The organism is Palleronia salina, assembly GCF_900141995.1.
Taxonomy (GTDB): domain Bacteria; phylum Pseudomonadota; class Alphaproteobacteria; order Rhodobacterales; family Rhodobacteraceae; genus Palleronia; species Palleronia salina.
Genome location: NZ_FQZA01000007.1, coordinates 1 through 55,152, shown reverse-complemented (window position 1 = coordinate 55,152; position 55,152 = coordinate 1). Strand labels below are relative to the sequence as shown.

The following is a 55,152-nucleotide window of genomic DNA, read 5'->3' as shown; positions in this document are numbered from 1 at the left end:
CCCATGGCCGCGACCTTGGGGGCCGTGGCGAAGAAGGCGGTGATCGGCGTGGGCGAGCCCTCGTAGACGTCGGGTGTCCACATGTGGAAGGGCGCCGCGCTGACCTTGAAGGCCAGGCCGGCCGCGATGAACACCAGGCCGAACAGCAGGCCCAGCGACGCCGTGCCCTCGCCCGCCGCCTCGATGATGCCCGAGAACAGCGTGGTGCCCGCGAAGCCATAGGTCAGCGACGCGCCATAGAGCAGCAGGCCCGAGCTGAGCGCGCCCAGGACGAAGTATTTCAGACCGGCCTCGGTCGACTTCACGCTGTCGCGGCGCAGGGCGGCGACCACGTAGAGCGCCAGCGACTGAAGCTCGAGCCCCATGTAGAGCGCGATCAGGTCGCCCGCGCTGACCATGACCATCATGCCGATGGCCGCCAGGGTGACGAGGACGGGGTATTCGAACCGCAGCAGCCCGCGGCGGGCCATGTATTCCTGGCTCATCACCAGGATCGACGCGGCCGACAGCAGCACCACGACCTTGCCGAAGCGCGAGAACGCATCGTCGATGAACAGCCCGTTGAAGGCGACATCGGTGCCGCCGCCGCCCAGACCGATCCAGGCCGCCACCAGCACGAACAGGATGGCGGTGATCCACACCAGCGCGGGCGCCAGCCCGTCCTTGCGGGTGTAGACCGCGCCCAGCAGCGCCAGCATGGCGTAGACGGCCAGCAGGATCTCGGGCGCGAGGATGGCAAAATCGGCAGAGCTCATGGCGCCGCTCCCTTAATGTGCTTCGGCGACGGCGGTGCCGTCCGCGTGGCCGAGATCGGCCGCGGCGACCGCGTCGTCGTAATTCGTCAGAAGATCCGCCACCGCGGGCCCGATCCGGTCGGTCACCAGCGCGGGATAGACGCCCAGCAGGATGGTCATCGCCGCCAGCGGGGCGAAGGTCCATTTCTCGCGCGGGGTCAGGTCCTGGATGGTCTTCAGGCTTTCCTTGATCAGCGCGCCCATCACCACCCGGCGATAGAGCCACAATGCATAGGCCGCCGACAGGATCACACCCGTGGTCGCAACCGCCGCCACCCAGGTATTGGCCTGGAACATGCCCATGAGCGTCAGGAATTCACCGACGAAGCCGCTGGTGCCCGGAAGGCCCACATTGGCCATGGTGAACAGCATGAAGATCAGCGCATAGGCCGGCATCCGGTTCACCAGCCCGCCATAGGCGTCGATCTCGCGCGTGTGCATCCGGTCGTAGATGACGCCGACGCACAGGAACAGCGCGCCCGAAATGAAGCCGTGGCTGATCATCTGGAAGATCGCGCCATCGAGCCCCTGCTGGTTCGCGCTGAAGATACCGGCGGTGACATAGCCCATGTGGGCGACCGACGAATAGGCGATGAGCTTCTTCATGTCGGTCTGCGCCAGCGCGACCAGCGAGGTGTAGACGATGGCGATGGCGCTCAGCCACAGGACCAGCGGCGCCAGGATCTCGGACGCGACCGGGAACATGGGCAGCGAGAAGCGCAGGAAGCCGTAGCCGCCCAGCTTCAGCAGGATCGCGGCCAGCACGACCGACCCGGCCGTGGGCGCCTGCACGTGGGCATCAGGCAGCCAGGTATGCACCGGCCACATGGGCATCTTGACCGCGAAGCTGGCGAAGAAGGCCAGCCACAGCATGGTCTGCAGCCCGCCCACGACCTGGATGCCGAGGACGCTGAAGGTACCGAAGCTGAACTCGTGCTCGAGCAGCGCGGGGATGTCGGTCGTTCCCGCGTCGTTGAACATCGCGATCATCGCCACCAGCATCAGTACCGAGCCGAGGAAGGTGTAGAGGAAGAACTTGAACGCGGCATAGATCCGGTTCGCCCCGCCCCAGATGCCGATGATCAGGAACATCGGGATCAGGCCGGCCTCGAAGAACAGGTAGAACAGTACCATGTCCAGCGCCATGAACACGCCCAGCATGAGCGTCTCGAGCACGAGGAAGGCGATCATGTATTCCTTCACGCGCGTCTCGACCTGCCAGCAGCTGATGATGACCAGCGGCATGAGGAAGGTGGTCAGCATGACGAACAGCACGCTGATCCCGTCGACGCCCATCTTGTAGTTCAGGCCCAGGATCCACTCGCCCTCTTCCACGAACTGGAAGCCCGCACCGGGATCGAACCCGGCCAGCACGAACAGCGACAGAAGGAAGCTGACCACGGTGGCGATCAGCGCCAGCCACTTGGCGTTCTTCTGCGAGGCCGCGTCGTCGCCCCGCAGGAACAGCGCCAGAATGGCCGCGGCCAGAAGCGGCACGAAGCAGATGATCGAAAGCAGATTGTCCATCAGTCCGCCCCTCCGCCGAGCGTCATCAGGGTGATGAGGAGCGCGATGCCCAGAACCATCGCGAAGGCATAGTGAAACAGGTATCCGCTCTGCGCGCGGCCGGCGAGCCTGGTGAGCATCGGGATGATCCCCATGGCCAGGCCGTTGATGCCGCCGTCGATGACGTTGCCGTCGCCGCGCCGCCACAGGAAGCTGCCAAGCGATTTGGCCGGGCGCACGAAGACCGCGTCGTAAATCTCGTCCACGTACCACTTGTTCAGCAGGAAGCGGTAGAGCACCGGGTTGGCGCCGGCCAGGCGGCCAGGCAGCTCGGGCCGGCGGATATACATGAGCCAGGCCAGGGACAGCCCGAGGATCATCGCGATGAACGGGCTGATCTTCACCAGCGTCGGCGCATGGTGCGCATCGTCCATGACATGGTTGTCGGGCGCCATGTAGATGGCGCCGGCCTCCCAGCCGCCTGCCATCACCTCGCCATGGGTGCCCTCGCCGCCGTGGCTGTCCTCGGTCGGCTCGGTCGCGTCGTCCACGGCTTCGGCAACGTCGCCCTGCGCCAGTTCCTGCGCGGCTTCGCCCACGCCCTCGCCGGTGTCGTCGCCGGGGGCGGTTTCGGCGCCGTGATCATCGGCGGCCTCGGCCTCGGCATGGGCCGGGATGCCGAAATAGCGGTTCACCTGCGCGTGGTCGCCGAAGAAGGACCCGTACCAGATCATGCCCGCCAGGACCGACCCGACCGCCAGCACGCCCAGCGGGATCAGCATGATGTTGGGCGACTCGTGCGCATGTTCGTGCGTGTGCTTGTCGCCGCGCGCCTTGCCCCAGAAGGTCAGGAACATGAGCCGCCAGCTGTAGAAGCTGGTCATGGCCGCCGCGATCACCAGCATCCAGAAGGCATAGGTGCCGACGCCGGAATGGGCGCCCCAGGCCGACTCGATCACCGCGTCCTTCGACAGGAACCCGGCGAAGCCGATATGGGTCAGCGGGATGCCGACGCCGGTGATGGCCAGCGTTCCGATCAGCATGGCGTAGAAGGTGTAGGGCAGCTTGTCCTTCAGCCCGCCGTAGTTCCGCATGTCCTGCTCGTGGTGCATCCCGTGGATGACCGAGCCGGCACCGAGGAACAGCATCGCCTTGAAGAAGGCGTGCGTGAACAGGTGGAACATGGCGACCGAATAGACGCCCACGCCCGCGGCCACGAACATGTAGCCCAGCTGCGAACAGGTCGAATAGGCGATCACGCGCTTGATGTCGTTCTGCACCAGGCCCACGGTGGCCGCGAAGAACGCCGTCGAGGCGCCAAGGAAGGTGATGAAGGCCGTGGCGTTGGGCGCGTATTCCATGATCGGCGACATGCGGCAGACCAGGAAGACGCCCGCGGTCACCATCGTCGCCGCGTGGATCAGGGCCGACACCGGCGTCGGGCCTTCCATGGCGTCGGGCAGCCAGGTATGCAGGATCAGCTGTGCCGATTTGCCCATGGCGCCCACGAACAGCAGGAAGGCCACCAGCTCGGCCGCGTTCCAGGTGGTCCAGAGGAAGCTGAGCTCGGTCTGCGCAAGCTCGGGCCCGGCGGCGAAGATGTCGTTGAATTGCACGCTGTCGACCAGGAAGAACAGCGCGAAGATCCCAAGGGCATATCCGAAATCGCCCACGCGGTTCACCACGAAAGCCTTGATCGCGGCGGCGTTGGCGCTGGGTTTGCGGTAGTAGAAGCCGATCAGCAGGTAGGACGCGACGCCCACGCCTTCCCAGCCGAAGAACATCTGGACGAGGTTGTCGGCCGTCACCAGCGTCAGCATCGCGAAGGTGAAGAAGGACAGGTAGGCGAAGAACCGGGGGCGATAGCTTTCGCCTTCCTTGAAGTTCTCGTCATGGGCCATGTAGCCGAAGCTGTAGAGGTGGACGAGCGCCGAGACCGTCGTCACCACCACCAGCATGATCGCGGTCAGCCGGTCCAGCCGGATCGCCCAATCGGTGGCGAGCGAGCCGGATTCGATCCAGCGCAGGATCTGGACCTGGCGCATCTCGCCGTCGAAGCCCAGGAACACGATCCACGACAGAAGGGCCGCGAGGAACAGCAGGCCCGTGGCGGTCCACTGCGCCGGCTTTTCGCCGATGAAGCGCCAGCCGAAGCCGCAGATCAGCGCGCCGACCAGCGGCGCGAACAGGATGATCGTCGTCATGCGCTCAGCCCTTCATCACGTTGACGTCTTCGACGTCGATGGTGCCGCGGTTGCGGAAGAAACAGACGAGGATCGCGAGGCCGATGGCCGCCTCGGCCGCGGCGACGGTCAGCACGAACAGGGTGAAGACCTGACCGACCAGGTCGCCCAGGTAGGCCGAGAAGGCGACCAGGTTGATGTTCACGGCCAGCAGCATCAGCTCGACGCTCATCAGGATGATGATGACGTTCTTGCGGTTCAGGAACAGGCCGAAAATCCCGATCACGAACAGCGCGGCCGCGACGGTCAGGTAATGCTCAATTCCGATCATGTCCCTCGTCCTTCTTGGTCTTCTGGGGGCACCGGGGACCGGCCCCGCGCCCGATTGCCGGATAGGCCATCGGCCCCCGAGGTTAAAGCCCCTGCCCCGGCTTCACGTCCTTCAATTCCATCGCCTTGGACGGATCACGCATGATCTGGGCGACGATGTTCTGCCGTTTCACGTCGGCCCGGTGGCGCAGCGTCAGCACGATGGCCCCGATCATCGCCACCAGCAGGATCAGCCCCGCCAGCTGGAACAGCAGCAGATAGTCGTCGTAGATCAGCTGACCCAGAAGGTTGGTGTTGGCGGCGTTTGTGAAATCCTCGGGCCGCGCGGCCAGGTTCTGCTCGGCGATGGGGCTGGATTGCCAGACGCCGAAGGCGATGCCCAGCTGCATGAGGATCACGACCCCGATCAGCAACGCCAATGGCATGTACTTGGCCATCTCGGCCTTCAGCTCGGCGAAATCCACGTCCAGCATCATCACCACGAACAGGAACAGCACCGCGACCGCGCCCACGTAGACGATGATCAGCAGCATGGCCACGAACTCGGCGCCCAACAGGACGAACAGGCCCGCGGAAGACAGGAAGGCCAGGATCAGCCACAGGACCGAGTGCACCGGGTTGCGGGCGATGACGGTGAACAGCCCCGCCGCGACCACGGCGGTCGCGAACAGGTAGAAGGCGAAATCGGCTGGGGTCATGGATGAATCCTCGGGTCCGGCGGGACGCGGCTCAGCGGTAGGGCGCGTCGATTTCCAGGTTGCGGGCGATCTCGGCTTCCCAGCGCTCGCCGTTTTCCAGAAGCTTCTGCTTGTCGTAGTACAGCTCTTCCCGGGTTTCAGTCGAAAACTCGAAATTCGGCCCCTCGACGATGGCATCGACCGGGCAGGCTTCCTGGCAGAAACCGCAATAGATGCACTTGGTCATGTCGATGTCATAGCGCGTGGTACGGCGGCTGCCGTCCTCGCGCGGTTCGGCATCGATGGTGATGGCCTGCGCGGGGCAGATCGCCTCGCACAGCTTGCAGGCGATGCAGCGCTCTTCCCCGTTGGGATAGCGGCGCAGCGCATGTTCACCACGGAACCGTGGGCTGATCGGGCCCTTCTCGTGCGGATAGTTCAGGGTGGCCTTAGGGGCGAAGAAGTACTTCAGCCCCAGCTTCAGGCCCTTGAACATGTCGAACAGCAGCCAGTAACGGCCCGCGCGGGCATAGTCGAAACCGGTGTCAGCCATGGGTCGCCTCCTTGGTGGCGGTAGCAATTTCGGGCGTCCGGGCGTCGCAACGGCCACCCCGGACAGGTGCGGCGCAACGGGCGCCGCCTTGGTATGGAACTTTGCCGCTGCGCCGCGTCCGACGCGTGAGCGCATTCGGCGTTCCAGCCCCGTACAGACGCGTGATCGCCCCGGCGTTCATCGATCAGCCCCCGACCGTCCAGCGGGCGTAGGCGCCGCCGAACAGTTCGAAATGGGCGAAGAACGACACCAGCACGACCCAGAACAGGCTGAACGGCAGGAACACCTTCCAGCCCAGTCGCATCAGCTGGTCGTAGCGATAGCGGGGCACGACGGCCTTCACCATCGCGAAGAGGAAGAAGAAGAACGCCATCTTCAGAACCATCCAGAACGCACCGTCGGGCAGGAACGGGATGGGCGACAGCCAGCCGCCGAAGAACAGCAGCGTGGTCACGGCGCAGAGCAGGAAGATCGCGATGTATTCGCCGGCCATGAACAGCAGGAACGGGGTCGAACTGTATTCCACCTGGTAGCCGGCGACGAGCTCGGACTCGGCCTCGGGCAGGTCGAAGGGCGGGCGGTTGGTCTCGGCCAGGCACGAGATGAAGAACAGGAACACCATCGGGAAGTGCGGCAGCCAGTACCAGTTGAACAGGCCCAGGTTGCCGTCCTGCGCGCGGACGATGTCGCCGAAGTTCAGGCTGCCGGTGGTGATGATGACGCCGATGATGATCAGGCCCAGCGACACCTCGTACGAGATCATCTGCGCCGCCGAGCGCAGCGACCCGAGGAACGGATATTTCGAGTTCGACGCCCAGCCGCCCATGATGACGCCGTACACTTCCAGCGACGAGATCGCGAAGATGAACAGCACGGCCACGTTGATGTCGGCCAGCACCCATGTGTCGTTGAACGGGATCACGGCCCAGGCCAGCATCGCCAGCACGAAGGACATGAGCGGCGCCATCAGGAAAACCGTGCGGTCCGCGCCGGCGGGCACCACGATTTCCTTCAGAACGTATTTCAGCGCGTCGGCCACCGTTTGCAGCAGGCCGAAGATGCCGACCACATTCGGGCCGCGCCGCATCTGCACGGCGGCCCAGATCTTGCGGTCGCCGTAGACCATGAACAGCAGGCTCACCATGACGAAGGTCACGATCAGACCGGCCTGCGCCGCGACGATCAGGATGATGCCCGCTGGGGTGGTCAGGAATTCAGACATGATGGCTTGGCTCCGTCACTGTCAGACCGTTGGAATGCCGTCCTGCTGGCAGGTCGCCACGACGACTTCGGCGTCAATATTTCGGGCCCCCGGTGGCAGCGCGGGCGACACCGTGTAAACCGCATCTCCGCGCCAAACGCCACCCTCTTCCTCGACATTCGTGCGGATGTGCCGCGCGAAACCGAAGCCGCGGATCAGGGCGTATTGCGCGGCGGCGCAGCGGGCATAGGCATCCACGTCCGCCGGGGCACGCGCGCCGCGCATCTCGACCAGGAAATTCACCAGGTCAGGCTCCAGCAGGCGCGTCTGCACACCAGCATAGCTGGCGTTCTCGGGCGGGATCACCCGGGTCACCGGCAGGTCGGGGCCGTCATCGACGGCCCCCGAGCAGCCCCCGAGCGCAAGGGCCACCACCGCGATGGAGGCCGGGCGCATTCCGGTCACTCGGCCGCAAGCGCGGCACCCGCGCGCGCCTTGGCGCCCGCGCTGAGCTCGGCCATGAGCTGGCTCGCCCGGGCGATCGGGTTCACCAGGTAGTGGTCCTGAAGCGCCTGCCCGAAGGGCGTCTTGGCCACGTCGCCGCGGGCAAGGGATTCCCCCTCGTTCTCGGCCAGCTCGTCCAGCAGGCCCAGATGCGGCACCGCGTCGACCATGCCGCGCCGCAGCTCGGCGATGGAATCGAAGGGCAGCGTCGCGCCCATCTCGGCCGACAGGGCGCGCAGGATGGCCCAGTTTTCCTTGGCTTCACCGGGGGCGAAGTTGGCGCGCAGCGCCAGCTGCGGGCGGCCCTCGGTGTTGACGAACAGGCCCTGCTCCTCGGTCCAGGCGGCGGCGGGCAGGATGATGTCCGCCCGGTGCGCGCCCCGGTCGCCATGACTGCCCTGGTAGATCACGGTGGGCCCCTGGGCGATCTCGACCTCGTCGGCGCCCAGCGAGAAAATCACCTCGGCCCCGTCCATGGCGGCGTCCAGGCCGCCCTCGGTGACCGCACCCACGTCCATCGCCCCGACGCGCGACGCGGCGGTGTGCAGGATCAGCAGGCCCGAGCCCGTCGCCTCGGCCAGCGCCTGCGCGGCGGCCAGGATGGCCGCACCGTCGTCGCGGCGCAGGGCGGCCTGGCCCACGATGATGACCGACGGCTTCTCGCGCACGTCGGAATGGTCGCGCGACAGCAGGTCGTCCAGCGTGCCCGGACCGTCGCCCAGGTGGTCGTAGGAATAGGTCAGGTCCACGGCCTCGCCCACCAGGCCCACATCGGCGCCGCGCAGCCAGGCCTTGCGGATCCGGCTGTTCAGCACCGGCGCTTCGAGCCGGGGGTTGGTGCCGATCAGCATGACGGCCTTCGCGTGGTCGATATCCTCGATCGCGGCGGTGCCGGCATAGGCGGCGCGGTTGCCCTCGGGCAGCTTGGCGCCGTCGAGACGACACTCGACCTTGCCGCCCTGCCCTTCGACCAGTTGCTTCAGCGCGTGGATCACCTCGGTCGGCGCAAGGTCCCCGACGAGCCCGGCGATCTTCTTGCCCTTCATGGCCTCGGCCGCGGCCGACAGGGCCTCGGGCCAGGTGGCCGGGCGCAGCTTGCCGTTCTCGCGGATATAGGGCTTGTCGAGCCGTTGGCGGCGCAGGCCGTCCCACACATAGCGCGACCGGTCGGCGAGCCACTCCTCGTTGATGCCGTCATTGTTGCGCGGCAGGATGCGCATGACTTCGCGCCCCTTGGTGTCCACGCGGATGTTCGAGCCGAGCGCATCCATCACGTCGATGGTCTCGGTCTTCTGCAGCTCCCACGGGCGGGCGGTGAAGGCATAGGGCTTGGAGGTCAGCGCGCCCACCGGGCACAAGTCCACGATGTTGCCCTGCATCTCGGAGTCGAGGGTCTGGCCCAGGTAGCTGGTGATCTCGGCATCCTCGCCCCGGCCGGTCTGGCCCAGCTCGGGCATGCCGGCGACCTCGGTGATGAAGCGCACGCAGCGGGTGCACGAGATGCAGCGCGTCATGTGGGTGCCGACCAGCGGGCCCAGGTCCATGTTGGTGACCGACCGCTTCGGTTCGCGGAAGCGCGAGAAGTCGACGCCGTAGGCCATGGCCTGGTCCTGAAGGTCGCATTCCCCGCCCTGGTCGCAGATCGGGCAGTCCAGCGGGTGGTTGATGAGCAGGAACTCCATCACCCCTTCGCGGGCCTTCTTGACCATGGGGCTGTTCGTCTTGACCTGCGGCGGCGCGCCTTCGGGGCCGGGGCGCAGGTCTCGCACCTGCATGGCGCAGCTGGCGGCGGGCTTGGGCGGGCCGCCCACGACCTCGACCAGGCACATGCGGCAGTTGCCGGCGATGGACAGGCGTTCGTGGTAGCAGAACCGCGGGATCTCGATCCCGGCCTGTTCGCAGGCCTGGATCAGGGTCATCGCCGGATCGACCTCGATCTCTCGCCCGTCGATGATGATTTTGCGAAGATCGCTCATGCCGCTCGTCTCCAAAGGGTCGCAAGGGGGCGTGGGCCGCGCCGGATGCACGGCCGCCCGTCGGGGCGCAATGTAGAGGACATCGGCGGCAGGGAAAACCGCGCAATCACGCGATGATCCCATTTGTCGCGCGCATTTTCCGCACCGCGCCCGCCGATTGGCCGCGGCGCGGCGGCCGGGATCAATCCCTGAGCAGGCGTCCCGCCGGGGTGCCGCGCGCGATTTCCTCGCGCCCGATCTTGCAGTAGCCCGAGGTCTGGCCTGGAACGGCGCCGCGGGCCTGCAGCTCGGCGTTGACCTCGGCGCGCAGGGCGTCCTTGGCGGCGTCGTTGTCTTCCAGCGCCTTCACGTCGGCCTCGGTGTAGCCCTGTTCGCGGGCGTATTGCTCGAGGTCCTTCAGGGCCGAGTAGGCCCGGATCAGCCGGGGGGAAATCTGCGGGCAGTTCTTGCGGATCTCGTCCGCGAGGCCGATGGCATAGAAGCCATCCCTCACCACCTGGTTCTGCTCGAGCGGAACCTGCTGGGCGGTCGCGGCCTGCCCGCCCAGGGCAAGCGCAGCGGCAAGGAAAAGGGATTTCGTAATTTTCATGGTCGTCTCCGGCGGCAACAGAATCAAGGGTCCGCACACATCAGCACCCGATCAGATAAAGGGGGGATGCTGCGCCCGCAATACAGACGACGCATTCGTGACCTGTGCGATGCCTTGCGGATCAGCGCGCCGCGCAGCGTCCCGAGACGACGGCCGTGCCGTCGGAATCGTAGCGAACGACCCAGTCCTCGGGCCCGCCATCGGTGCGCCAGTCGATCACTGAAGACCCGAAGCGGCGCAGGCAGTGGCGCGTGGCCGGAAAGCGCGCCGACTCGCGCCAGGCCTCGATCGGCGCGCCGCGCGTTGCGACGGAAACCGTGAAATCGGGCGATCGCCTGTCGCCGTTGAGGTTCGCGCCATAGGGAAGCGGCGTCTCGGGCTGCCATGTGGAGAACGGGTTGAGCCGTTGCACCGTGCCGCACCCGGCCAGGCCCGCGCATAGCAGCAAGATGATGGACAGCCGTGGCGTCACAAGATCACTCCCCTTACGCGGCCGCCCGCCGCACTCCGCTGCACTAGCGCGGCTTGGATAAAAGCGCAATTCCGCAGCGCGGACTAGCCCGCCAGGGCCGCGCGCATCGCGATGTTGTAAATGAATCCGCGGCTGTATTCGTCCATGGTCAGCGTCCCGTCGCCATCCAGGTCGGCGAAGTCGAAGGCCCGGTCGAAGCCGCTCCTGTGTTCGTCGGGCCCGATCCCGCCATCGCTGTCGCGGTCGAAAATGTCGAACATGATCGCCTGCGCGGTGTCGTAGGCCTGCTGGCGGCCGCGAAACTCGGCGATCTCGGTCATGCCAAGCCGGAACGACGCGATCTCGTCCAGCACCAGCCGGTCATCGCCGTCCCGGTCCAGCGTCTCGAACACCACGTCGCCATAGGTCGCCAGTTCGTCCGGGCTGATGACCTGGTCGTGGTTCGTGTCGATCGCGAAACCGATGAGCTCGATCTGCGCCCGCGCCGCGTCCGCCGGGGCCTGCGCCACGGCGGGCAGGCCCAGCAGGATCGCGGTGGCAAAGGCCAGGCTGCCGCGGATCATTCCGCCGCCACGGCGGGACGGGCCCCGCCGCGCTTTTGGGCGATGCGGTCCTCGATCTCGTGCCGGAAGTGACGGATCAGGCCCTGGATCGGCCAGGCGGCCGCGTCGCCCAGGGCGCAGATGGTGTGGCCCTCGACCTGCTTGGTCACGTCCAGCAGCATGTCGATCTCCGAGGGGTCCGCCTCGCCCTTCACCAGCCGGTCCATGACCCGCATCATCCAGCCCGTGCCCTCGCGGCAGGGCGTGCACTGGCCGCAGCTCTCATGCTTGTAGAAGGCCGAGAAGCGCCAGATCGCCTTGATCATGTCCACCGACTGATCCATCACGATGACCGCCGCGGTGCCGAGGCCCGACCGCTGCTCGCGCAGCCAGTCGAAATCCATGATCGCCTCTTCCCGCATGATCTTGGCGGGCAGGCACGGCACCGAGGACCCACCCGGCACCACCGCCTTGAGGTTGTCCCAGCCGCCGCGGATGCCGCCGCAATGCTTCTCGATCAGCTCTTCGAAGGTGATCGACATGGCCTCTTCGACCACGCAGGGATTGTTCACGTGGCCCGAGATGGCGAAAAGCTTGGTGCCCTTGTTGTTTTCCCGCCCGAACGAGCTGAACCACGACGCCCCGCGCCGCAGGATGGTGGGCACGACGGCAATGGATTCCACGTTGTTCACCGTGGTCGGGCAGCCGTAAAGGCCCGCCCCCGCCGGGAACGGCGGCTTCATCCGGGGCATGCCCTTCTTGCCCTCGAGGCTTTCCAGAAGGGCCGTCTCCTCGCCGCAGATATAGGCGCCCGCGCCGTGGACGAGATACAGGTCGAAATCCCAGCCTGACCCGGCGGCGTTCTTTCCCAGCAGCCCGTCGTCGTAGGCCGCGTCGATGGCGTTTTGCAGCGCCTCTTTCTCGCGGATGTATTCGCCCCGGATGTAGATGTAGCAGGCATGCGCGTTCATCGCGAAACTGGCGATCAGGCACCCCTCGATCAGGGTATGCGGATCGTGGCGCATGATCTCGCGGTCCTTGCAGGTGCCCGGCTCGGATTCGTCGGCGTTGACGACGAGGTAGGACGGGCGCCCGTCGGACTCCTTGGGCATGAACGACCACTTCAGCCCGGTGGGGAAGCCCGCGCCGCCGCGACCGCGCAGGCCGCTGTCCTTCATCTCCTGCACGATCCAGTCGCGGCCCTTCTTGATCAGGTCGGCCGTGCCGTCCCAGTGTCCGCGCGACTTCGCGCCCGCCAGGCTACGGTCCTTGCGGCCGTAGATATTGGTGAAGATGCGGTCCTTGTCGTCCAGCATGGTCTCTCGATCCTCGATCCTCGGCGGCCCGGTTCGGGCCACCCGTCGTTGCAATTCGGTGCCGGGTGCGCGCTGGGGGCTACCCGTCGTGTTCCTGGCTGCGGCGCCAGATCTGGTATGTGACCACCAGCGCCCAGATGAAAGCCGCAAGCGCCGCCAGGTCGAACAGGAAGACGAAGCGCGCGGGCAATCCCAGCTGGCCGCCGATGAACTGTGCGCCCATCCACAGCACCATGGTCACCGCCATGACGATGCCCACGTTGCGCGCCCTGCGCCCCAGGGCCAGGTCCTTCGGCCGCTTGTCTTCAGACATGGCACGAATACCGGGCGGCCGCGATGGGACCATCTGCCGCCCGACCCGTCATGCCGATCCGTTCTCGGATTTCTTCGAGAACTCGGTCTCGCCGCCCGCGGCAAGGATTTTGGCCTGACTCACCCATTCGTCGCGGCTGGCGCGGCCCTTGAAGCCTTCGAGGTTGTCATCGACCCAGGTCAACTCGGGGTCCGACCAGTTCGCGATCTGGTCGAAGTGATAGATGCCCATGTCGTGCAGCATCGCCTCGAGCTTTGGGCCGACACCCTTGATCTTCTTCAGGTCGTCGGGGCCGTCGCCGCGCGGCGCGTCGAGGCGCGTGGGCTCGGTCCCGGGCGAGCTGTCGACATCGGTCTTGGTGTCCCCGTTGTCGAAGGGCGTGCCCGACTGGTCGACGCCATGGGCATTCGAGACGTTCTCGGCCGCGCCCGCCGGCGCCCCGGCCTTTTCGTAGCGCCAATCGCCCTTGCGCGCGGCCAGCTCCTCTTCCCCCTTCAGAAGCGTGCCGGTCCGGACCTTGTGTCCGGCGCTGCCGGGCTCGACCCCCGCGGTTCCTGCCGGGCGGGTCACATCGCCCAGCTTGCCGTCGGGTGACGGCGTCAACGCGGCAGCTTTCGGAGCGGCCTCAACCGGTGAAGCGTCCTTGCCGTGGAAGCCCGAGAACAGGAAAACCGCCGCTGCGCCCGCGATCACGATCGCCATGAAAATCGCCGGGGACAGCGTGAAGCCCCCCAGCACCACAAGTGCAACGGCTGCGACGAATCCGATACCGCCGGAGATTGCCCCAACCAGCAGCATGGATCCCTGTGATTGCTTGCTCATCTTCACTCCATCCCTCTTTGCATGGCCGCTTTTCGACCCTGGGATCAGTATCTAGCGCGAAATCAGTCGTCTGTCGCCCCATCTGCCGCGAGAATGCGTGCCTGGCCCACCCAGTCATCTCGGATCACGCGCCCCTTGAAGCCGTCGAGGTTGCGATCGACCCAGGCGATTTCGGCCGGCGTCCAGGCCGCGACCTGGTCGAAATGGTGGAATCCCATCTCGTGCAGAAGCTCTTCCAGCTTGGGGCCGACGCCCTTGATCCGCTTCAGGTCATCCGCGCCACCGTCGCGTGGGGCATCCATGCCGGCGGGACGCTGCTCGTCGCCCTCGGCGATGTTCTCGGCAGCGGCGTTGTCGGCGCCACTATCTGCCGACAGGGGGCCCGTGCCCTCGCCCATCCGCTCGCGCCCCTCGCCCGGCTCGCCCGCAGCCGATCCGGCGGGCTTCATGCCGTCCTTCCCGGCCCGCTCGGGCGCGTCGGCGACGCTGCCCTCATCGGGGCGGCCGAGGTTCTTTTCGTCGGTTTCCTGCTTGGTCATGCCCTCGTCGCTGACCGGCGTGTCGGCGGCGGGCTGCTTGCCCGGCGTGGGTTCGTCGATCCCGCCCTTGGGGCCCAGCATGTCGTCGCGCACCTTCGGCGGGGTCGCCGCGCCCGGCTGTTTCAGGTCGCGCCACGGGGCGCGCAGCGGCACCTCGGTGCCGTCGATCCGTTTCAGCGTGTCGCCGATCTCGGTCGCCAGCGCGACGCTGGCATTGGTGTCGTGGTCGGGCTCACCGCCCAGGCTGGTCAGGCCCGAGGCGGGTTCCGACGCGCGGCGGCCGGATTGCGGCCCGGGGGTCGGCACCTCGCCCGCGGCCATCCGGTCGATGAGCGTCGCGAAGCTCTCGGTCGTCAGGTCCTCGTAGTAGTCCTTGCCGATCTGGGCCATGGGCGCGTTCGAACAGGCCCCGAGGCATTCGACCTCTTCCCACGAGAACTTGCCGTCCGCGCTCAGCTGATGGGGCTTCTTCGCGATCTTGTCCTTGCAGACCGCGATCAGGTCCTCGGCCCCGCAGATCATGCAGGAGGTCGTGCCGCAGACCTGGATATGCGCAACGGAACCAACGGGTTGCAGCTGGAACATGAAGTAGAAGGTCGCCACCTCGAGCACGCGGATATAGGCCATGTCGAGCATCCGGGCGATCTCTTCCATCGCCGGGCGTGTCAGCCAGCCCTCCTGCTCCTGCGCGCGCCACAGCAGAGGGATCACCGCGCTGGCCTGGCGGCCATCGGGATACTTGGTGATCTGCGCCTCGGCCCATTCCTGGTTGGCGGGCGTGAAGGCAAAGCTTTCGGGCTGGTCGGGGTGAAGGCGGCGAAGCATTACGGTGTCCTGTCAGCTCAGTTGATGGCGGCGGCGCGGCACAGCCGATCCGTCAGGATCGCCCGGCGACCGACCACTGAAACGGCGCCGCTGTCGTATAACGGTTGGATGATGGCTTGCAACTGCGCCTCGGCCAGACCGGTTTTCTCCGTGATGTCGGGCACCTGGCGTGCGTCTAACGTGCAGTCGTTGCGTGCGAACTCGGCGATCAGCTGGTCCTTGGGCGTCATCGCGGTGCCTTCGGGCGGGCACAGAGACGGCGGCACGCTCAGACGGCCCACGGCGTCCTCGGTCGCGGTGCCGTCCAGAAGCAGGCCGGTCAACGTCTCACGCACGAATTCCGGCGTGAAACCTTCGGGACCGAACGTGTCAGCCACCTCCTGCGGGCCGACCGAACAACCACGTTCGGCCAGGACGGCGAACAGCGCCTCTTCGGTTTGCTCGGCCGCGGCCGCCATGGGCAGGCCGCAGGCCAGGGCCGCGATGCAAAGCCCGCGCATCAACGGTCGATTTCGCCGAAGACCACGTCCAGCGTCCCGATGATCGCCGAGACGTCGGCCAGCTGGTGCCCTTTCGAGATATGGTCCATGGCCTGCAGGTGCAGGTACCCGGGCGCGCGCAGCTTGGCGCGGTAGGGCCGGTTCGTGCCGTCGGCCACCATGTAGACGCCGAACTCGCCCTTGGGCGCCTCGACCGCGGCATAGGCCTCACCGGCGGGCACATGGAAACCCTCGGTATACAGCTTGAAGTGGTGAATCAGCGCTTCCATCGAGGTCTTCATGTCGCCGCGCGTCGGCGGGCTGAGCTTGCCGCGATGCATGATCGGGCCCTGCCCGTCCTCGGCGCGAAGCTTCTCGCAGGCCTGGCGGATGATCTTCACGCTTTCGCGCATCTCGGCCATGCGGACGAGGTACCGGTCGTAGCAGTCGCCGTTCTTGCCCACGGGGATCTGGAAGTCGAACTCGTCGTAGCACTCGTAGGGCTGTGCGCGACGCAGGTCCCAGGCCAGTCCCGACCCGCGCACCATGACGCCCGAAAAGCCCCAGTCCTGGATTTCCTGTTCGTTGACGATCCCGATATCGGCATTGCGCTGCTTGAAGATGCGGTTCTCGGTCAGCAGCTCGTCGATATCGTCCATGACCTTCAGGAACGGGTCGCACCACGCCTCGATATCGTCGATCAGCTCGGGCGGCAGGTCCTGGTGGACGCCGCCGGGACGGAAATACGCGGCGTGCAGCCGGGCCCCGCAGGCGCGTTCATAGAAGACCATGAGCTTCTCGCGCTCTTCAAAGCCCCAGAGCGGCGGGGTCAGCGCGCCCACATCCATGGCCTGCGTCGTGACGTTCAGCAGGTGCGACAGGATGCGGCCGATCTCCGAGTAAAGCACGCGGATCAGCGACGCGCGGCGCGGCACCTCGGTGCCGGTCAGCTTCTCGATCGCCAGGCACCAAGCGTGCTCCTGGTTCATGGGCGACACGTAGTCCAACCGGTCCAGATAGGGCAGGTTCTGAAGATACGTGCGGCTTTCCATCAGCTTCTCGGTCCCGCGGTGCAGCAGGCCGATATGCGGGTCGCACCGCTCGACGATCTCGCCGTCCAGCTCGAGCACCAGCCGCAAAACACCATGTGCCGCAGGGTGTTGCGGGCCGAAGTTGATGTTGAAGTTGCGGATCTTCTGCTCGCCCGTCAGGGCATCTTCGAATTTCTGGTCTTTCATGGTCCTCGACCTCCAGCGGGTGCGCGGGCCCTATCGGGCCACGGGCGCAGCATGTGTCAAAGGCGACGCGCGCACCGCGTCAGCCCTGTGCCTCGGCCTTGTCGTCGCCGGGCAGAACGTAATTGGCGCCCTCCCACGGGCTCATGAAATCGAACTGGCGGTATTCCTGGACGAGGCTCACCGGCTCGTAGACCACGCGCTTGGTCACCTCGTCGTACCGCACCTCGGTATAGCCGGTGGTGGGGAAATCCTTGCGCAGCGGGTGCCCGCGGAAGCCATAGTCGGTCAGCAGGCGGCGCAGGTCGGGATGGCCCGCGAAGAGCACGCCGAACATGTCGAAGACCTCGCGCTCGAACCAGTTGGCCGAGGGGTGCACGTTGATGATCGACGGGGCGATCTCGTCCTCGCGCACCTCGGCCTTCAGGCGGATGCGGTGGTTCTGGTACATCGACAGGAAGTGGTAGACGAGGTCGAACCGCGCCTCGCGCGACGGGTAGTCCACGGCGGTCAGGTCGACCAGCGTGGAGAACTGGCAGGTCCGGTCGGTCTTCAGGAACTCGACCATGCTGACAAGGCTCGACAGCGCCACATGCACCGTCAGCTCGCCCAGCGCGATCTCGTAATCCAGCACGCAATCGGGGCGCTTGGACTTGATGTGCTCGCCCAGGTTTTCCAGGTTCTCGGCCATGTTGCCCCCCTTAGCGGCTGATCGTGCCGGTGCGGCGAATCTTGCGCTGCAATTGCAGGATTCCGTACAGCAGCGCCTCGGCCGTCGGCGGGCAGCCGGGCACGTAGATGTCGACGGGAATGACGCGGTCGCAGCCGCGCACCACCGAATAGCTGTAGTGGTAGTAACCGCCGCCATTGGCGCAGCTGCCCATGGAGATCACGTAACGCGGCTCGGGCATCTGGTCGTAGACCTTGCGCAGCGCGGGCGCCATCTTGTTGGTCAGCGTGCCCGCCACGATCATCACGTCCGACTGGCGCGGAGAGGCGCGCGGCGCGACCCCGAAGCGTTCGGCGTCATAGCGCGGCATCGAGGTGTGCATCATCTCGACCGCGCAACAGGCCAGCCCGAAGGTCATCCAGTGAAGCGAGCCGGTGCGCGCCCAGTTGATGATGTCCTCGGACGTGGTGACGAGAAAGCCCTTGTCCTGCAGTTCCCGGTTCAGCGTCTGGGTCGCAACCTCGCGGTCGGCCCCGGCTGTATTGGCTCCGTAAGGATTGGCGGGGGTGGCAACACCCATGTGACATCTCCGGTTGCTGATCTTTTGCGGGCGTCGGTGACTGCCCTGTCCTTGCAAAACTAGGTAGTCGCAAAGGACCATAGCGTCAACGCGCCCCCGCTGCGTCAATCCCGCCGGACCCGCGGCGCCACGCCGCCTTGCCGGGCAAGGCAAAGGGGCCAGATGCCGCGCATGAACAGCCTGACCGACACCCTTTCGCCGCTTCTGGCCCCCATCGCCCGGCGCGAAGCCGTGCTTTTTCGCGGCATTGGATGGATATTGCTGGCCTTCAGCCTGTTCGCCTTCGCACAGAAACTGGTCGTCGTGCCCGATCGGATCGAAAGATACACGCCGCTTGTCACGCTGCACGGCGCGGTCATGCTGGGCTGGCTGGGCCTGTTCACCCTGCAGGCCGAATTGCAGGCGCGCGGGCGCTTGGGCTGGCACAAGACCCTCGGCGTCTTCAGCGCCCTGCTCGTCGGGGTCGCGGTCTGGACCGGGTTCATCGTCAGCCGCGATTTCTCGGGCGAGGCCGACATGATCGAGGTGTTCCTGGCGAACCTCGTCCACCTTTCCGGCCTCGCGATCTTCTGGGCTGCCGGGGTGGTGGCCGCCATCCGGCACCGCATCGACATCCACCGCCGAATGATGCTGCTGGCCGCGCTGGCCATCCTCTCGCCCCCGATCAGCCGGGTGACGCAGACGCTCGGGCTGCCCAACGGCATGGCGGCGGTGCTGCACCTGGGGCTGGTCCTTGCGCTGCCCGCGATTTACGACCTCGCCACGCGGGGCCGGCTGCACCGCGGCACGCTTGCAGCCTTCGCGGTCATCTTCGTGCTGTCGGGCCTGGCGGGGGCCGCCGGAGTGATCCCGCCGTGGAACGCGGCCGTGTCGGCCTATCTGGGGCTGTCCTGAAACGAAAACGCCGCCCCGGGGGACGGCGTCTCGATCAATCCGCTACGGCAGGATCACTCCCACTCGAGCGCGCCCTTCTTCCATTCGTAGGCAAAGCCCACGGTCAGCACGCCCAGGAAGACCATCATCGACCAGAAGGCCGCGTCGGTCATGACGTTGAAGCTGACCGCCCACGGGAACAGGAAGGCGATCTCGAGGTCGAAGATGATGAACAGGATCGACACGAGGTAGAACCGCACGTCGAACTTCATCCGCGCGTCGTCGAAGGCGTTGAAGCCGCATTCGTAGGCGCTGACCTTCTCGGCATCGGGATTGCGCACGGCCAGGATGGCGGCCGCCAGGATCAGGATAAGGCCAAGGGCGACAGCCAGGCCCAGCAGGATCATGATGGGCAGGTATTCGCGGGACAGGACGACATCCATGGGATCGGACACCTTCTGGGTTGCGGCGCCGGACCCGGCGCGGTTGTCTTTTGCCTAGCCTCCGGGCGGCCGGGCGTCAACGTGGCACGGGGCGCGCGCGCCCCGGGGCAAGGCTCACTCCCAGGGGGGATAGAAGTCACGCTCGAACAGCAGCTCGGCGCCCTCCGGCGGCAAGGCGCTCTGGAAGGTTTCGCGCTCGGTGATCTGGTCGTACCAGCGTTTGACCTCGGGGAAGCCGTCGAGCGGGGCAAAGTGCCGCGCCATGTAGACCGCCTGCCCCACCGAGATGTCGGCGGCCGAAAACCCACTGGTCAGCAGGTAGTCCCGATTCTCGACCGGGGTCGACAGGCGGCCCTCGATCGCGGCGTAGCATTTCTTCAGCCGCGCGGCCTCGATCTTCATCACCGTGGGCGAGCGCATGGAGTCCTCGTAGAGGATCACGTGCTGCTGGGTCAGGGCCGCGGCATGCTGGCTGATGGTCTCGGCGAAATGCACCCAGGTCAGGAATTCCGGCCGGTCGATATCGCCCGGCGGACGGCCCAGCCCGTGTTCGGGGAAGCGTTCGCACAGGACCTCGGTGATGGCGCCGCTTTCCCAGATCACGTCGCCGTCCAGTTCCAGCGCGGGCACGCGGCCGGCGGGGTTCAGTGACAGGTATTCGGGGTCGCGCAGGGACTGGTCGAAAGGCCGCACGCGCAACTGGAACTCGACATCCAGCTCGTGCAGCAGCCACAGGATCCGCATGGACCGGGTCTGGTGGCAATGGTGCAGGGTGATCATCTCGGGCTCCGTCGCGGCACTCGCGCGGACGCTACCAGCGCCCCGCGCGGGATGCCACCGCACAGCGGCTCATATCTCGGCGAGCCGGATCAGCGCGTCGCCGGCTGCCACCTGGCTGCCCTGTTCGACCAGAATTTCGGCAATTTTCCCCGCGCGTTCGGCCCTCAGGACGTGCTCCATCTTCATCGCCTCGAGCACGGCCAGCGCATCGCCCACGGCCACCTCGGCGCCCTCGGCCACGTGAACGGCACGCAAGAGGCCCGGCATAGGGGCCTGGACGACGTCGGCCCCCGGCCCCGCCGCCGCGTCGCGGTCCAGCGGGTCGATCACGCGGAAGGCGTGGCCGGGGCCCGACGGCACCACGACCAGCGCGCCCGACCGCAGCGGAGCGGGCATGCGCCGCCCGTCGACCCACCACGCGTCCCCTTGCCACAGCAGACGCACCGGGCCGTCCGGCCCCCCGGAGACCACGCGCGACTGCCCGCCCTCGCAAAGCACATTCAGCATCACGCGGTCTTCGCCGTGGGCCAGCACGACCGGTTGGCCGACCCCCTGCCACAGCGCAAAGCCCTGCAGCCGATCGCCCGGTATCTCCAGCCCCAGCGCGGCCAGGGCGGCCATCGCGATCTCGGCGCCGCCGGGCGCGGGCGTTCGCGTCAACGCCGAAAGGTCGCGGTCGATCAGCCCGGTGTCGACCTGCCCCGCGCGGAAGCCATCGTGGTCCACCAGCGCCTGGAGGAAGGCCTTGTTGGTCACGGTGCCGCCCACCACCAGGCGTTCCAGCCCCCGGGCCATGCGACCAAGCGCAGCGTCCCGGGTGTCGCCATGGGCGATCAGCTTGGCGATCATCGGGTCGTAGTGGGGGCTGATCGGGTCCCCCTCGCGCACGCCGGTCTCGACCCTCAGGCCCTCGGGGAAGCGCAGGGCGGCCAGTGTCCCGGTCGCCGGCAGGAAGCCCGCGGCGACATCCTCGGCATAAAGCCGCACCTCGACCGCGTGGCCCCGGATCGCGAGGGCATCCTGAGCCACCGGCAGCCCCTCGCCCGCCGCGACGCGCAGCTGCCATTCCACCAGGTCGTGGCCGGTGATCGCCTCGGTCACCGGGTGCTCGACCTGGAGGCGGGTGTTCATCTCCATGAAATAGAAGCTGTCCTCGTCCAGCGTGCCGCCATCGACGATGAACTCGACGGTCCCGGCGCCTGCATAGCCGATGGCCTCGGCGGCGCGGACGGCCGCCGCACCCATGGCGGCGCGCACGCTTGCGGACATACCCGGGGCGGGCGCCTCTTCCACCACTTTCTGGTGGCGCCGCTGAAGCGAGCAGTCCCGCTCGAACAGGTGCAGCGCGTGGGTGCCGTCGCCGAAGACCTGCACCTCGATATGGCGCGGGCGGGACACGAACTTCTCGACCAGCACAGCATCGTTGCCGAAAGCGCCCCGCGCCTCGGACCGGGCGCTGTCCAGCGCGGCGGCGAAGTCCGCTGCCCGGTCCACGCGGCGCATGCCCTTGCCGCCGCCGCCCGCCACGGCCTTGATCAGCACGGGGTACCCGATCTCGTCCGCCGCCTTGGCCAGGGTATCGGCGTCCTGGTTTGACCCATGGTATCCCGGCACGACAGGCACGCCGGCCTCGACCATCAACGCCTTGGCGGCATCCTTCAGGCCCATCTTGCGGATCGCCTCCGCCGACGGGCCGATGAAGACGAGGCCAGCCGCCTCGACCGCGTCGACGAAATCCGGGTTCTCGCTCAGGAAGCCGTAGCCGGGATGGATCGCCTCGGCCCCCGTCGCCCGTGCCGCCGCGATGATGGCGTCGCCGCGCAGGTAGCTTTCGGCCGGCGCCGCGCCGCCGATATGGACCGCGCGGTCGGCCATGCAGACGTGGCGCGCGCCCGCGTCGGCGTCCGAATAGACGGCAACGGTCGCGATGCCCAGCCGGCGGCAGGTGTCGATGACGCGGCAGGCGATCTCGCCGCGATTGGCGATCAGGATGGTGCGGAACACGTCTCACTCCTTCGCGGGGCGTCCCGCAGCAAATCTTCGGCCTCGGCCACGACGCGGGCCAGTATGTCGGCTGCGGGCAAACGGTCGCCGATCAGGCCCACCGCCTCGCCCACCACGGGGCTGGCGGCTTCGGCGTCGCCGGATTGCATGGCCCGGACCCAGCCCGCACGGGCATCCGCGTCGTCGCGCAGCGCGGCGCCGCGACCGTCCCAGCGGTCGGTGAACGCCGTGCGCAACGTGCGGATGGCGTAGGCGCCCGGCCAGTTCAGCCCCCGCGCGGCATCGGGCAGGTCCCCCTTCACGGTGCAGTCGCCATCGGCCGCCAGCGCGGCGTCGACCAGGCCGGGGGCCACCAGAGCCTCGGATGCCGCCCAGAACCGGCTGCCCAGCATCACGCCATCGGCTCCCAGCATCAGAGCGGCGGCCATCCCGCGCCCGTCCGCGATGCCACCCGCGGCCACGAGCACGACATCGGGCGCCTCGGCGGCCAGCAGGTCGGCGATCTCGGGCACCAGCGCCATGGTCCCGCGCGCCGCGCCGTGGCCGCCCGCCTCCCCGCCCTGCGCAACGAGCACGGCCGCCCCCGCCGCGATGGCCCGGCGGGCGTGGGCCACGCCTTGCACCTGGCAGATCAGCGGCACGTCCGCCGCGTGGATCGCGTCCGCGAACGGCACCGGGTCGCCGAAGGACAGCAGCAGCGCGCGCGGCCGCAGGTCCAGCGCCCTGTCCAGCGTTTCGGGCGTCAGCGACCAGGTGATGAACCCCACGCCCACCGGCGCATCGGCCAGCGCCATTTCGCGCGCGACGACATCCGGGTCACCGTAGCCCCCGCCGACAAGCCCGAGCCCCCCCGCCCGGCTGACCGCCGCGGCCAGCGCGCCGCCGGACACGCCCGCCATGGGCGCCAGAACCACCGGGGCGTCCAGCCCGAACAGGTCCGACAGCCGGGACCGGATCACAGCCACACCCCGCGGGCCCTGCGCCGAACAGCCGATCCGTCCCGCCCGCCCGCGGCATCACTGGTCTTCAAATACTCACGGCGCACCGCCCGGAAGCAGCGCGGCATCGCCGCGATGTCCTGTCGCCCGCGATCCATCCTCACATCCGGAACACGCCGAAGCGCGTCTCGCGGATCGGCGCGTTGCACGCGGCCGCAAGGCTCAGCGACAGCACGTCGCGCGCGCGGCGCGGATCGATCACGCCATCGTCCCAGAGCCGGGCACTGGCATAAAGCGGATGCGACTGCCGCTCGAACTGGTCCTCGATGGGCGCCTTGAACGCGGCCTCGTCCTCGGCCGACCAGCTCTCGCCGCGCGCCTCCTTCTGGGCGCGCGTCACGGTCGCCAGCACGCCCGCGGCCTGCGGACCGCCCATGGTCGAGATCCGGCTGTTCGGCCACGTCCACAGGAAACGCGGCGAATAGGCCCGCCCGGCCATGCCGTAATTGCCCGCCCCGAAGCTGCCGCCGATCAGCATGGTGATCTTCGGCACCGACGTGGTGCTCACGGCGGTCACCAGCTTCGCGCCGTGCCGGGCGATGCCCTCGTTCTCGTAGCGCTGGCCGACCATGAAGCCGGTGATGTTCTGCAGGAAAACCAGGGGAACGCGCCGTTGAGAACACAGCTCGACGAAATGCGCGCCCTTCTGCGCGGCCTCGGAGAACAGCACGCCGTTATTGGCGACGATGCCCACCGGCCAGCCGTCCACATGGGCAAAACCGCAGACCAGCGTGTCGCCGAACCGTGCCTTGAACGGGTCGAAGCGCGAGCCGTCCACCAGCCGCGCGATGACCTCGTGCACGTCGTAGGGTGTGGTCAGCGCCTTCGGCACGACCCCCAGCAGCTCGGCGGGATCGTGGGCCGGGGCCTCCGGCGTTTGGCGGGCCACCGTGACCTGCGGCGCGGCCCCGAGGCTTGCCACCGCCTGCCGCGCCAGCGCCAGCGCATGGGCATCGTCCTCGGCCAGCGCGTCGGCCACGCCCGACAGCCGCGTGTGCACGTCGCCGCCGCCCAGGGCCTCGGCATCCACCACTTCGCCGGTGGCCATCTTCACCAGCGGCGGGCCGGCCAGGAAAATGGTGCCCTGGTCGCGCACGATGATGGTCACGTCCGACATGGCCGGCACGTAGGCGCCCCCGGCGGTGCAGGATCCCATGACAACGGCGATCTGGGCGATGCCCGCCGCGCTCATCCGCGCCTGGTTGTAGAAGATGCGCCCGAAATGATCCCGGTCCGGGAACACGTCGTCCTGCAAGGTCAGGTTCGCGCCGCCCGAATCCACGAGGTAGATGCAGGGCAGCGCGTTCTGCTCGGCGATTTCCTGGGCGCGCAGGTGCTTCTTCACCGTCATGGGGGTATAGGTCCCGCCCTTCACGGTGGCGTCGTTGGCCAGCACCATGCATTGCCGCCCGGCGACCCGCCCCACCCCGGCGATGGCACCCGCCGCAGGGGCCGCGCCGTCATACATGCCGTGGGCCGCGGTCAGGCCCACCTCGAGGAACGGCGACCCGGGGTCCAGCACCCCCGCGACCCGGTCGCGCGGCGCCATCTTGCCCCGCGCCACGTGGCGCGCGCGCGCCCGTTCGCCGCCGCCCGCCATCGCCGTGTCGGCGGCCGCGCGCACCTGCTCGAGCAAGCCCAGGTGATGCGCTTCGTTCTCGCGAAACGCTGCCGATCCGGTCAGGATCTTCGATCTGATCTGCAACCGAATTCCTCCCAAAGCCCGGCGAGCCGCAGGTTAGGCGGGGGCGCCGACAGCGGCAAGGCCCCGCGGGCCACTCCGATGCCGGGCCCGCCCGCCCCGGCCCAGCAAACGGTCGGCACGCTCCTGCCGCATCACTGGTCTGCAAATACCGCGGCGCGCCCTCCGCGCCAAAACGCGTGCGAAGCGGGGCGCGGTTCAGTCACCATCACTGGTCTTCAAATACTCAGGCAGGCCAACCGCCCGGCTCAGATCCCCGCCTCGGGCAGGTCGATCTCGAAGCCCAGGCGCGACACGCCGATCACCCGCCGCTCGGGGCCGTCGCAGGTGATGCGCAGCCAGACCCTCCCCTGTCCCGGCACGGCGACGCATTGTTCGGCGCGTCCCCCGGTCTCTTCCGCCCAGCGCTCGGCGTGGAGGGCGATCACCGCGCCCTCGTCCAGCCGGACCGCGCGCAGTCCCAGCACCAGCCCGAGGCCCAGCGCCGTGGCAGCCAGCGCGACCAGCACCACGACCACCGGTCCGCGCCTCATCCCATCCGGGCCATGAGTTCGCGGCCCACCAGCATGCGCCGAATCTCGGAGGTGCCGGCGCCGATCTCCATGAGCTTCGCGTCGCGGAAGATGCGGGCCACGGGGGCGTCGGCGAGGAAGCCCGCGCCGCCCAGCGCCTGCACCGCCTGGTGGGCGACCTTCATCGCCTCCTCGCTGGCATAAAGAACGCAGGCCGCCGCGTCCTGCCGGGTGACGCGGCCCGCGTCGCAGGCGCGCGCGACCTCGTAGACATAGGCCCGCGCGCTGTTCATGGCGGTATACATGTCCGCGATCTTGCCCTGCATCAGCTGGAAATTCCCGATCCGCTGACCGAATTGCTTGCGCTCGGCCATGTAGGGCATCACCTCGTCCAGGCAGGCGGCCATGATGCCGGTGCCGATCCCCGACAGGACGACCCGTTCGTAGTCCAGCCCCGACATCAGAACGGCGACGCCGCCGCCTTCTTCGCCCAGGACGTTCTCGAACGGCACCTCGACCGCGTCGAAGATCAGCTCGGCCGTGTTCGAGCCGCGCATCCCCAGCTTGTCGAAATGCGACGAGGTGGTGAAGCCGGTCATGGTCTTCTCGATCAGGAAGGCCGTGATCCCGCGCGATTTCGCCTCGGGGTCGGTCTTGGCATACACCACCAGCGTGTCGGCGTCGGGGCCGTTGGTGATCCAGTACTTCGTGCCCGACAGGCGGTAGTGATCGTTGCGCTTCTCGGCCTTCAGCGACATCGACACCACGTCCGACCCCGCCCCCGCCTCGGACATGGCCAAAGCGCCGACATTCTGCCCCGAGATCAGCGCGGGCAGATAGCGTGCCTTCTGCTCGGAAGTACCGTTCAGCGCGATCTGGTTCACGCAGAGGTTTGAATGCGCGCCATAGCTCAGGCTGACCGAGGCGCTCGCGCGCGCGATTTCCTCCACCGCGATCACGTGGGCCAAATATCCCATCCCCGCGCCGCCCTCGGCCTCGGGCACGGTGATGCCCAGCAGGCCCAGCTCGCCCATCTCGGGCCAGAGCTCGGGCGGGAAGCTGTTCGAGCGGTCGATCTCGGCCGCCATGGGTTTCACCCGCTCCTGCGCCCAGGCGTGCACCATGTCGCGCATGGCGTTGATGTCCTCGCCCAGATCGAACGTCATCGAGCCCGTGAACATGCCCGCTCCTCCCTTTGGTTTCCGCCACAGTATCGCCGGCGCCGCCGGGCGCAAATTTTCGATCCGAAAATTTGGCCGCTCAGCCCAGAAGGCGGTCCACAAGGTCGGGCAGATCGTCGAAATGATCCAGCAGCGCCTCGGGCGCAAGGCGCGCGATGTCGCGGCCCTCGGGGCCGAAGGTGACCAGCACCGACGGCACGCCCGCGTTGCGCGACGTGGTGCGGTCGGTCTCGGTATCGCCCACCAAAAGCGTGCGGTCTCGCGCGCCGCCGGCCAGGTCCACCGCCTCCCACAAATGGGCGGGATCCGGCTTGCGCACCGGCAGGCTGTCGGCGCCCACCAGGGGGCCGAAATGGTCGCGCACACCCAGCGCGCGCAGCAGCTTGTCGGCCAGCCCGAAGGGCTTGTTGGTGGCGATGCCCAGCGCGACGCCGCGCCCGCGCAGGGCCTCGGCAGCCTCGACTGCGCCGGGATAGAAGTGAGAGTGCACGCACACCGCCCGGTCGTAATGGGCCAGCAGGCCCGGGTACTCGCGATCGACCACCGTCTCGTCCACCGCACCGGTCCGGCCCAGCCCCAGCCGCAGCATGGCGCGCGCCCCGCGGAACGCGGTGGCCTTGTCGGCCTCCGGGTCCAGCAGATCGCCCAGCCCCATGTCGCGGAACGACGCGTTCGCGGCGGCGATCAGGTCGGCGCCGGTGTCGACCAGCGTGCCGTCGAGGTCGAAGATCACGGTCTGTCGCGATGCGCTCATGCCAAGGTAACTCGGCGAAACGGGTTGTGATGGCAAGCGGGATTGCACCCCGGCGCGGCCTGCGGCACACAACCGCAAGATCCACGGGAAAGGGTGCCGATGCCGTCTCATCTTGTCGTTCTGGCCGCGGGCGCGGGCACGCGGATGCAATCGGACCTGCCGAAGGTCCTGCACCAGATCGGCCACGCGCCGCTCTTCGCCCATGCACTGGCCTCGGCCGTCACGCTCGAGCCGGGACGCCGGGTTCTGGTCGCGGGGCACGGCGCGGACGCGGTGCGCAAGGCCGCCGCCGAAACCGATCCCGACCTCCAGGTGGTTCTGCAATCCGAACAACTGGGCACCGGACATGCCGTGGCGCAGGCGCGCGCGGCGCTGGAGGGGGCCGAGGGCGATGTCTTCGTGCTTTACGGCGACACGCCCTTCATCCGTCCCGAAACGCTGACCCGGATGGCCGAGGCCCGCCGCGACGGCGCCGCCGTCGTGGTGCTGGGCTTCGAGGCCGCCGACCCCGGCCGCTATGGCCGGCTGAAGATGGCGGGCGACCGGCTTGAGGCCATCGTCGAGTTCAAGGACGCGTCCGAGGACGAGCGGGCCATCACGCTGTGCAACTCGGGCGTCATCTGCGCCGATGCGGCCGTGCTGTTCGACCTGATCGACGCGGTGGGCAACGACAACGCCAGCGGCGAATATTACCTGACCGACATCGTCGCCATCGCCCGCGCGCAGGGCATGCACGCCACCGCCGTGACCTGCCCCGAGGCCGAGACGATGGGCATCAACACCCGCGCCGAGCTTGCCCGGGCCGAGGCGCTGTTCCAGTCCCGCAAGCGCGACGCGGCGCTGGAGAACGGCGTCACGCTGACCGCGCCGGACACCGTCTATTTCGCCCACGATACCGAGCTGGGCCGCGATGCGGTGGTCGAGCCGCACGTGGTTTTCGGCCCCGGCGTGACGGTCGAGTCGGGCGCGACCATCCGCGCCTTCAGCCACCTGGAGGGCTGCCACGTGGGCGCCGACGCGGTGGTCGGCCCCTACGCCCGCCTGCGCCCCGGCGCCGAGCTGGGCAATGGCGCGAAGGTCGGCAATTTCGTCGAGATCAAGTCGGCCGAGCTGGGCGAAGGCGCCAAGGTCAACCACCTCAGCTATATCGGCGACGCCCGGGTGGGCGCGGCCGCGAATATCGGGGCGGGCACCATCACCTGCAATTACGACGGGGTCTTCAAGCACCAGACCACGATCGGGGAACGGGCCTTCATCGGGTCGAACACCATGCTGGTCGCCCCGGTCAAGGTCGGCGACGAGGCGATGACCGGCTCGGGCTCGGTCATCACGTCGGACGTGCCCGACGGCGCGCTGGCCCTTGGCCGGGCGCGTCAGTTGAACAAGGACGGCTTCGCCCGCAAGCTGATGGCGCGGCTGAAGGCCGCGAAAAGCAAGAGGACCAACTAGCATGTGCGGCATCGTCGGCGTTCTGGGCAAGCACGAGGTCTCGCCCCTTCTGGTCGAGGCGCTGAAGCGCCTGGAATACCGCGGCTACGACAGCGCCGGCATCGCCACGGTGGACGACGGCCATCTCGACCGGCGCCGCGCCGTGGGCAAGCTCATCAATCTCAGCGACACGCTGGTGCGCGATCCGCTGCCCGGCAAGTCCGGCATCGGCCATACCCGCTGGGCCACCCACGGCGCACCGACCGAGGTCAACGCCCACCCGCATCGCGCGGGCCCGGTTGCGGTGGTGCACAACGGGATCATCGAGAATTTCGAGACGCTTCGGGCCGAGCTGAAGGCTCAGAACTTCGGCGCCGAGACGGATACCGATACCGAGACCATCGCGCTGCTGGCGCAAAGCTATCTCGAGGACGGCGCGACCCCCGACGAAGCCGTGGCACAGACCCTGCAGCGGCTGGAAGGCGCGTTCGCGCTTGCCTTCCTGTTCGACGGGCACGACGACCTGATGATCGCGGCGCGGCGCGGCAGCCCGCTGGCCATCAGCCTGGATGATGGCGAGGCCTATGTCGGGTCGGACGCCATCGCGCTGGCGCCCATGACCGATCACCTGACCTATCTCGAGGAAGGCGACTGGGCGGTTCTGACCCGCAACTCGGTCCAGATCTACGACGCCCACAACCAGCCGGTGGAGCGTCCCAGCGAGCCGATCACGCCCGAGGCGGGCCGCGTCGAAAAGGGGGGCCACCGCCACTGGATGGCCAAGGAAATCGCCGAGCAGCCGGCGGTTCTGGACCAGGCGCTACAGCACTACATCCGCGACGCCGACCTGGTGATGCCGAACGACGCCGTCGATTTCGCCAAGGTCAACCGCGTGGTGATGGTCGCCTGCGGCACGGCCTACTATGCCTGTCTCGTGGCGAAATACTGGATCGAGCGGCTGGCCAACCTGCCGGTCGAGGTCGATGTGGCCTCGGAATTCCGCTATCGCGAGCCGCCGATCCCCGAGGGCACGCTGGCCGTCTTCGTCAGCCAGTCGGGCGAGACGGCCGATACCCTGGCCGCCCTGAACTATTGCAAGGGCAAATGCCCCATCGTCGCGGTGGTGAATGTCGAGGGATCTTCGATCGCGCGCGCGGCGGACGTGGTGCTGCCCATCCTCGCGGGCCGCGAGATCGGGGTCGCGTCGACCAAGGCCTTCACCTGCCAGCTGGCCGTGCTCGCGGTCCTCGCCCTGAAGGCGGCGCGCGATCGCGGCACGCTGACGGCCGAGCAGATGGACGCGCATCTCGACACGCTCACCCGGATCCCGGCGCTGATCGCCCAGGCCCTGAACATCGAGGACGAGCTGCGCGATATCGCCCGCGATCTGTCCGAGGCGCGCGACATCCTGTTCCTGGGGCGCGGCGCGATGTATCCGCTGGCGCTCGAAGGGGCACTGAAACTCAAGGAAATCAGTTACATCCACGCCGAAGGTTATGCGTCGGGCGAATTGAAACACGGGCCCATCGCCTTGGTGGACGACAGCGTGCCCGTCATCGTCTTCGCCCCCACCGACCCGCTGTTCGGCAAGACCGTCAGCAACATGCAGGAGGTTATGGCCCGCGGCGGCAAGGTCGTCTTGGTCAGCGACACCCAGGGTCTGTCGTCGCAGCGGACGACCTGGCACACGGCGCAGATGCCCGATGTGGCCGAGCTGTGGGCGCCGATCCTCTATGCCGTGCCCGCGCAGCTGCTGGCCTATCACACCGCCATCGCCAAGGGCACCGACGTGGACCAGCCACGCAACCTGGCGAAATCTGTGACGGTGGAGTGATCCGCTAGGCGCTGTCGTCGCGCAGCGCGCGGCGCATGATCTTGCCCGTGGCCGTGACCGGCAGGCTGTCGCGCAGATGCACGGCCCTGGGCGCCATGTGCGGGCTGAGCGCACTGCGCACATGGTCGATGAGCGTGGCTTCGATGTCCGCAGGGTCGACCCCGCCGGCCAGCACCACGAAGGCGGTCACCGCCTCACCCCGCTGGGCATCGGGCAGGCCCACGACGGCGGCCGCCGCCACGGCCGGGTGCGCGCAGAGGCAGCCCTCGATCTCGGACGGGCCGATGCGGTAGCCGCTGGAATTGATCACGTCGTCGTCGCGCGACACGAAGGCGACGTAGCCGTCCCGGTCCATCCGCCCCAGGTCGCCGGTGCGCATCCAGTCGCCCGCGAACTTCTCGGCCGTCTTCTCGGGCCGGTTCCAATACCGCAGGAACATGCCGGGATCGGGCTGCCGCACCGCGATCTCGCCCAGCTGGTCCAGCACCGGGGTGCCGCCCGCGTCGATCACCGCGACGTCGTGGCCGGGCACCGCGCGGCCCATGTAGCCCTGCTTTTGCACCCCCCGCGCGGCGTCCGAGGCGACGACGAGGTTGCACTCGGTCTGGCCGTAAAGCTCGTTGATCTCCGCGCCGAGCGTCTCGCGCCCCCAGCCGATCAGGTCGGCGCCCAGCGCCTCGCCCCCCGACCCGATGGACCGCACGGCGACGCCTTGCGGCACCGGCACCGTCCGCATGGCCCGAAGCGCGGCGGGCGGCAGAAACAGGCGCGTGACGCGCTCGCGCGCGATCAGGTCCCACGCGGCCCCGGCGTCGAATTTGCGCATCCGGTGGCTGATCAGGCGCACGCCGTAGTAAAGGGACGGCATGGCCAGGTCCATGAGGCCGCCGATCCACGCCCAGTCGGCGGGCGTCCAGCCCACGTCGTCCGGCAACGGCAGGTCGGCGTGGTTGACCTCCATGCAGGGCAGATGCCCGAGCAGGAAGCGATGGGCGTGGAGGACACCCTTGGGCGGCCCGGTGGTGCCGGACGTGTAGATCATCATGGCCGGGTCGTCGGCGGCGGTATCGACCGACCGGGCAATCGGATCGGTCGCCGCGACCAGCGCGTCCAGCGCCGGCACGCCCTGCCCCGGATCGGTGCAGAGCAGGTGTTCGAGGTCGGGCAAGTCGTCGCGCAGGCCGGTGAGCTTCGGCAGGTTCGCGCCATCGGTGATCGCGACCTTCGCCGCGCTGTCGGCCAGCCGGAACCGAAGGGCCTCGGGGCCGAACAGCGTGAACAGCGGCAGCGAGACGGCGCCCAGCTTCATCGCCGCGAAATGCCCCAGCATGACCTCGGGGCCCTGGCTCAGCAGCAGCGCCACCCGCTCGCCGCGGCCCACGCCCCGTGCCGCCAGCGCCGCCGCCAGCCGGTCCGAGGCGTCCTTCAGGGCGGCATAGGTCCAGTCCGTCACCGCGCCGTTCGCGCCCACGTGACGCAAGGCCACGCGGTCGGGCGCCAGCGCGGCCCAGCTGTCGCAACAGCGCTCGGCGATGTTCAGCCGGTCGGGAATATCCCAGGCGAAGGCGGCGCGATCGGGCGGCAGAATGCGCCGGTCGCGCCCCGCGTCGTCCATCAGTTGGCGTAGACGACCAGCGTCGGCAGGTCGGTCAGCGGCGCCTCGAGCAGGCGCATGGCCGCCAGCGATACCTGGCTGCCGCCGTCACCGTCCAGCGGCCGCAGCTCAACCACCGCCGAGGTGCCGCGCACCGGGTATTCCAGCCGGCCCGACTGCTGCGCATCCACCAGCGAGGTCTTGATCCAAAGGCCGGGCTGTGTCGGATCGCCCAGCGAGGCGACGACCTCGCCCAAACGTTGCTCGCCCCCGCTGGGCGCGGCGCTCGCGGCGGTCCTCTGCTCGTCGGTGACGGTGTCGAAATCGTCGGCGGTGCGCGACCCGCTTGCCGGTGGCGGGGCGCTGACGATCTCGGCGATTTCCTCGGGCGGGGGTGGTGCCGCCTCGGCCTGGGGCGCCGGTGAAGACGACCCACCGCCCTGGAAAACCGAGGACACGCGGGCGCAGCCCGACAACGAAAGGGCGACCGCGCCCAGGATCAAGAATACTTTCATGTGTTCCAAGCTAGGTCCTGCGGCGCGCCTTGCCAACGACCAAAGGAGGCTTGCGGGCCGACTGCGCGACCCTTAGCTTCCCCACCATGACTGCACCCCTCATCGACCCGTTCCAGCGCGCGATCTCGTACCTGCGCGTCTCCGTCACCGACCGCTGCGATTTTCGCTGCGTCTATTGCATGGCCGAGAACATGCAGTTCCTGCCCAAGAAGGAATTGCTGACGCTCGAAGAGCTCGACCGCATGTGTTCGACCTTCGTCCGGCTGGGGGTAAAGAAGCTGCGCATCACCGGCGGCGAGCCCTTGGTGCGCCGCGATATCATGACCTTCTTCCGCTCCATGTCCCGGCACCTGGACAGCGGCGACCTGCACGAGCTGACGCTCACCACCAACGGATCGCAGCTGCATCGCTTCGCCGAGGACCTGTATGCCGCCGGCGTGCGCCGGGTGAACGTCTCGCTCGACACGCTGGACGAGGACAAGTTCGCCCGCGTGACCCGCTGGGGCCGCCTGCCGCAGGTGCTGAAGGGGATCGACGCCGCGCTGGCCGCCGGGCTGAAGGTCAAGATCAACACCGTCGCGCTCAAGGGCTTCAACGAGGACGAATTGTTCGCGCTGACCGAGTGGTGCGCCGATCGCGGCATGGACCTGACCTTCATCGAGGTCATGCCCATGGGCGATTTGGGCAACGAGGACCGCGTCGGCCAGTACTGGTCGCTGAAGGACCTGCGCGGCCAACTGGCCGAGCGCTATACCCTGTCCGATATCCCCAAGCGCACCGGCGGCCCGGCACGCTACGCCAAGATCGAGGAGACGGGCCAGGATATCGGCTTCATCACGCCGCTGACGCATAATTTCTGCGAAAGCTGCAACCGCGTGCGGCTGACCTGCACGGGCGAGCTCTACATGTGCCTCGGGCAGGAAGACATGGCCGACCTGCGCGCCCCGCTGCGCGCCTCCGACGACGACCGGGTGCTGGAACAGGCGATCCGCGCCGCGATCTCGCTGAAGCCGAAGGGCCATGATTTCGACTATTCGCGCCAGCGCGCGGATGGCCAGATGACCCGGCACATGAGCCACACGGGCGGATGAGCCTGCCCGGCCGGGCGCTCTACGCACTGTACCGGGTGCTGGCGGCGGGGATCGCGCCCGCCGCGTATCGCCGGGATGCCGACAAGCTGACTTCGCAAGGCGTGCCCGGGGATCGGTTGGCCGAACGCCGGGGATTGCAGTCGGGTAACCGCCCGGCGGGACGTGTCATCTGGGTCCACGCCGTGTCGGTGGGCGAGGCGATGTCGATCCTCCCCCTCGCCCAGCGCCTGTCGCGGGACGCCACCGTGGTCCTGACGACCACCACCGCCACGTCGGCCCGGATGGTGGCCGCCCGCGCGCCCGACCTGGTCCACCGCTTCGCGCCGCTCGACACCGGGCGCGCCGTGCGGCGGTTCCTGGACCACTGGCGCCCGGACCTGCTGGTGCTCACGGAATCCGAGCTCTGGCCCCGGCAGATCACCGAAGCGCACGACCGCGCCATTCCCGTCGCGCTGGTCGGCGCGCGCCTATCGGGCCGGTCGCTGCGCCGCTGGCAGAAGCTGCGCCCCCTGGCCCGCCACATGCTGGACCGGATCGGCCTGATCCTCGCCCAAGATGAGCGGACGGCGCGGGGCCTGCGGGAGCTCGGTGCGCGGGACGACCGGCTGCGCGTGATCGGCACGTTGAAGACGGCCGCCGATCCGCTGCCCGTGGACACCGCCCGGCTGGACGAGATGCAGGGCGCGCTGGCGGGTCGGCCCGTCTGGGTCGCGGCCTCGACCCACCCGGGGGAAGAGGTCATTGCCGCCGAGGCGCATCGCACCCTCCTGAACGACCGCCCCGACCTGCTGCTGATCCTCGTCCCCCGCCACCCCGAGCGTGGGGACGCCATCGCGGCCGAGCTGCAGGACCGGGGGTTCTGGGTCACCCAACGCTCGACCGCCGCGCTGCCAGACGCGCGGTGCCAGATCTACCTGGCCGATACGCTGGGCGAGCTCGGGCTGTGGTTCTCGCTCGCCCCCGCGGCCTTCGTCGGCGGCTCGTTCACCGACATGGGCGGCCACAACCCGGTGGAGCCCGCGCAGCTCGGCTGCCACGCGGTGACGGGGCCGCACATCACCAACGCCGCCGACATCTACGCGGCCCTGGTCGATCAGGGCGCCGCGACCGTGATAGACGATCCGGCGCAGTTGCCCGCCGCGATCGCGCCCTTCCTCGACGGCGACCGCGCCGGTGCCGCCGAATTGCAGGCCCCGGACCTCGACGCGGTGGCGGACGAGCTTCGCGGGCTGGCGGCCCGCCCGTCCGAGACCGCGCCGCCGGTCGTCCTGGCCCCGAATTTCAAGCGCCGGCTCTCGGGCGTGACCGCCACGGTGGTGCGACTGGTGCCGCTTCAGGCCCGCCAGATCGCCATCCGCGCCACCGCCCCCGCCCTGCCCGACCACGTTCCGCAGATCCCGCTCTGGCGGTTGCCGCTTCTGCCCCGGCGGGTGCGCCGTGTCTGGCATGCGCGCCGCAATGTCGAGATGATCGGCGGCCTCGCCCTGCGCCACCTGCTGCGCAAGCGGATGGCGTTGCTGTTCACGTCGGCCTCGCAGCGGCGACATACCGGGCTGACCAAGTGGCTGATCGCGCGCATGGACGCCGTGGTGGCGACGTCGGACAAGACCGCCGCCTATCTCGACCGGCCCGCCAGCGTCATCCGCCACGGGATCGACACGGACGCCTTCACCCCCGCCCCGGACCGCACCGCGCTGCGGCAGCGGCTGGGCCTGCCGGACGGACTGCTGATCGGCTGCTTCGGGCGCATCCGAAGCTCCAAGGGCACGGACCTGTTCGTCGACGCGATGATCGCGGTCCTGCCCGCGCATCCCGACGCCACCGCGCTGGTCATGGGCCGCGCGACCGAGAAGGACCGCGCCTTCCTGCAGGACCTGAAGGCGCGCGTGGAGGCCGCCGGCCTGTCCGGGCGCATCCTCTTCCCGCCCGAAGTTCCGGTGCACGAGATCGCCGACCATTACGCCGCGCTCGACCTCTACGTCGCGCCCCAGCGGTGGGAAGGCTTCGGCCTGACCCCGCTCGAGGCCATGGCCTGCGGCGTGCCGGTGATCGCGACCACGGTCGGCGCCTTCGACGAACTGGTGGTGGACGGCCAGACTGGCGCGCTGGTGCCGCCCGGGGAGGCGTCGGTCATCGCCGACGCCGTGCGCACGGCCCTGTCCGACCGCGACCGGCTGGCGCAGCTGGGCGCCGCCGCCCGCACCCATGTCCGCGCGCACTTCACCCTGCAATCCGAGGCGGACGCGCTGATCGCGATCTACCGCGACCTGCTGCGCCGCGCCTGAGGAAAAACGCGCCCCGGCCTCATCACTGGTCTACAAATACTCATATCCCACGCCTCAGGCCCCGCGATACCGCCGGACGAAGTTGGCGAGGATCCGGTGCGACGCGTCCACCGGCCCTGCGGCGGCAAGGGCCTTCAGCCGCTCGGCCTCGGACGGCTCGAAATAGCCGCGGTCGGCATAGACATCGATGCGCAGGGCAAAGCTGGCGGCGTCGGCCTCGGGGTGGAACTGCGTGGCATAGACGTTGCGCCCGTGGCGGATCATCTGGAACGGGCAGTCCGGCCCCTCGACCAGATGCGCGCAGCTCGGCGGAAGGGCCTGCACCGCCTCCTTGTGGGCCACCAGCGCGCCGAAACGGTCGGGCACACCTTCGAGCAGTGGATCGGCGCGGCCCGCATCGGTCACACGGCAATCGGTCACCGACACGCCCTCGCCCCAGCGGTCCTTCGAGACCGGGCCGCCCAGGAAATCGGCCAGCGCCCCGATCCCGTAGCAACAGCCGAGAAACGGCAGGTCGCGCGCGCAGATATCGACCAGCAGCGCGCGCAGCCCTTCGACGATGCGGGTCTCGGGCGCGCTGCGAGTCGAGGGATCGTCGGAGACGCAGGCGGGCCCGCCGCCCATGATGATCGCGCCGACATCGTCCAGCGACAGGCCGTCCGGCAGGCCGTCGCGTTCCAGCCGCACGCGCAACGTGTCGTCCCCGGTCAAGCCGCCGCGGCGCAGGATCGCGTCGTATTCCTCGTCGGCCGCCAAGTCCTCGGGGCGGCCCTGGAGGATCAGGACCGGCTTCACGCCGCCGGCAGTCGCTGTTCCACGATGCCGGCCCACCACGAGCAGCCAGCGGGGATCGCGTCATCGGTGAAATCATATTCGGGGTGGTGGACCGGCGCGGTATCGCCATTGCCCACGAGGATGTAGGCGCCCGGCCGCTCCTCGAGCATGAAGGCGAAATCTTCGCCCCCCATGACCAGTGGCGCATGCGCGCAGTCTCCGGCCACCGAGGCGGCGACCTGCGCCGCGAAATCGGTCTGGTCGGGATGGTTCACCATCACCGGGTAGTTGCGGTCGTAATCCACCCGCGCCACGGCGCCGAAGCCCGCCGCCACGCTTTCGGCCAGCTGGCTCAGCCGGGTCTGCGCCAGGTCGCGCATGGCGGGGCTCAGCGTGCGCACGGTGCCCTTCAGCGCCACCGATCCGGGGATCACGTTGAAGGCCTTGGACGAGGATTCGACCGAGGTGACCGACACCACGATCTGTTCCACCGGGTCGGCGTTGCGCGACGCGATGGACTGGATCGCCGAGACGATCTGCGCGGCACAGACGATGGGGTCGACCGTTTCGTGCGGCTTGGCGGCGTGGCCGCCCTGCCCGTCCACCACGATGTCGAACACGTCCGTGGCGGCGAAGAAGGGCCCGGGGCGGATCGCGAACTGGCCCACGGGGATGCCGGGCCAGTTGTGCATGCCGTAGACCTCCTCGATGTTCCAGCGTTCCATGATGCCGTCGCGGCACATCTCGCGCCCGCCGCCGCCGCCCTCTTCGGCGGGCTGGAAGATCACGGCGACGCGGCCGTCGAAATTGCGTGTCTCGGCCAGGTATTTCGCGGCGCCCAGCAGCATGGCGGTGTGACCGTCGTGGCCGCAGGCATGCATCGCGCCGTCGGTGGTCGAGGCATAGGGCTTGCCCGTCGCCTCGCGGATCGGGAGTGCATCCATGTCCGCGCGCAGCCCGATCGTGCGGCCCGAGGCGTTGGTCTTGCCTTCGATGATGCCGACAACGCCGGTGCGGCCCAGACCGGTGGCCACTTCGTCGCACCCGAAGGCCTGAAGCCGCTCGGCCACCAGCGCGGCGGTGCGGTGCGTATCGAACAGGATCTCGGGATGGGCGTGCAGATCCTGCCGCCAGGCGGTGATTTCGGGCAACATTTCGGCGAAACGGTTCTTGATGGGCATGGGGGGCTCCTGTCGGCTTGGCGCGCAGGATGGGACAGGCGCGGCCGGGCCACAAGACCCGCGGCTTGCCTGCGACGGCGCCGCCGCTAGCTCCGCAAGAACACGCGGCACGGGATACGGCATGGCGAAGGGCGACAGGGATCTCACGACGGGATCGGTGCGATGGGCAGTGGTGGGCACATCGGCCCCCATGGTCGTGGGCATCTTCGGCGTGATCGCCGTGGGGCTGGCCGACGCGTTCTTCCTGGGGAAGGTCGGCCAGGCGCAGCTGGCCGCCGTCGGCTTCTTCTTCCCCGTCGCCACGGCGATCACGTCGCTGTCCATCGGGCTGTCGGCGGGCAGCAACGCGGCGCTGAGCCAGGGGATCGGGCGCGCCGATGGCGACGGCGCCGTCAACCGCGTGGCCTTCCACGCGCTGGGACTGGGCATCGCGATCGGCGTGATCACGGCCCTCGTCCTGTGGCTTCTGCTCAACCCGATCTTTTCGCTGCTGGGCGCGGCGGACCGCACCCTGCCCGAGATCCGCGCCTACATGGGGTGGTGGCTGATGTCCTTCCCGCTGCTGGTGATCTCGATGCAGCTGGGCGCCATGTTCCGGGCGCACGGGAACGCGGTCACGGCGTCGATCATCATGTCGGGGCAATCGGTCTTCAACATCGCGATCGATCCGCTGCTGATCTTCGGGATGTGGGGCCTGCCCGCGATGGGCACCGGCGGCGCGGGACTGGCCACGTTCCTCGCGCGGCTGCTGGCCGTCCTGTTCGGCCTGGCCTGGGCCTTGCGCAGCGGGCACCTGACGCTGTGCGCCGATCCGTTGAAGAACCTGTGGACCAGCGCGCGCCAGATCTTGGGCGTGGGGCTGCCGGCCGCGTTTTCGAACGCGATCAACCCCATGGGCATGGCCGCGGTCACGGCGGCCGTGGCGACGCTGGGCGACGCGGCGGTGGCGGGGTTCGGCGCGGCCACGCGGATCCAGACGCTGGCGCTGGTGCCGATGCTGGCGCTGAGCTCGGGGATCGGGCCGGTGATCGGCCAGAACTGGGGCGCCGACCGGCAGGACCGCGCGGGCGCCGCCATGCGCTTCACCTTCCTGCTGTGCATAGTTTACGGCGCGGCCCTGGCGGCGTTGTTGCTGCTGTTCGGCGATGTCTTCGCCGGGGCCATCGCCTCGGGCGAGGAAGACGCGCAGATCGCAACGACCTACCTGCATATCGCGGGGCTGTCGCTGTTCGGCTACGGCATGATGGTCACGGCGAACGCGGCGATGAACGCCCGGTCGCGGGCCACGGTCTCCATGGGGCTGAGCCTCGGGCGGATCCTGCTGGTCTATATCCCGCTGGCCTGGGCGCTGGTGGGGGTCATGGGGTTCACCGGCATCGCCGTCGCGGCCGCGGTGGCCAACGTGGCGGCGGCGCTGGCCGCGCTGGTGGCGGCCCGCTGGACCGGCATCCTGTCGCTGGACCTGCCCGGCGTCCCCGTCCCCAGCGCGCGCCCGGCCGAGTGAGCGCCTACTCGATCGCGTTGCGAATGCGGCGGACCAGCGCCCAGACGGCCAGCACCACCAGCGGGACCAGGATTGCCGTGCCGATCGCCTTGGACACGCCGATCGCGGCGAAGATGGGCGCCGCGACATACAGCACCAGGTTCAGCGCGTAATAGCTGATCGCCACCACCGACAGGCCTTCGACCGTGCGTTGCAGCCGCAGTTGCAGGTCGGCCCGGCGATCCATGCTTTCCAGCAGATCCTGGTTCTGGGCCGAGCGTTCGACATCGACCCGGGTGCGCAGCAATTCTCCCGCGCGCAGGGCGCGTTCGGACATTTCCTGCAACCGCCCGCGCGTCGCGGTGACGGTGCGCATGGCCGGGTCGAACCGGCGCATCATGAATTCGCCGATGGTCTGGCGGCCCTCGAACGCCTCTTCTCGCAGGACCTTCACCCTCTGGTTCACCAGCGCCTCGTAAGCGCCGGTGGCGCCGAACCGGAACGAGGTCTGGGCGAGGATGGTTTCGAGCTCGGCCGAGACGCCCAGCAGCGCCTTCAGCGTCGCCTCGGGGCGGGCATTGTCGCCGGTCATGTCGTCCATCAGGCGCGTCAGGTCCCGGTCGAGCTGCCCCAGCTTGGCGGACAGGCTGCGCACGCGGGCGAGGCCCAGCATGGACATGGTCTTGTAGGTCTCGATCTCGCACAGGCGCTGCACGATGCGACCCACGCGGCGGTTGCCGATATCGGGCTTGGTGAAGACCGCCATCCGCATATGCCCCGTCGTGTCGATGCGGAAGTCGCTGGCGATCAGGGCGCTGCGGTCCAGGACCTCGGAGGCGGCCAGGCTTTCGGGCACGAACCACTTGGCCAGCCGATCACGCACCGTGTCGTCGTCGGGCCTTTCCTCGACCCGGATCAGCGCCGAGGTGATGCGCGCCCCCGGCGCGTCGGCCAGCCAGTCGTTCGGAAAGACGTCGAAGATGCCGCTGTCGAACGGTTTCTCGGCCACGCCGTCGCCGAAGATCGTGTAGGTCACGAACTCGGTATGTTGCTCCCATTTCAGCTCGTACCGGCCGATCTGTCCGAACCAATGGGTGGCGTCGGCCTTGGGGTGCTGGGCGCCGAAGCGGTCGAGCAGCGCGACCAGGTGGTCGCGGTCGGCGGTGCGGTCGCGTCCGGCGGCGTTCTCGGGCGCCTTGATCGCGAGATAGGCGGCGAAACACGGCGCGCTGAGCGACGGGAAAGGCCGCGCGTGAAGTTCGTTGGCCAGCGCGTAACGCAGCGGATGATCGTTGATGGACGCCATGGGAAACCTCGCGCGGACTTGCGCCACGCTAGCCCCTGGAACGCAAAAGGGAAACGCTGAATGTGCAGCGTTTCCCGATATTTAGCGGAATACGTCGGTATACTGCCGACGCGGAAGCCTCAGGATTTCTTGGCCTGAGCCGCCGCCTTCTTGGCCGTTTCCTCGACCTTGCTGACGGCTTCCTTCATCTGGCCCTGGGCCTGCTTGAAGGCTTCTTCGTTGGCGTTGCGGGCGTCCTCGGCCATCTTGCGCATCATCTTCAGCGCTTCTTCCACCGCGTCGTTCATGGCGGCGGTCTTGGCCTTCATCTGTTCGGGGCCGGTATTCGCCTCGATCCACTCGTATTGCTGGCGGGCGGCATCGGTCATCTTGTCGAAGATTTCCATCTGCTTATCCAGCAGGCCCTTGTAGGCCTCGGCGGCCGACTTGTTGGCCTCGGCCATGGCGTCGAAATTGCGCTGGTTGGCCTTGATGACGTCTTCCATGTCGAACATCTGGCCCTTGGGCTGCTGCTGGAACATGCTCATCATGTTCTGCGGATCCCACATCTTGCGCATTTCCTCGGGATCGAAGGCTTTCATCCAGGGATTCATGTCGAAGGGATTGTTCTGTGCCATGGGGCGTCTCCTCTCGTTGCGGGGTCGGGGCGCACCGGGCGGCACGCCCCCTCACTGTATCTTATGAGCTTACCTAGCGTGAACCGGTCCGGTTTCAATCGGCACGCTATTTCGAAACCCTTTGTTTTCAGGAACATCCGGGCTGAACGGGCAACACGGACACCCGAAGCGAAACGGCCGCGGAAGGGATCCGCGGCCGTCTCGAGTCTCATTTCTTCTTCGGCGGCATGAGGTCCGTGATGGTGCCCTCGAACATCTCGGCCGCGAAGTTCACCGTCTCGGACAGTGTCGGGTGCGGGTGGATGGTGTGGCCCAAGTCCACCGCGTCGGACCCCATCTCGATGGCCAGCGCCACCTCGGAGATCAGGTCGCCCGCGTTGGTGCCGACGATGGCGCCGCCGATCACCCGGTCATCCTCGGGGTCGAAGATCAGCTTGGTCATCCCCTCGGACCGGCCGTTGGCCAGCGCCCGGCCGGACGCGGCCCAGGGGAACACGCCCTTGTGGATCTTGCGGCCTTCCTTCTTGGCCTGCTCCTCGGTCACGCCGCACCACGCCACCTCGGGGTCGGTATAGGCCACCGAGGGGATGATGCGGGCGTCGAAGGCGCGTTTCTCGCCGCAGACGACCTCGGCCGCGACCTTGCCCTCGTGCACCGCCTTGTGCGCCAGCATGGGCTGGCCGACCACGTCGCCGATGGCGAAGATATGATCCACGTTGGTGCGCTGCTGGTGGTCCACGTTGATGAAGCCGCGGTCGCTGACCTTCACGCCGGCCTTGTCGGCGGCGCAGGACGCGCCCAGCGGGCGACGGCCCACTGCGACCAGCATCTTGTCGAACATCTCGCTGCTCGACTCGCCCTTCTCGTCCTCGAAGGTGACCTTCAGCCCGTTCTTCTGGGCCTTCACGTCCGTGACCTTGGTCTTCAGCTTGATGGATTTCAGCCGCTTCTCCATGCGCTTGGACAGGGGCTTCACGATGTCCTTGTCGGCGCCGGGCAGGATCTGGTCCATCATCTCGACCACGGTCACCTCGGAGCCCAGGGCCTCGTAGACGGTCGCCATCTCGAACCCGATGATGCCGCCGCCAAGGACGCACATCTTCTTGGGAATGTTGGACAGCTCCAGCGCGCCGGTGCTGTCGACGATGCGTTCGTCGTCGTGGGGAATGAACGGCAGCTCGACCGGGGTGGAGCCCACGGCGATGATGCACTGGTCGAAGGTCACGGTCTTCTGGCCATCATCGGTCGACACGCTGATCGAGTTCGCGCCCGAGAATTCGCCCCAGCCGGTCACGATCTGCACCTTGCGCTGCTTCGACAGCCCCGCAAGGCCGCCGGTCAGCTGCTTGACCACGCCGTCCTTCCAGGACCGCAGGTTGTCCAGCTCGATCTCGGGGCGCTTGAAGGCCAGGCCGTGCGACGACATCTCTTCGGTCTCGGTGATGACCTTGGCCGCATGCAGCAGGGCCTTCGACGGGATGCAGCCCACGTTCAGGCAGACGCCGCCGATGGTGGAATAACGCTCGATCAGGATGACCGACTTGCCCAGGTCCGCGGCGCGGAAGGCGGCCGTGTAGCCGCCCGGCCCCGAGCCCAGCACGACCAGGTCGGCATGCATGTCGCCCGATCCGGCCTTGGTGCCCGACGCGGCCTTGGGCGCGGGCGTGTCGTCCTGCTTGGGCGTCTCGGCCTTCTCGGCGGGCTTGTCGTCGCCGCCCCCGCCACCGCCGGAGCCTTCGTCTGCGCCCTCGAACACCATGATCAGGTCGCCTTCGGAAACGGTGTCGCCTTCCTTGACCTTGATCTCTTTCACGACGCCGGCCTGCGGGCTCGGCACCTCCATCGTGGCCTTGTCGGATTCCAGCTCGATCAGCGGGTCCTCGGCCTCGACCTTGTCGCCAACGCTGACCAGCACGGCAACGATGGGCACATCGGTGAAATCCCCGATGTCGGGAAGTTTGATATCAGCCATGTCTCGCTTCCCTCTTTACAGCATCAACCGGCGGGGGTCCGCCATGAGATAGGCCAGGCGCGCCGCGAACTTGGCGGCCAGCGCCCCGTCGATGGCGCGGTGGTCGTAGCTGAGGCTCATGGGCAGGGTCTTCTGCGGCACGAACTTCTCGCCGTCCCAGATGGGCTTCATCCAGTACTTGGTCAGGCCCAGGATCGCGACCTCGGGCGCGTTGACGATGGGGGTGAAGCTGGTGCCGCCGATGCCGCCCAGGGACGAGATGGTGAAGGTCGCACCCTTCATGTCGTCGCCCTTCAGCTTGCCGTCGCGCGCGGCGGCGCTGAGGCTGCCGAGCTCTTTCGAGATCTCGACGATGCCCTTCTTGTCGGCGTCCTTGATGACCGGCACCATCAGCCCGTTCGGCGTGTCCGCGGCGAAACCGATGTTGTAGTAGTGCTTGCGGATCAGCTTGTCGCCATCGGGGTGGAGCGAGCTGTTGAACTGCCAGTGCGTCTTCAGCGCGCTGACGCTGGCCTTCACCACGAAGGACAGCAGCGTGACGCGGTAGCCCTCGTTCTTGGCCTGGGTGTCCAGCTCCTTGCGGTAATCGTCGGTGACCGAGATATCCGCGTCCTCGTTGTGGGTGACATGCGGGATGTTCAGCCACGACCGGTGCAGCGCGGGGCCCGAGATCTTCTGGATCCGGGTCATCTCGACATTCTCGACCTCGCCGAACTTCGAGAAGTCCTGCGCCGGGATCGGCGGGATGCCCATGCCCCCCTGCGCGGCCTGCCCGGCGCTGGCGCCCGACGGCGCGGCCTGGGATTTCAGCGCCTTCTCGACATCCTCGCGCAGGATGCGGCCCTTGCGGCCGGACCCGTTCACCTGCCGCAGGTCCACGTCCACCCGGCGGGCGAAGGCGCGCACGCTGGGCGAGGCGTGGAATTTCGAGCTTCCGGTGTCGACCACGGTGTTGGACGACTGGGCGTTCGACGCGGGCGCGGCGCTCTGACCCTTCTGGTCGCCGTCGCCATAGCCCTCCTGGCCGCCACCGGAGGCCTCGGCGGGCTTGTCCTTGCCGCCGCTGTCGGCCTCGGCCTTGTCGTCGCCGCCGCCGGAATCGTCACCGCCGCCGGCGCCCTCTTCCTCGAGCAGAAGGATCACGGTGCCCTCGGAGGCGCTGTCGCCCTCGCTGAGCTTCATCTCGACGACCTTGCCCGCGTGCGAGCTGGGCACTTCCATGGTGGCCTTGTCGGACTCCAGCTCGATCAGCGGGTCTTCCTTCGCGACGGTATCGCCGACGCTGACCAGAACGGCCACGACGGGAACGTCATCGAAATCGCCGATATCGGGAACTTTAACTTCTGTTGCCATTGTTCTTCTGTCTCCTCGTTATCGGTCGACTTCAGGCCAGCCGCGGGTTGGGCTTGCCGCCGTCGATCTCGTATTTCTTCAACGCTTTTTCCATGTCGGCCTTGGTGACCCTGCCCTGCTTGAACAGCTCGTGCATGGCCGCCGCCGCGATGTGGTTCGCGTCGACCTCGAAGAAGCGGCGCAGGTTCACGCGGCTGTCGGACCGGCCGAACCCGTCGGTGCCCAGCACCGTGTAGGGCTGCTCGACGAAGCCGCGGATCTGTTCCGCGAAGTTCTTCATGTAGTCGGTCGCCGCCACGATCGGTCCTTTGGCGTTGGTGAGCGTCTGGGTGACATACGGCACCTTGGGCTCGGCGAAGGGGTTCAGGCGGTTGTGGCGGGCGCAGTCCTGCCCGTCGCGGGCCAGCTCGGTGAAGGACGTCGCCGACCAGATGTCGCTGGTTACGCCGAAATCCTCCTTCAGCATCTCGGCCGCCTTGATCACCTGCACCAGGATCGTGCCCGACCCCATCAGGTTCACGTGCTTCTTGCCGGGCTTGTCGGTCTTGCGGAAGCGGTAGAGCCCCTTGAGGATCCCCTCCTCGCTGCCCATGGGCATCTCGGGGTGGTGATAGTTCTCGTTCATCAGGGTGATGTAGAAGTAGACATCCTCCTGGTCCGCGAACATCCGCTTCAGGCCCGACTGCACGATGGTCGCCACCTCGTAGCTGAAGGTGGGGTCGTAGCTGATGCAGTTCGGCACGGTCGAGCTCAGGATGTGGCTGTGCCCGTCCTCGTGCTGAAGACCCTCGCCGTTCAGGGTGGTCCGCCCGGCCGTGCCGCCCAGCATGAAGCCGCGCGCGCGGCTGTCGCCGGCGGCCCAGGCCAGGTCGCCGATCCGCTGGAAGCCGAACATCGAGTAGTAGATGTAGAACGGGATCATCGGCACGCCGTGGGTCGAATACGACGTGGCCGCCGCGATCCAGTCGGCCATGGCACCTGCTTCGTTGATGCCTTCCTGGAGCACCTGACCTTCCAGAGCCTCCTTGTAGTAGGACATCTGGTCCCGGTCCTCGGGCGTGTAGTTCTGCCCCAGCGGGTTGTAGATGCCGACCGAGCGGAACAGACCCTCCATCCCGAAGGTGCGGGATTCGTCGGGCACGATGGGCACGACGCGTTCGCCGATCTTCTTGTCGCGCAGCAGCGTGGTCAGCACGCGCACGAAGGCCATGGTCGAGCTGAATTCGCGGTCACCGCTGTCCTTCAGCTCGCGCGAGAAGGCGTCGAGCGACGGCACCTCGAGCGACGGGCTGTCGGTGAAGCGCGCGGGAAACGGACCGCCCAGGTCCTTGCGGCGGTCGGCCAGGTAGGCCTTCTGCGCGTTGTTGAGCGTGATGAACGGCGCCTTCTTGGCGTCCTCGTCGCTCAGGTCGATCTTGAAGCGGTCGCGGAAGGCCAGAAGCTGTTCCTCGTCCAGCTTCTTCTGCTGGTGGGTGGTGTTCTGCCCCTCGCCGGCCTTGCCCATGCCATAGCCCTTGACCGTCTTGATCAGCAGGCAGGTGGGGCGGTCCTTGACCTCGGTCGCGCGCTTGTAGGCGGTATAGACCTTCTGCGGGTCGTGCCCGCCGCGGCGCAGGTTCCAGATCTGTTCGTCGGTCCAGTCCTCGACCAGTTCCGCCGTCTCGGGATACTTGCCGAAGAAGTGCTCGCGGATATAGGCGCCATCCTTCGAGCGGAAGGTCTGGTAGTCGCCGTCCAGCGTCTCGTCCATGAGCTGGCGCAGCTTGCCCGAGGTGTCACGCTCCAGCAGATCGTCCCAGCCACGGCCCCAGAGCGTCTTGATGACCTCCCAGCCGGCGCCGCGGAAACTGCCCTCGAGCTCCTGCACGATCTTGTGGTTGCCGCGCACCGGGCCGTCGAGCCGCTGCAGGTTGCAGTTGATGACGAAGATCAGGTTGTCCAGCTTCTCGCGCGCGGCGAGGTTGATGGCGCCAAGGCTTTCGGGTTCGTCCATCTCGCCGTCGCCGAGGAAGCACCAGACCTTGCGGTCCGCAGCGTCGATCAGGCCGCGGTTGTGCATGTATTTCATGAACCGCGCCTGGTAGATCGCCATGAGCGGGCCAAGCCCCATGGAGACGGTGGGGAACTGCCAGTAATCCGGCATCAGCCAGGGGTGCGGGTAGGACGACAGCCCGTTGCCCGCGACCTCCGAGCGGAAATTGATCAGCTCGTCTTCCGAGATGCGGCCTTCCATGAAGGACCGGGCATAGATGCCGGGGATGATGTGGCCCTGGAAGAAGACGAGATCCCCGCCGTGGATGGACGACTTGGCGCGCCAGAAGTGGTTCAGGCCGATGTCGTACATGGCCGCCGAGGACGCGAAGCTGGCGATGTGACCGCCGTATTCCGACGATTCCTTGTTGCGGCGCACCACGGTCGCCATGGCGTTCCAGCGGTTGATGGAGCGGATGCGCTTTTCCATCTCGGCGTCGCCGGGGATTTCCAGCAGCTCGTCGGCGGGAATGGTGTTCTGGTAGGGCGTGGTCGACGAGAAGGGCAGCTGCGCGCCGTGGGCGCGGGCCTGTGACACGGCCTTGTCCAGAAGGAAATGCGCACGGTCGGGGCCGTCGCGGGCGATGACGTCCTCGATCGCCTCCTGCCATTCCTGGGATTCTACGGGGTCGATATCCGATTGGCCGTCTTTCATAGTCTCATCCCTTCGCGTTCGTACCGTGGGAGAGATCGGGCGCTGTGGGTGGCAGGCGGCGCAGTGGCAGCTTGCTCTCCCGACGCCAGGACGCCTCCCGTCGGCCTGGTAATGTCGCCTAGTGGCTAGCTAGACCTTAGTCCGGAGCAGTCCAACGCGACACCGAGGGTTTGTGCAACCCCGTCATGTCACTAGGTAAACCCGAACACCGGGCGGATGTCATCTAATTGCGCCGGTTTTTTCCGTGCGGCGCGGCGAGGCTTTTCAGCCGGCGCCATCGCGCCTATAGCCGGGCTGAGACCCGACCCTGGCGAAAGGCCGCAAGATGCGCAGCGCTTCGATCACCCGCAAGACCTCGGAAACCGACATCACCGTGATGGTCGACCTCGACGGCACCGGATCCTACGACATGGAGACCGGCGTGGGTTTCTTCGACCACATGCTGGACCAGCTGGCGCGCCATTCGCTGATCGACATGAAGATCAAGGCGACCGGGGACCTGCATATCGACGACCACCACACGGTCGAGGACGTGGGCATCGCGCTGGGCCAGGCGCTGGCCAAGGCGCTGGGCGACAAGCGCGGCATCGCGCGCTACGGCCAGTGCGCGCTGCCCATGGACGACGCGCAGGTGATGTGCGCGCTGGACCTGTCGGGCCGGGCCTGGCTGGGCTGGAACGTCGCCTTCCCCACCCAGAAGATCGGCGCCTTCGACACCGAGCTGGTGCGCGAGTTCTTCCAGGCGTTCAGCACCCATGGCGGCATCACGCTGCACCTGGACATGGTGCGCGGCATCAACAGCCACCACATCGCCGAGGCCGCGTTCAAGGCCACCGCCCGCGCCCTGCGCCAGGCGGTCGAGGCCGATCCGCGCAAGGCCAATGCCGTGCCCTCGACCAAGGGCGCGCTCTGACCCCATGCTCACCGTCCTGATCGACACCGACAGCGGCAACCTGCATTCGGCCGAGAAGGCCTTCCAGCGCATGGCGCGCGAAACCGATGGCGGCCAGGTGCTGGTCTCGTCCCGCCCCGAGGACGTGGCCCGCGCCGACCGCGTGGTGCTGCCGGGCGACGGCGCCTTCCCGGCCTGCCGCGCCGCGCTGGTGCGCGACCGCTCCGCCCTGCACGAGGCGCTGCTGGAAACGGTCGAGGAGCGCGGCCGCCCGTTCCTGGGCATCTGCGTGGGCATGCAGCTGATGGCGCAGCGAGGGTTCGAGTACCGCGAGACCGAGGGCCTGGGCTGGATCGACGCGGACGTCGTCGCGATCGACCCCGGCGACGCCGCGCTGAAGGTGCCGCATATGGGCTGGAACGACCTGGTTATCGACCGGCCCCACCCCGTGCTGGACGGGCTGGAAACCAGCGATCACGCCTATTTCGTGCACTCGTACCACATGGCCATGCGCGACCCGGCGCAGCGGCTGGCCCATTGCGATTACGGCACCGACATCACCGCCGTGGTCGCCCATGGCACCCGGGTCGGCACGCAGTTCCACCCCGAGAAAAGCCAATCGGCCGGGCTGCGCCTGATCGCGAATTTCCTGGCCTGGACCCCCTGAGGCCCGCGCGGGGCTGGTCCCCAGGGCCTCAGCCGCAGCGAAAGACGTGGCGCACGGTCCTGCGTGCGGTGTCCCGCGTCGCGATATGGGTCGCACCGCCCTGCCCCCGCGCCCGGCACCTGCGCGCGGCCGCGTCCCGGCTGGCCGATCCCGGATCCGGCGTGGACAGGTAGGTGTCGACCATCACCGTGTGGCCCGCATCGGTGCCGTCAACGGACCCGCAGGCGGCAAGAATGATCAACGGCAGCAGGGCAGACGGGGCGTATCGCATGACCCCATCCTGCCCCGCGATCGCTGACAAACCGTGAACGCGACCTCAGCCCTTCAGGAACTCCAGCAGGTCGGCGTTCAGCCGCTCGGCATGGGTCGCCGTCAGGCCGTGGGGCGCGCCCTCGTATTCCTTCAGGGTGGACTGCTCGATCAGCTCGGCCGCCTGCCGGGCCGACACGTCGATGGGCACGATCTCGTCCCCCGTTCCGTGGACGATCAGCACGGGCACGTCGATCTTGCGCGCGTCCTCGCGCAGGTCCGTGGTCCCGAACGCGTCGATGCAGTCGATCGTGGCCTTGGGGCTGGCCATCATCGCCATGTTGAAGGTCCAGTCGAGCATGCCCTCGCTGACCCCGCCCGCATCGGTCCCGTTGCCGAAGAAGTTGGGAAAGAAGTCGCGCATGAACTGCGGCCGGTCGGTGCGCACGCCGTCCTTCATCCCCTGGAACGCGTCGGCCGGGACGCCCTTGGGGTTGTCTCCGGTCTTGGCCATGTAGGGCACGATGGACGCGATCAGCGCGGCGCTGCGCAGCCGCGCGGTGCCGTGGCGCGTCATGTAGCGGGCGACCTCGCCGCCCCCCATGGAAAAGCCCACGATGGTCACGTCTCGCAGGTCGAGCGTGCGGATGATCGACGCCAGGTCATCGGCCATGGTGTCGTAGTCGTAGCCCTTGCAGGCCTGGCCCGACCGGCCGAACCCGCGCCGGTCGTAGCTGATGACGCGGAAGCCGGCCTCGAGCAGGGCCAGGGCCTGCGCCTCCCACGCGTCAGCGTTCAGCGGCCAGCCGTGGATCAGGATGACCGGGCGGCCCGACCCCCAGTCCTTGACGTAAAGGTCGATCTTGTCGGCAGTCTGGATCATCGGCACGGGTGGCGTCCTCCTTCGCTGTGTCGCGCTTGAAGACGACCTAGCCCCGTGCCGGGTCTCAGCCAGCCTTGCTCAGTTCGCCCGGGCCCAGGTCTGCCCGCGGCAGACCACCAGGACGCAGCCCTCGACCTTCAGCGAATTGCCCGAAAGCTGCATCTTAGAGTTGTAGGTCTTGTCGCGGTCCGGGGCCCAGATCTTGCCGCCGGTGAAGGACCCGCCGCCCTGGGGCGTCATGTCCCAGACGATGCGCCGGCCCACGTTCGGCGACTGGATCTGGCGGCCGTCGGGGCCGTAGGCCGCCGAGATCACGCCGCAATAATCGCCACCGCAAGGCGAAATCGTCACGAGCGCGAAGTTGCCGTTGTCGTCGGCCTGCGTGCGCCACTGGCCGCTGACGTCCTGGGCATGCGCGGCCCCGGCCAGGCCCAGCGTGGCGATGGCGGCGAGAATGGTCTTTTTCATGGTATCTCCTCCCGAAAGACTGCGCCGACGATGCGCAGCACCCGCGCGCCACGCAACACTGACGTTGGGTCTGTTGCATGCCTTCGCCGCTGCGGGCAAAAGCGCGGTGAAATCGCCACAGGAGCCCGCGCCATGATCCTCTACCCCGCCATCGACCTGAAGGACGGCGCCTGCGTAAGGCTCCTGCGTGGCGACATGGAGGCGGCGACCGTCTTCGGCGAGGATCCGGCCGCGCAGGCGCAAAGCTTCGTGGCCGCCGGATGCGAATGGCTCCACCTCGTGGACCTGAACGGCGCGTTCGAGGGCCGGCCGGTGAACGCCGCGGCGGTCGAATCGATCCTTGCCGCGGTCGACGTCCCCGCGCAGCTGGGCGGCGGCATCCGCGACATGGCGACCATCGAGGCGTGGCTCGACCGCGGCCTGGCGCGCGTGATCCTCGGGACCGTGGCGGTCGAGAACCCCGACCTTGTGCGCGAGGCGGCGCGCGCCTTCCCGGGCAAGGTCGCCGTGGGGCTCGACGCGCGCAACGGCCGCGTGGCCACGCGCGGCTGGGCGACCGAGACCGACATGCAGGTGACCGACCTGGCGAAATCCTTCGAGGACGCGGGCGTCGCCGCGATCATCTACACCGATATCGACCGTGACGGCGCCATGCAGGGGCCGAACGTGGCCGCCACCGCCGCGCTGGCCCGCGCGGTCGAGATGCCGGTCATCGCCTCGGGCGGCGTGTCGTCCATGGACGACCTTCTGGCCCTGCGCGACACCGGCGTCATCGCGGGCGCGATCTCGGGCCGCGCGCTTTACGACGGCGCGCTGGACCTGTCGCAGGCCATCGCGGCGCTGGGCTGAGGGCCCCGCGCCGCGACAGGCCGGCCGGACCTACTCGGTCTCGGCCTCGCCTTCTTCGGTCTCCTCCATCTGGCCGGTCTCGGCCCCGGTGTCCTCGGGTTCGGCCTCCTCTTCCTGGCAGGCGGCCAGCCCGAGGAAGGCGGCAAGCGTCATCATGGGGATCAGGGGAATCGTGCGCAGGGTCATGGCGGCATCCTTTCCGGTCATGCGCCGCGCCGGGAATGGCACGGCCTGACCTTGAGGTGGGGCGCCGACCCGACCCTGCGAGGCCCCGTCGGAACGCTCGGCGCCGAGACGCCTATTCGCCAGCCGCGACGGACGAAAAATTGCCGAGCGCGCCTTCCATCCGCTTCAGAACCTCCAGGTCCTCCACGGCGTCAAGCTCATCGAAGGTCTCCTCGACCTCCTCGTAGGCGACCCAGGTCTGCCCGTCGCCATCGGCATAGACCAGGATCTTCAGCGGCAGGTGCAGCCCCGCCAGCGGGTCGGCCTGCATGGCGGGCGTGCCCAGAATCGGGTTGCCGAAGATCAAGAGCTGGCTGTCGGGCAGGTCCATGTCCACCGACGCCGCCCCGGCGCCGTGGTCGATGGTGGCGAACACGGTCGCCCCCGCCTCCTCCACCGCGGCGGTCAGACGCTCCATGGCCTCCGGGACCGAGCCCTCCGCCTGCATCCGCTGGTAGTCGGCCAGGGCGGGCGTCGCGGCCAGCAGGGCCCCGAGGACCGGGATAAGTCTGCGCATGGTTGCTCCTCCAGGTTGCGGTTCCAGACGGTACGTAGCCCGCGCCAGACCGGTCGATCGGCCACTGGCACAAACGTGATGCCCGCGCTAGAAGCGGGCCATGCTCAAGACCCGGATCATCCCCTGTCTCGATGTCGCCGATGGCCGCGTGGTCAAGGGCGTGAACTTCGTCGACCTGCGCGACGCGGGCGACCCGGTGGACGCGGCAATCGCCTATGACGCGGCCGGCGCGGACGAGCTGTGTTTCCTCGACATCCACGCCACGCACGAGAACCGCGGCACCATGTTCGACCTGGTCACGCGGACGGCCGAGCACTGCTTCATGCCGCTGACCATCGGCGGCGGCGTGCGCACCGCCGACGACGTGCGCAACCTGCTGCTGGCGGGCGCCGACAAGGTCAGCTTCAACTCGGCCGCCGTGGCGAACCCCGACGTGGTGTCCGAAGCCGCCGACCGCTTCGGCTCGCAATGCATCGTGGTGGCCATCGACGCCAAGGCGGTGTCCGAGGACCGGTGGGAGATCTTCACCCATGGCGGCCGCCGCCCCACCGGCATCGACGCGGTGGAATTCGCCCGCACCGTGGTGGCCAAGGGCGCGGGCGAGATCCTGTTGACCTCGATGGACCGCGACGGCACGCGGGCCGGGTTCAACCTGCCCATGACCCGCGCGATCAGCGACGCGGTCTCGGTGCCGGTCATCGCCTCGGGCGGGGTGGGCACGCTCGACCACCTGGTCGAAGGGGTGACCAAGGGCGGCGCGTCGGCGGTGCTGGCCGCCTCGATCTTCCATTTCGGCGACTATTCCATCGCCGAGGCCAAGGCCCACATGGCCGCCGCCGGCATCCCCATGAGGCTGACATGAGCGCGCTGCACGATCTCGCCGCCACCATCGCCGCCCGCAAGGAGGCCGATCCCGACAGCTCGTGGACGGCGAAGCTCCTGTCGAAGGGTCCCGAGAAATGCGCCGAAAAGTTCGGTGAGGAGGCGGTCGAGGCGATCATCGAGGCCGTGAAGGGCGACCGCGACCGCCTGGCATCCGAGGCCGCCGACGCGCTCTATCACCTGCTGGTCATGTGCGCCGCCCGCGACGTGAGCCTTGCCGATATCGAGGCCGAACTCGCCCGGCGCCAGTCGCAATCCGGACTCGCCGAAAAAGCCGCGCGCTGAACGCCGGATCACGGCCGCGGCGCCAGCAACTGCAAATATCGCAAAGCCGGGGAAAACCCCGGCTTCATCTTTCCCGAAATACCTCCGGGGGAGTCCGCGCAGCGGACGGGGGCGGCGCCCCCGTGACCGGTCCGACGCCCTACCGCCGCTTGGACGAGATCACCCCGGTCGCGAAGCCGCCCATGCGCAATTCGCCGAACAGGCGCTGGTACTCGATCTTGGGGCAGCGGTTCATCACCACCTCGATCCCCCGCGCCCGCGCCTTCGCGGCGGCCCCCTCATGCTGCACGCCGATCTGCATCCAGATCACCCTGAGATCGGGCATGACCTCCAGCGCCTCGTCGACGATCTCGGGCACGAATTCCGAGCGGCGGAAGACGTCGAGCATCTGCACCCCCGCGGGCAGGTCCGACAGGCTCGACAGGACCTCGCGCCCGAAAATCCGCTGCCCCGCGGCCACCGGGTTCACCGGATGCACGGTGAAGCCGCGCAAGCTCAGGTAGCGGGCCACGAAATAGCTGGGGCGCACCGGGTTGGGCGAGACGCCGAGGCAGGCGACGGTCTTGGTGCCAGTCAGGATCCGTTTGAGGTCACTGTCATCCATGCCGGCACCTTCGACAAAAAAGCGCCCGTGGCGCAAGGCCCGGGCGCGAGTTTCGGAACGAGGGACAGTGACAGGTCACCCGAGGTTCCGGATCGGGTGCCATGGGATAAACGTGGGAATCACCGCCCGGTTGCACCAGATCCGGTCGCGCGAGTGTGATCACCGCGCGATTCGCGTGGCATAAAGCGCCACGGCCGCCGCGTTCGACACGTTCAGCGACCCGAAGCCTCCGGCCGCGTCGATCCGCACCAGCCCATGACACAGCTCCCGCGTGCGCGCGCGCAGCCCGGGCCCCTCGGCCCCCATCACCAGGCCCAGCGGCCGGTCGTGGTATTGCGCCGCCGCGTCGGCGATCGAGGTCTCGGCCTCCCCGTCCAGCCCCAGGAGGATCACGCCGGATTTCGCAAGCTCGGTCATGGTGTTGCCCAGGTTGCCCACGCGCAGGTAGGGCTGGCGCTCCAATGCGCCCGAGGCCGTCTTGGCCAGCGCGCCGGTTTCCGGCGCCGCGTGGCGGGCGGGAGCGATCACCGCCGTGGCGCCGAACACCTCGGCCGAGCGCAGGATGGCGCCCACGTTGTGCGGGTCGCTCACCCGGTCCAGCAGCACCAGCCGCGGCGGCCCCTCGGCCCGCGCCAGCAGATCGTCGAGCGGCCCCCAGTCCAGCGGCCGCACCTCGAGCGCCGCGCCCTGGTGCACCGATCCGGGGTCGAGCGGCGCGGGGAACTTGCGCGGATCCCCGATCTCGGGCGTCATCTCCGACGCGGCGATGGCGTCGCCCAGCCGCTCCTCGGCGTTGCGCGTGACCACCAGCCGCAGCTTCTGGCGGGCGGGGTTCAGCAGCGCGTCGCGCACCGCGTGCAGCCCGAAAAGCCACAGGGTGGAGCGTGCCGCCTCGCGCCGCGCCCGCTCCTTCTCGATGATGCGTTGGGGTTTCCTGGCCATGGGGCGGTGATGCGGGCCAATCGCACCGAAGACAAGCGAATTTCGCCTTGACCCTCCCGCGGCGCGGCGATACCTCGGCGCACGTTGGGCGACAGGCCGCAAGGTGTGGCAGGGGACTGTAACTCCCTCGCGGAGACGCACGCCTGGTTCGATTCCAGGGTCGCCCACCAACTTCCCCCCTTACACGACCATTCGCGGCATTTAGCCTCCTCGCTTT

At 68.2% G+C, this 55,152-nt stretch carries 55 protein-coding genes, 1 tRNA gene and 1 pseudogene (1 of these 57 only partly in view); 13 read left to right on the top strand and 44 right to left on the bottom strand.

Features of this window, described 5'->3' with window-relative positions:
* The 20 genes from nuoN to BUB76_RS11085 all read right to left on the bottom strand — a co-directional run.
* Positions 1-755, bottom strand: the 5' portion of a protein-coding gene (nuoN, locus tag BUB76_RS11180) for an NADH-quinone oxidoreductase subunit NuoN (RefSeq protein WP_073128874.1). It extends 685 nt beyond the left edge of the window; only the first 755 of its 1,440 coding nucleotides appear in the window; it begins with the start codon at positions 753-755; its stop codon lies off the left edge, out of view.
* Positions 756-767: 12 nt separating this feature from the next.
* Positions 768-2,321 (bottom strand): NADH-quinone oxidoreductase subunit M, encoded by a 1,554-nt coding sequence (locus tag BUB76_RS11175; RefSeq protein WP_073128873.1) that lies wholly within the window; start codon positions 2,319-2,321, stop codon positions 768-770.
* Complete coding sequence (gene nuoL, locus BUB76_RS11170; protein WP_073128872.1) at positions 2,321-4,504, bottom strand: NADH-quinone oxidoreductase subunit L; 2,184 nt, start codon at positions 4,502-4,504, stop codon at positions 2,321-2,323. The genes BUB76_RS11175 and nuoL overlap by 1 nt, the downstream gene beginning before the upstream one ends.
* A 4-nt stretch (positions 4,505-4,508) precedes the next feature.
* A complete protein-coding gene (gene nuoK / locus BUB76_RS11165) occupies positions 4,509-4,814 on the bottom strand; it encodes an NADH-quinone oxidoreductase subunit NuoK (protein WP_073128871.1) in 306 nt (101 codons plus the stop codon).
* 82 nt (positions 4,815-4,896) lie between these two features.
* Positions 4,897-5,511, bottom strand: coding sequence for an NADH-quinone oxidoreductase subunit J (locus BUB76_RS11160; protein ID WP_073128870.1), 615 nt, complete (start codon positions 5,509-5,511; stop codon positions 4,897-4,899).
* A 31-nt stretch (positions 5,512-5,542) separates the two neighbouring features.
* The gene (gene nuoI / locus BUB76_RS11155) at positions 5,543-6,043 is read right to left on the bottom strand and encodes an NADH-quinone oxidoreductase subunit NuoI (RefSeq protein ID WP_073128869.1); all 501 of its coding nucleotides are present in this window, start codon (positions 6,041-6,043) and stop codon (positions 5,543-5,545) included.
* A gap of 184 nt (positions 6,044-6,227) precedes the next feature.
* Positions 6,228-7,265, bottom strand: a complete 1,038-nt coding sequence (gene nuoH / locus BUB76_RS11150) for an NADH-quinone oxidoreductase subunit NuoH (protein ID WP_073128868.1) — start codon at positions 7,263-7,265, stop codon at positions 6,228-6,230.
* 21 nt (positions 7,266-7,286) lie between these two features.
* Positions 7,287-7,700 carry a YNQ4 family lipoprotein gene (locus BUB76_RS11145; RefSeq protein ID WP_073128867.1) on the bottom strand — a complete coding sequence of 138 codons (414 nt, stop codon included), beginning with the start codon at positions 7,698-7,700 and terminating at the stop codon, positions 7,287-7,289.
* Positions 7,701-7,705: 5 nt separating this feature from the next.
* Positions 7,706-9,724 (bottom strand): NADH-quinone oxidoreductase subunit NuoG, encoded by a 2,019-nt coding sequence (gene nuoG, locus BUB76_RS11140; RefSeq protein WP_073128866.1) that lies wholly within the window; start codon positions 9,722-9,724, stop codon positions 7,706-7,708.
* Between the two features lie 181 nt (positions 9,725-9,905).
* Complete coding sequence (locus BUB76_RS11135) at positions 9,906-10,313, bottom strand: DUF5333 domain-containing protein (RefSeq protein WP_073128865.1); 408 nt, start codon at positions 10,311-10,313, stop codon at positions 9,906-9,908.
* 121 nt (positions 10,314-10,434) lie between these two features.
* Positions 10,435-10,785, bottom strand: coding sequence for a hypothetical protein (locus BUB76_RS11130; protein ID WP_073128864.1), 351 nt, complete (start codon positions 10,783-10,785; stop codon positions 10,435-10,437).
* 83 nt (positions 10,786-10,868) lie between these two features.
* Positions 10,869-11,348 (bottom strand): EF-hand domain-containing protein, encoded by a 480-nt coding sequence (locus tag BUB76_RS11125; RefSeq protein ID WP_073128863.1) that lies wholly within the window; start codon positions 11,346-11,348, stop codon positions 10,869-10,871.
* Positions 11,345-12,643, bottom strand: a complete 1,299-nt coding sequence (gene nuoF, locus BUB76_RS11120) for an NADH-quinone oxidoreductase subunit NuoF (protein ID WP_073128862.1) — start codon at positions 12,641-12,643, stop codon at positions 11,345-11,347. Before nuoF ends, BUB76_RS11125 begins: the two co-directional genes overlap by 4 nt.
* Positions 12,644-12,722: 79 nt before the next feature.
* The gene (locus tag BUB76_RS11115) at positions 12,723-12,956 is read right to left on the bottom strand and encodes a DUF5337 domain-containing protein (protein WP_084140632.1); all 234 of its coding nucleotides are present in this window, start codon (positions 12,954-12,956) and stop codon (positions 12,723-12,725) included.
* Between the two features lie 48 nt (positions 12,957-13,004).
* Positions 13,005-13,778 carry a helix-hairpin-helix domain-containing protein gene (locus BUB76_RS18150; RefSeq protein ID WP_236737904.1) on the bottom strand — a complete coding sequence of 258 codons (774 nt, stop codon included), beginning with the start codon at positions 13,776-13,778 and terminating at the stop codon, positions 13,005-13,007.
* A 62-nt stretch (positions 13,779-13,840) separates the two neighbouring features.
* Positions 13,841-15,142 carry an NADH-quinone oxidoreductase subunit E gene (locus tag BUB76_RS11105; RefSeq protein ID WP_073128859.1) on the bottom strand — a complete coding sequence of 434 codons (1,302 nt, stop codon included), beginning with the start codon at positions 15,140-15,142 and terminating at the stop codon, positions 13,841-13,843.
* Positions 15,143-15,159: 17 nt separating this feature from the next.
* The gene (locus BUB76_RS11100) at positions 15,160-15,642 is read right to left on the bottom strand and encodes a hypothetical protein (protein WP_073128858.1); all 483 of its coding nucleotides are present in this window, start codon (positions 15,640-15,642) and stop codon (positions 15,160-15,162) included.
* On the bottom strand, positions 15,642-16,859 hold the full coding sequence (locus tag BUB76_RS11095; protein WP_073128857.1) for an NADH-quinone oxidoreductase subunit D: 1,218 nt from the start codon (positions 16,857-16,859) through the stop codon (positions 15,642-15,644). Before BUB76_RS11095 ends, BUB76_RS11100 begins: the two co-directional genes overlap by 1 nt.
* Positions 16,860-16,938: 79 nt before the next feature.
* Positions 16,939-17,547, bottom strand: a complete 609-nt coding sequence (locus tag BUB76_RS11090) for an NADH-quinone oxidoreductase subunit C (protein ID WP_073128856.1) — start codon at positions 17,545-17,547, stop codon at positions 16,939-16,941.
* Positions 17,548-17,557: 10 nt separating this feature from the next.
* Entirely contained in the window at positions 17,558-18,106 is a 549-nt protein-coding gene (locus tag BUB76_RS11085; RefSeq protein WP_073128855.1) for a NuoB/complex I 20 kDa subunit family protein, read from the bottom strand.
* Between the two features lie 171 nt (positions 18,107-18,277).
* On the opposite strand from BUB76_RS11085, the gene BUB76_RS11080 reads away from it, so the two are divergent.
* Complete coding sequence (locus BUB76_RS11080; protein ID WP_139250853.1) at positions 18,278-19,000, top strand: hypothetical protein; 723 nt, start codon at positions 18,278-18,280, stop codon at positions 18,998-19,000.
* Between the two features lie 53 nt (positions 19,001-19,053).
* Here BUB76_RS11080 and ndhC read toward each other — a convergent pair whose 3' ends face one another.
* From ndhC to BUB76_RS11040, 8 genes are all read right to left on the bottom strand, one after another.
* Positions 19,054-19,422, bottom strand: coding sequence for an NADH-quinone oxidoreductase subunit A (gene ndhC / locus BUB76_RS11075; RefSeq protein ID WP_073128967.1), 369 nt, complete (start codon positions 19,420-19,422; stop codon positions 19,054-19,056).
* Positions 19,423-19,536: 114 nt separating this feature from the next.
* On the bottom strand, positions 19,537-20,202 hold the full coding sequence (locus BUB76_RS11070) for a glutathione S-transferase family protein (protein WP_073128853.1): 666 nt from the start codon (positions 20,200-20,202) through the stop codon (positions 19,537-19,539).
* Positions 20,203-20,271: 69 nt separating this feature from the next.
* Positions 20,272-22,206 (bottom strand): acetyl/propionyl/methylcrotonyl-CoA carboxylase subunit alpha, encoded by a 1,935-nt coding sequence (locus BUB76_RS11065; RefSeq protein ID WP_073128852.1) that lies wholly within the window; start codon positions 22,204-22,206, stop codon positions 20,272-20,274.
* Positions 22,188-23,171: an NAD(P)H-dependent flavin oxidoreductase gene (locus tag BUB76_RS11060; RefSeq protein WP_308417675.1), complete on the bottom strand. Its 984-nt coding sequence runs from the start codon at positions 23,169-23,171 to the stop codon at positions 22,188-22,190. Before BUB76_RS11060 ends, BUB76_RS11065 begins: the two co-directional genes overlap by 19 nt.
* A 133-nt stretch (positions 23,172-23,304) precedes the next feature.
* Positions 23,305-24,909, bottom strand: coding sequence for a carboxyl transferase domain-containing protein (locus BUB76_RS11055; RefSeq protein WP_073128850.1), 1,605 nt, complete (start codon positions 24,907-24,909; stop codon positions 23,305-23,307).
* A 245-nt stretch (positions 24,910-25,154) separates the two neighbouring features.
* A complete protein-coding gene (locus BUB76_RS11050; RefSeq protein WP_139250852.1) occupies positions 25,155-25,439 on the bottom strand; it encodes a hypothetical protein in 285 nt (94 codons plus the stop codon).
* Positions 25,436-26,599, bottom strand: a complete 1,164-nt coding sequence (locus BUB76_RS11045) for an acyl-CoA dehydrogenase family protein (protein ID WP_073128848.1) — start codon at positions 26,597-26,599, stop codon at positions 25,436-25,438. The genes BUB76_RS11050 and BUB76_RS11045 overlap by 4 nt, the downstream gene beginning before the upstream one ends.
* 79 nt (positions 26,600-26,678) lie before the next feature.
* Entirely contained in the window at positions 26,679-27,353 is a 675-nt protein-coding gene (locus BUB76_RS11040) for an HAD-IA family hydrolase (RefSeq protein WP_073128847.1), read from the bottom strand.
* A gap of 99 nt (positions 27,354-27,452) precedes the next feature.
* Here BUB76_RS11040 and glmU point away from each other — a divergent pair, with 99 nt between their 5' ends.
* Both glmU and glmS read left to right on the top strand, forming a co-directional pair.
* The gene (gene glmU, locus BUB76_RS11035) at positions 27,453-28,802 is read left to right on the top strand and encodes a bifunctional UDP-N-acetylglucosamine diphosphorylase/glucosamine-1-phosphate N-acetyltransferase GlmU (RefSeq protein ID WP_073128846.1); all 1,350 of its coding nucleotides are present in this window, start codon (positions 27,453-27,455) and stop codon (positions 28,800-28,802) included.
* Between the two features lies 1 nt (position 28,803).
* A complete protein-coding gene (glmS, locus tag BUB76_RS11030; RefSeq protein ID WP_073128845.1) occupies positions 28,804-30,615 on the top strand; it encodes a glutamine--fructose-6-phosphate transaminase (isomerizing) in 1,812 nt (603 codons plus the stop codon).
* Between the two features lie 4 nt (positions 30,616-30,619).
* On the opposite strand, the gene BUB76_RS11025 is transcribed toward glmS, so the two are convergent.
* Both BUB76_RS11025 and BUB76_RS11020 read right to left on the bottom strand, forming a co-directional pair.
* Positions 30,620-32,230: an AMP-binding protein gene (locus BUB76_RS11025; RefSeq protein WP_073128844.1), complete on the bottom strand. Its 1,611-nt coding sequence runs from the start codon at positions 32,228-32,230 to the stop codon at positions 30,620-30,622.
* The gene (locus BUB76_RS11020; RefSeq protein ID WP_073128843.1) at positions 32,230-32,724 is read right to left on the bottom strand and encodes a hypothetical protein; all 495 of its coding nucleotides are present in this window, start codon (positions 32,722-32,724) and stop codon (positions 32,230-32,232) included. Before BUB76_RS11020 ends, BUB76_RS11025 begins: the two co-directional genes overlap by 1 nt.
* A gap of 86 nt (positions 32,725-32,810) precedes the next feature.
* Here BUB76_RS11020 and moaA point away from each other — a divergent pair, with 86 nt between their 5' ends.
* The 3 genes and pseudogenes from moaA (at position 32,811) to BUB76_RS18140 (ending at position 36,100) form a co-directional block, all read left to right on the top strand.
* Entirely contained in the window at positions 32,811-33,815 is a 1,005-nt protein-coding gene (gene moaA, locus BUB76_RS11015) for a GTP 3',8-cyclase MoaA (RefSeq protein WP_073128966.1), read from the top strand.
* Positions 33,812-34,438 (top strand): annotated as a pseudogene (locus BUB76_RS18145) (3-deoxy-D-manno-octulosonic acid transferase); the annotation flags it as partial. The gene moaA and the pseudogene BUB76_RS18145, both read left to right, overlap by 4 nt.
* Before the next feature lie 606 nt (positions 34,439-35,044).
* The gene (locus BUB76_RS18140) at positions 35,045-36,100 is read left to right on the top strand and encodes a glycosyltransferase family 4 protein (RefSeq protein ID WP_073128965.1); all 1,056 of its coding nucleotides are present in this window, start codon (positions 35,045-35,047) and stop codon (positions 36,098-36,100) included.
* A 54-nt stretch (positions 36,101-36,154) separates the two neighbouring features.
* Here the strand turns inward: BUB76_RS18140 and BUB76_RS11000 are convergent, their stop codons facing one another.
* Both BUB76_RS11000 and BUB76_RS10995 read right to left on the bottom strand, forming a co-directional pair.
* Complete coding sequence (locus tag BUB76_RS11000; RefSeq protein ID WP_073128842.1) at positions 36,155-36,895, bottom strand: glutamine amidotransferase; 741 nt, start codon at positions 36,893-36,895, stop codon at positions 36,155-36,157.
* The gene (locus BUB76_RS10995; protein WP_073128841.1) at positions 36,892-38,055 is read right to left on the bottom strand and encodes a M20 aminoacylase family protein; all 1,164 of its coding nucleotides are present in this window, start codon (positions 38,053-38,055) and stop codon (positions 36,892-36,894) included. Before BUB76_RS10995 ends, BUB76_RS11000 begins: the two co-directional genes overlap by 4 nt.
* Before the next feature lie 121 nt (positions 38,056-38,176).
* Here BUB76_RS10995 and BUB76_RS10990 point away from each other — a divergent pair, with 121 nt between their 5' ends.
* Positions 38,177-39,559, top strand: coding sequence for an MATE family efflux transporter (locus BUB76_RS10990; RefSeq protein WP_073128840.1), 1,383 nt, complete (start codon positions 38,177-38,179; stop codon positions 39,557-39,559).
* A gap of 4 nt (positions 39,560-39,563) precedes the next feature.
* On the opposite strand, the gene BUB76_RS10985 is transcribed toward BUB76_RS10990, so the two are convergent.
* The 5 genes from BUB76_RS10985 to aceE all read right to left on the bottom strand — a co-directional run bounded on the left by BUB76_RS10985 (position 39,564) and on the right by aceE (position 47,472).
* Entirely contained in the window at positions 39,564-40,844 is a 1,281-nt protein-coding gene (locus tag BUB76_RS10985; RefSeq protein ID WP_073128839.1) for a DUF3422 family protein, read from the bottom strand.
* 119 nt (positions 40,845-40,963) lie between these two features.
* Positions 40,964-41,461, bottom strand: a complete 498-nt coding sequence (locus BUB76_RS10980) for a phasin family protein (RefSeq protein ID WP_073128838.1) — start codon at positions 41,459-41,461, stop codon at positions 40,964-40,966.
* 208 nt (positions 41,462-41,669) lie between these two features.
* Positions 41,670-43,433, bottom strand: coding sequence for a dihydrolipoyl dehydrogenase (gene lpdA / locus BUB76_RS10975; RefSeq protein ID WP_073128837.1), 1,764 nt, complete (start codon positions 43,431-43,433; stop codon positions 41,670-41,672).
* 15 nt (positions 43,434-43,448) lie between these two features.
* On the bottom strand, positions 43,449-44,786 hold the full coding sequence (locus BUB76_RS10970; protein WP_073128836.1) for a 2-oxo acid dehydrogenase subunit E2: 1,338 nt from the start codon (positions 44,784-44,786) through the stop codon (positions 43,449-43,451).
* 31 nt (positions 44,787-44,817) lie between these two features.
* Positions 44,818-47,472, bottom strand: a complete 2,655-nt coding sequence (aceE, locus tag BUB76_RS10965; RefSeq protein ID WP_073128835.1) for a pyruvate dehydrogenase (acetyl-transferring), homodimeric type — start codon at positions 47,470-47,472, stop codon at positions 44,818-44,820.
* 325 nt (positions 47,473-47,797) lie between these two features.
* On the opposite strand from aceE, the gene hisB reads away from it, so the two are divergent.
* Positions 47,798-48,385 carry an imidazoleglycerol-phosphate dehydratase HisB gene (gene hisB / locus BUB76_RS10960; protein WP_073128834.1) on the top strand — a complete coding sequence of 196 codons (588 nt, stop codon included), beginning with the start codon at positions 47,798-47,800 and terminating at the stop codon, positions 48,383-48,385.
* A gap of 4 nt (positions 48,386-48,389) precedes the next feature.
* On the top strand, positions 48,390-49,031 hold the full coding sequence (gene hisH / locus BUB76_RS10955) for an imidazole glycerol phosphate synthase subunit HisH (protein WP_073128833.1): 642 nt from the start codon (positions 48,390-48,392) through the stop codon (positions 49,029-49,031).
* Positions 49,032-49,059: 28 nt separating this feature from the next.
* Here hisH and BUB76_RS10950 read toward each other — a convergent pair whose 3' ends face one another.
* From BUB76_RS10950 to BUB76_RS10940, 3 genes are all read right to left on the bottom strand, one after another.
* Complete coding sequence (locus BUB76_RS10950; RefSeq protein WP_073128832.1) at positions 49,060-49,302, bottom strand: hypothetical protein; 243 nt, start codon at positions 49,300-49,302, stop codon at positions 49,060-49,062.
* A 45-nt stretch (positions 49,303-49,347) separates the two neighbouring features.
* Positions 49,348-50,163 carry an alpha/beta fold hydrolase gene (locus tag BUB76_RS10945; RefSeq protein ID WP_073128831.1) on the bottom strand — a complete coding sequence of 272 codons (816 nt, stop codon included), beginning with the start codon at positions 50,161-50,163 and terminating at the stop codon, positions 49,348-49,350.
* Positions 50,164-50,241: 78 nt separating this feature from the next.
* Complete coding sequence (locus BUB76_RS10940; RefSeq protein WP_073128830.1) at positions 50,242-50,631, bottom strand: DUF2147 domain-containing protein; 390 nt, start codon at positions 50,629-50,631, stop codon at positions 50,242-50,244.
* Positions 50,632-50,763: 132 nt separating this feature from the next.
* Between BUB76_RS10940 and hisA the strand changes: the two genes are divergently transcribed.
* Positions 50,764-51,480 carry a 1-(5-phosphoribosyl)-5-[(5-phosphoribosylamino)methylideneamino]imidazole-4-carboxamide isomerase gene (gene hisA, locus BUB76_RS10935; RefSeq protein ID WP_073128829.1) on the top strand — a complete coding sequence of 239 codons (717 nt, stop codon included), beginning with the start codon at positions 50,764-50,766 and terminating at the stop codon, positions 51,478-51,480.
* Positions 51,481-51,510: 30 nt separating this feature from the next.
* On the opposite strand, the gene BUB76_RS17960 is transcribed toward hisA, so the two are convergent.
* Positions 51,511-51,666, bottom strand: a complete 156-nt coding sequence (locus tag BUB76_RS17960) for a hypothetical protein (RefSeq protein WP_175550299.1) — start codon at positions 51,664-51,666, stop codon at positions 51,511-51,513.
* A 112-nt stretch (positions 51,667-51,778) separates the two neighbouring features.
* Positions 51,779-52,222: a DUF302 domain-containing protein gene (locus tag BUB76_RS10930; RefSeq protein WP_073128828.1), complete on the bottom strand. Its 444-nt coding sequence runs from the start codon at positions 52,220-52,222 to the stop codon at positions 51,779-51,781.
* Positions 52,223-52,322: 100 nt separating this feature from the next.
* Here BUB76_RS10930 and hisF point away from each other — a divergent pair, with 100 nt between their 5' ends.
* Entirely contained in the window at positions 52,323-53,084 is a 762-nt protein-coding gene (gene hisF, locus BUB76_RS10925; protein ID WP_073128827.1) for an imidazole glycerol phosphate synthase subunit HisF, read from the top strand.
* Positions 53,081-53,389, top strand: a complete 309-nt coding sequence (locus BUB76_RS10920) for a phosphoribosyl-ATP diphosphatase (RefSeq protein WP_073128826.1) — start codon at positions 53,081-53,083, stop codon at positions 53,387-53,389. Before hisF ends, BUB76_RS10920 begins: the two co-directional genes overlap by 4 nt.
* Before the next feature lie 139 nt (positions 53,390-53,528).
* Here the strand turns inward: BUB76_RS10920 and BUB76_RS10915 are convergent, their stop codons facing one another.
* Both BUB76_RS10915 and BUB76_RS10910 read right to left on the bottom strand, forming a co-directional pair.
* Positions 53,529-53,993 carry a CoA-binding protein gene (locus BUB76_RS10915; protein WP_073128825.1) on the bottom strand — a complete coding sequence of 155 codons (465 nt, stop codon included), beginning with the start codon at positions 53,991-53,993 and terminating at the stop codon, positions 53,529-53,531.
* 159 nt (positions 53,994-54,152) lie between these two features.
* The gene (locus BUB76_RS10910; RefSeq protein ID WP_073128824.1) at positions 54,153-54,935 is read right to left on the bottom strand and encodes a TrmH family RNA methyltransferase; all 783 of its coding nucleotides are present in this window, start codon (positions 54,933-54,935) and stop codon (positions 54,153-54,155) included.
* Positions 54,936-55,021: 86 nt separating this feature from the next.
* Here BUB76_RS10910 and BUB76_RS17955 point away from each other — a divergent pair.
* A tRNA-Tyr gene (locus BUB76_RS17955) sits at positions 55,022-55,105 on the top strand.
* Positions 55,106-55,152: the final 47 nt, after the last annotated feature.

Bases quoted from the DNA above. Each gene is read 5' to 3' on its own strand.
- BUB76_RS11045 (WP_073128848.1), bottom strand. From the start codon at position 26,599: ATGTTCACGGGCTCGATGACGTTCGATCTGGGCGAGGACATCAACGCC.
- ndhC (WP_073128967.1), bottom strand. From the start codon at position 19,422: ATGGATGTCGTCCTGTCCCGCGAATACCTGCCCATCATGATCCTGCTG.
- aceE (WP_073128835.1), bottom strand. From the start codon at position 47,472: ATGAAAGACGGCCAATCGGATATCGACCCCGTAGAATCCCAGGAATGG.
- BUB76_RS11020 (WP_073128843.1), bottom strand. From the start codon at position 32,724: ATGAAAGTATTCTTGATCCTGGGCGCGGTCGCCCTTTCGTTGTCGGGC.
- BUB76_RS11090 (WP_073128856.1), bottom strand. From the start codon at position 17,547: ATGGCCGAGAACCTGGAAAACCTGGGCGAGCACATCAAGTCCAAGCGC.
- hisA (WP_073128829.1), top strand. From the start codon at position 50,764: ATGATCCTCTACCCCGCCATCGACCTGAAGGACGGCGCCTGCGTAAGG.
- BUB76_RS10995 (WP_073128841.1), bottom strand. From the start codon at position 38,055: ATGCCCATCAAGAACCGTTTCGCCGAAATGTTGCCCGAAATCACCGCC.
- BUB76_RS11095 (WP_073128857.1), bottom strand. From the start codon at position 16,859: ATGAAAGACCAGAAATTCGAAGATGCCCTGACGGGCGAGCAGAAGATC.
- BUB76_RS11100 (WP_073128858.1), bottom strand. From the start codon at position 15,642: ATGCGCGGGCTTTGCATCGCGGCCCTGGCCTGCGGCCTGCCCATGGCG.
- BUB76_RS17960 (WP_175550299.1), bottom strand. From the start codon at position 51,666: ATGACCCTGCGCACGATTCCCCTGATCCCCATGATGACGCTTGCCGCC.
- BUB76_RS11085 (WP_073128855.1), bottom strand. From the start codon at position 18,106: ATGGGTGTTGCCACCCCCGCCAATCCTTACGGAGCCAATACAGCCGGG.
- nuoI (WP_073128869.1), bottom strand. From the start codon at position 6,043: ATGGCTGACACCGGTTTCGACTATGCCCGCGCGGGCCGTTACTGGCTG.
- nuoK (WP_073128871.1), bottom strand. From the start codon at position 4,814: ATGATCGGAATTGAGCATTACCTGACCGTCGCGGCCGCGCTGTTCGTG.
- nuoF (WP_073128862.1), bottom strand. From the start codon at position 12,643: ATGCTGGACGACAAGGACCGCATCTTCACCAATATCTACGGCCGCAAG.
- glmS (WP_073128845.1), top strand. From the start codon at position 28,804: ATGTGCGGCATCGTCGGCGTTCTGGGCAAGCACGAGGTCTCGCCCCTT.
- BUB76_RS10930 (WP_073128828.1), bottom strand. From the start codon at position 52,222: ATGCGCAGACTTATCCCGGTCCTCGGGGCCCTGCTGGCCGCGACGCCC.
- BUB76_RS11115 (WP_084140632.1), bottom strand. From the start codon at position 12,956: ATGTCTGAAGACAAGCGGCCGAAGGACCTGGCCCTGGGGCGCAGGGCG.
- hisF (WP_073128827.1), top strand. From the start codon at position 52,323: ATGCTCAAGACCCGGATCATCCCCTGTCTCGATGTCGCCGATGGCCGC.
- BUB76_RS11040 (WP_073128847.1), bottom strand. From the start codon at position 27,353: ATGAGCGCATCGCGACAGACCGTGATCTTCGACCTCGACGGCACGCTG.
- BUB76_RS11175 (WP_073128873.1), bottom strand. From the start codon at position 2,321: ATGGACAATCTGCTTTCGATCATCTGCTTCGTGCCGCTTCTGGCCGCG.
- nuoH (WP_073128868.1), bottom strand. From the start codon at position 7,265: ATGTCTGAATTCCTGACCACCCCAGCGGGCATCATCCTGATCGTCGCG.
- BUB76_RS11135 (WP_073128865.1), bottom strand. From the start codon at position 10,313: ATGAAAATTACGAAATCCCTTTTCCTTGCCGCTGCGCTTGCCCTGGGC.
- BUB76_RS10950 (WP_073128832.1), bottom strand. From the start codon at position 49,302: ATGCGATACGCCCCGTCTGCCCTGCTGCCGTTGATCATTCTTGCCGCC.
- BUB76_RS11105 (WP_073128859.1), bottom strand. From the start codon at position 15,142: ATGCTTCGCCGCCTTCACCCCGACCAGCCCGAAAGCTTTGCCTTCACG.
- BUB76_RS11080 (WP_139250853.1), top strand. From the start codon at position 18,278: ATGAACAGCCTGACCGACACCCTTTCGCCGCTTCTGGCCCCCATCGCC.
- BUB76_RS10940 (WP_073128830.1), bottom strand. From the start codon at position 50,631: ATGAAAAAGACCATTCTCGCCGCCATCGCCACGCTGGGCCTGGCCGGG.
- hisH (WP_073128833.1), top strand. From the start codon at position 48,390: ATGCTCACCGTCCTGATCGACACCGACAGCGGCAACCTGCATTCGGCC.
- BUB76_RS10910 (WP_073128824.1), bottom strand. From the start codon at position 54,935: ATGGCCAGGAAACCCCAACGCATCATCGAGAAGGAGCGGGCGCGGCGC.
- moaA (WP_073128966.1), top strand. From the start codon at position 32,811: ATGACTGCACCCCTCATCGACCCGTTCCAGCGCGCGATCTCGTACCTG.
- BUB76_RS10970 (WP_073128836.1), bottom strand. From the start codon at position 44,786: ATGGCAACAGAAGTTAAAGTTCCCGATATCGGCGATTTCGATGACGTT.
- nuoL (WP_073128872.1), bottom strand. From the start codon at position 4,504: ATGACGACGATCATCCTGTTCGCGCCGCTGGTCGGCGCGCTGATCTGC.
- BUB76_RS11145 (WP_073128867.1), bottom strand. From the start codon at position 7,700: ATGCGCCCGGCCTCCATCGCGGTGGTGGCCCTTGCGCTCGGGGGCTGC.
- nuoG (WP_073128866.1), bottom strand. From the start codon at position 9,724: ATGAGCGATCTTCGCAAAATCATCATCGACGGGCGAGAGATCGAGGTC.
- hisB (WP_073128834.1), top strand. From the start codon at position 47,798: ATGCGCAGCGCTTCGATCACCCGCAAGACCTCGGAAACCGACATCACC.
- BUB76_RS10920 (WP_073128826.1), top strand. From the start codon at position 53,081: ATGAGCGCGCTGCACGATCTCGCCGCCACCATCGCCGCCCGCAAGGAG.
- BUB76_RS10945 (WP_073128831.1), bottom strand. From the start codon at position 50,163: ATGATCCAGACTGCCGACAAGATCGACCTTTACGTCAAGGACTGGGGG.
- BUB76_RS18150 (WP_236737904.1), bottom strand. From the start codon at position 13,778: ATGAGCAAGCAATCACAGGGATCCATGCTGCTGGTTGGGGCAATCTCC.
- BUB76_RS10990 (WP_073128840.1), top strand. From the start codon at position 38,177: ATGGCGAAGGGCGACAGGGATCTCACGACGGGATCGGTGCGATGGGCA.
- BUB76_RS11160 (WP_073128870.1), bottom strand. From the start codon at position 5,511: ATGACCCCAGCCGATTTCGCCTTCTACCTGTTCGCGACCGCCGTGGTC.
- BUB76_RS11025 (WP_073128844.1), bottom strand. From the start codon at position 32,230: ATGGACGACGCGGGGCGCGACCGGCGCATTCTGCCGCCCGATCGCGCC.
- glmU (WP_073128846.1), top strand. From the start codon at position 27,453: ATGCCGTCTCATCTTGTCGTTCTGGCCGCGGGCGCGGGCACGCGGATG.
- BUB76_RS10980 (WP_073128838.1), bottom strand. From the start codon at position 41,461: ATGGCACAGAACAATCCCTTCGACATGAATCCCTGGATGAAAGCCTTC.
- BUB76_RS10985 (WP_073128839.1), bottom strand. From the start codon at position 40,844: ATGGCGTCCATCAACGATCATCCGCTGCGTTACGCGCTGGCCAACGAA.
- lpdA (WP_073128837.1), bottom strand. From the start codon at position 43,433: ATGGCTGATATCAAACTTCCCGACATCGGGGATTTCACCGATGTGCCC.
- BUB76_RS11070 (WP_073128853.1), bottom strand. From the start codon at position 20,202: ATGATCACCCTGCACCATTGCCACCAGACCCGGTCCATGCGGATCCTG.
- BUB76_RS10915 (WP_073128825.1), bottom strand. From the start codon at position 53,993: ATGGATGACAGTGACCTCAAACGGATCCTGACTGGCACCAAGACCGTC.
- BUB76_RS11050 (WP_139250852.1), bottom strand. From the start codon at position 25,439: ATGAGGCGCGGACCGGTGGTCGTGGTGCTGGTCGCGCTGGCTGCCACG.
- BUB76_RS11125 (WP_073128863.1), bottom strand. From the start codon at position 11,348: ATGATCCGCGGCAGCCTGGCCTTTGCCACCGCGATCCTGCTGGGCCTG.